A 56883-nucleotide genomic window follows, 5' to 3' on the forward strand; every position below is an offset into this window, starting at 1 on the left:
ATAGCTGGCCAGCGCCTGAAGCAGTTCCTCAATGTTCCAACGCTTGTTGATGGGGACCAGCACATCGCGGGTCTCATCCGTTGTCGCATGGAAGGAGATTGCCAGCAGACAGCCGATTTCCTCGGCGGTGCGGGCGATTTCAGGGACAACGCCGGACGTGGACAGGGTGATCCGGCGGCGCGACAGAGAAATCCCTTCGGGGTCCATGGCGATCTTCATCGCGTCGCGGACGTTTTCAAAGTTATAGAGCGGCTCGCCCATGCCCATCAGAACGATGTTCGAAAGCAAACGGGTTTCATCCTTGGGCGCACCGGGGGTGGGCCATTCGTCCAGATCATCGCGCGCCATCATCACCTGACCGACGATTTCCGCCGCTGTCAGGTTGCGCACCAGTTTCTGCGTGCCCGTGTGGCAGAAGGAACAGGTCAGCGTGCAGCCCACCTGCGAGGAAATACACAGCGTGCCGCGATCTTCCTCGGGGATATAGACCACCTCGACCTCATGCCCGCCGGCGATGCGGCACAGGTATTTGCGGGTGCCGTCCTCGGACACTTGCCGCGTCACGACCTCGGGGATTTCGATAACGAAATTCTCGGCCAGTTGGGCACGATAGGCTTTGGCAAGGTTCGTCATATCCGCAAAGTCGCGCTTGCCCCATTGATAGATCCACTGCCAGATCTGACCGGTGCGCATCTTGGCCTGCTTTTCCGGCGTGCCATGTTCGATCAAAGCCGCACGCATCTGGTCGCGGGTCAAGCCGACAAGGTTCACCTTTCCCTCGGGCAGTTTGCGAGGGAGGGTCAGGACGTCTTGAGTGATCGGCGCTTTGGGCGACATGGGGCTATCTCGGCAGATTCTGGCTTGGGATGCGCCTCTATATAGGACCTAGCGCAAAGATCAAAAGAAATCGTCGCGTTTAATTCGCGTAGCGCAGCAATTCGTCCACACGTGCCCGGCCCAACTCTACCCGACAGGCGGTAATGCCAATGCCGGTACCTGACCCACCACCGAACGACGCGCCAACAGCCTCGCATTGGGCATCGCGGTAAGCCAGCCACGCGGTCTGAGCGCTGTCCAACGCGGGCACCGCCACAACACGTCCGGTAACATCATCCAGTTCTTTGGCCGATTGCATGGCGATGTCGTAACTTGCATCTATCGCCTGATTGACGCGGTCCTCCATCGCGCCCACGCATGCGCCGATCTCTACCTGAGACCCAGCATCCAGACATTCTAGTGCTGGATCGGCACTGGCAGCGGAGGACAGAAACAAAATCAAAAATGCAAAGCGCATCAGGCAGCTCCCTGTTGGTTGCCCAATACTAGCACAGGCCCGGTTTCATCCCAAAGCTACGAAGCCCCAGGCACGACGACATGGCCGTGCCACGATGGGACCCGCATGCGTCAAATGCCCGGTGGCAGGATATTGCAATCCGTTGCGTCCAGCGTTTGAACCGGATCATTCGGCCCGCATTGCTCGCCCGTGACCGGATATGTATCGGCCTCTTTCTCGCAGGCACTCAGGATAAGGGCGGCCATCATCAAGACGGTGGTGAGTAATTTCGTTGGCATTTCGGGCTCCTTCACTAGTTCAGAGCCTTATACATGCAGATATTTGCATTCATTTCTTTGACCGGAATCAAGTCCTGAACACGGGTGCCGCCTCCAGAACGCTGCACAATGCCTTGTCACAATGCAAAAACCCCGCCGAACTGGCGGGGCAACGGTCAGGCAAAAGCCCAGTTTAGCTAGTGCAGCGCTTTTCCGCGTCTTCAATCGCCGCAGTGAACCCCAGCAATGAGAATGTGTCCTTGGTCTGCGTGCCACGCTCAGAGCGCGCAGTCAGTACAGCCTCGGTCCCGCGTTTCATCGCGGCAACAACCTTCAGATCTTCGCCTTCGGTCGCGGGCCAAGCCCATTCGCCTTCGGTTATCAGCTCGAACTTGCTGCCATCGACATCAAGACTCACGGTTGACCCTGCCGCGAAAGGATAGCCACCCGTAAAGGTAACCTGACCTTTAACCTCGGCATTGGGGCGGTAGAACACGAACAGCAAAATATCACTGCGGCGCACCGAGACTACGCGACCGCCACGGGTATTCACTGTTTCCTTAGGTGCAGAAACGCTCCAGCACTCGGTCGGGTCGTCTTCGACGAAAACGCTCCAATCGGTTTTGGCAGCCACCCTGTTGGTGCTTGTTGCCTGTTGAGCGGTTGCAGTTGTGGCCAGCCCCGCCACGCAAAGGCCCGCGATCACGCGGACAAGCTTTGATCCCATCGTCCAGCCTCCTAGCTCGACTATTACCTCATACCCACCATCGTCGCGCGCGAACCCTGCCTGGTTCGTCTGTAAGTTGCGTCTTCTGGTGTTTGCCGACATACACACTGTAACGCAGGTTTCGCCACAGGCGAAAGGGCGATTGGCAGAATTTTGCGCATGTTTAGGAGGGTTCGCATGACACAAGCCGTACCAATGACAGAACTGTGGCGTGGACCCCTGTTGGAAAGCCTACATCTTGGGCATGCGGTGATCTGCGACGATACCGGTCATATCGTTCAAAGTTGGGGGGACTCGAACGCCGTGATCTATCCGCGATCCTCGGCCAAGATGATTCAGGGGCTGCCGCTGATCACCTCGGGTGCTGCGGCGAAATACGGGCTGAATTCGGAACATCTTGCGCTGGCCTGCGCCTCGCATAGCGGTGCACATATCCACACGGATCGCGTCTCGGCCTGGTTGGACCATCTAGGTCTGGCGGAACCCGATCTTCGCTGTGGCCCGCAAGAGCCACAGGACATGGCTGCGCGCGACGGGTTAATTTTGGCCGACGACACGCCCTGTCAGATTCACAACAACTGTTCGGGCAAGCATTGCGGGTTTCTGACCGTTGCTCAGCATATGGGCGCCGGACCGGAATATCTGGAAATCGACCACCTCGTACAACAGGCCTGCCTGTCCGCGCTTGAGGAAACAACGGGCGAGACCAGCCCCGCCTATGGGATTGACGGCTGCTCGGCCCCGAACTTTGCGACCTCGCTGGTGGGGCTGGCGCGGTCGATGGCGTGGTTTGCCAGCGCCGCAGATCGGTCGGACCGGGCCAGCGATGCGGCGCAACAGCTGACGGCCGCAATGATGAAACACCCCGAGCTGGTCGCCGGTGAAACCCGCGCCTGCACCGAACTGATGCGCGCCATGGGTGGTCGCGTTGCCATCAAAACCGGTGCCGAGGCTGTGTTTATCGCAATCCTACCGGAAAAGCGCATGGGCGTGGCACTGAAAATCACCGACGGCGCCACCCGCGCCAGCGAATGTGCCATTGCCGCGATTCTGGTCAGCTTGGGCGTGCTGGAGGCCGACCATCCGGCCACCCGCAAATTTCTGAACGCCACGCAATACAGCCGTCGCGGGCTGGAATGCGGCGTGATCAAACCCGCACCGGGGTTCCCCAGCTAAAGGCTACATCTCAATCTCGTGAATCTCGGCCACTTCGACCGAACCGGATCCGTTCACAACCATCGGGCAGCCCTTGGCCATCTCGGTCGCAGCATCCATGCTGTCGGCTTTGACAACTGTGAAGCCCGAGGCCGGATTTGCGCCGCCATTGTCGACAACACCGCTGCTGCTGACGGTGTAAGACTGGCCAACCGGGTTTCCGGGGATGTCCAGTGCTTCGCCCATTCCGCCAAACCAAGCGCCCCAGGCGGCCATGGTCGCTTCGATTTCTGCGGGGTCGGTCGGGGTATGACCGCCGTGATAGACAAATAGAAACTGTGGCATTTCTTTCCTCCCTTATGCCTTCGTGATGAAAAACTAGGCCAGCTGTGCCGCCAGCTTGTTCAGCGTCGACGTCCAGCCTTTGCTGTGGTTCGCTGCGATTTCGTCATCGCCCAGCTCGCGGTGGTCGATGATCAACTTTGCACCCTCTTCTGCTGCCTCAACTACCAGCGTCACATGGCTTTCGGCTCCGCGCTGGTCCTGATCGTCATGCCAGCCCCATGTGAACCCAACCGATTTGGGCGGATCGACATGCGTCACATGACCCGAAACCTTGAACCGCTGCCCTTCGCCATTTTGCATCACCGAATACCACGGCCCCGTGCGAGAGAAATCCAGGTTGTGCTCGGGCACATGCATCCCTTCGGGTCCCCACCACTGCAGAAGCCTGTCGGGGGTGCTGATCCACGCATACAGATCGTCCGGTGCAAGCGGGTAAGCGCGCTCCAGTTTCAAATCGGCCATGAGGTCTCCTTTTCGATTGCATCACCCAAGCGGTCCAGGCTGCTTTCCCAGAATTGACGTTTCGAGATGGTCCATTCCGCAATCGCCCGCAGCCCCTCGGGGCGGATCGAATACATCCGCTGGCTGCCCTGCACGCGCTGATTTATTAGCCCCGCTTCCCGCAGCAGTTTCAAATGGCGCGAGATCGCAGCGCCGGACATGCCGCGCCCTTCGATCAGGTCTCCGGCGGGCAATTCGCCGTCCTGCATAAGCTGCTCGACGATCGAGAACCGTGTGGCGTCAGACAACGCGGAAAATGTGGTCAGAAGAGTGTTCATAACCACTGTTTAACAGTTTTGTTAAATAAAGGAAAGCCGCGTTGTGTTAACCGGCCGCAAACTCAGATCGTGCATAGCCCTGCAGGAACAGCAAAGCCGAAAGATCCCCGTGGTTTACCCGCACTTCACACTGTTCCGCGACCGAGGGCTTGGCGTGCAGCGCCACCCCGGTTCCAGCCCGGCCCAGCATACCCAGATCATTCGCGCCATCGCCCACGGCGATCACATCCGATTCGGACAGACCCAACCGCGCGGTAATCTGCTCCAGAGCATCCACCTTGGCCTGACGTCCCAGAATGGGACGCGCGACATCGCCGGTCAGCTTACCGCCCTCGGCCAGCAGCGTGTTGGCGCGGTTCTCATCAAAGCCCAGTTCGGCCCCAACCTTGGCCGTAAACGCCGTGAACCCGCCCGAGACTAATGCGGCATAACCGCCATTCGCCCGCATCGTGCCAACCAGCTCCTTGCCGCCGGGCATCAGGGTAATACGCTCGGCCAGCACCTTGTCGATCACGGCCTCGTCCAAACCTTTCAGCAATCCGACACGTTCGGTCAGAGCGCCCTCGAAATCCAGCTCACCGTTCATGGCCCGCGCGGTGATGTCCTTGACGCGCTCGCCTACGCCGGCCTCATCGGCCAGTTCGTCGATGCATTCTTGCTGAATCATGGTGCTGTCCATATCGGCCAGCAGCATCTTCTTGCGGCGATCGTCGGCGGATTGAATCACCAGATCGACACCCATGTTCTGCAAATCGGCCCACACGTCCCACTGATTGTCCGGCAGGCCCGCCAGAGAAAACTCTGCGGCCTCATCCGGGCTCAACCACTGCACATCGCCGCCGCCCCAGGCGTTACGCAGAGAATCGACCAACGCCTGATCAAACGTGTTCTTTTCGGGGCTGGTCAAAAGGGTGGCAACGTACATCTTCAATCTCCGGCAAGCTCACCTGCGGGATATCGCAGGTGCAGCATTTTCACCAGAGGACAGATGCGCCCTAGCCCAGAATACCCGGCAACCGCAGCCCATGCGCACGGGCGCAATCCTTCGCCGCCTCATACCCGGCATCCGCATGACGCCACACGCCCGAGGCCGGATCGTTCCACAACACCCGCTCTAGCCGCCGCGCGGCGTCCTCGGTCCCGTCAGCGCAGATCACCACACCCGCGTGCTGACTGAAGCCCATGCCAACGCCGCCGCCATGGTGCAGCGACACCCATGTCGCCCCGCTGGCCGTATTGATCAACGCATTCAGCAAAGGCCAGTCACTGACCGCATCCGAGCCATCCAGCATCGCCTCGGTCTCGCGGTTCGGGCTGGCGACCGAGCCGCTGTCCAAGTGATCCCGCCCGATCACCACTGGGGCCTTCAACTCACCATTGGCCACCATCTCATTGAAGGCCAGCCCAGCACGATGCCGATCCCCAAGCCCGATCCAGCAGATGCGCGCGGGCAAACCCTGAAACGCGATGCGGTCCTGCGCCATGTCGAGCCAGCGATGCAGGTGCTCGTTCTCGGGGAACAGCTCTTTCATCTTGGCGTCGGTTTTGTAGATATCTTCCGGGTCGCCGGACAGGGCGCACCAGCGGAACGGGCCGATCCCTTTGCAGAACAGCGGGCGTATGTAAGCAGGGACAAAACCGGGGAAGGCAAAGGCGTTTTCCAGCCCTTCATCCTGCGCCACCTGGCGGATGTTGTTGCCGTAATCCAGTGTCGGCACGCCTGCATTCCAGAAATCAACCATGGCCGCCACATGCTGTTTCATCGACGCACGTGCGGCTTTTTCCACCGACTTAGGCTCTGTTTCGCGCTTTTCCCGCCACTGTGCCATGGACCAGCCGATAGGCAGGTATCCATTGATCGGGTCATGGGCACTGGTCTGATCGGTAACGATATCGGGGCGCATGCCCCCCTCGGCCATGCGACGGTAGATCTCGGGGAAAACCTCGGCGGCATTGCCCAGCAGACCGACGGATTTCGCCTCACCAGCTTTGGTCCAGCGGTCGATGATCTCAAGCGCTTCGTCCAGCGTCCCGGCCTTTTCATCCAGGTATTTGGTGCGCAGGCGGAAGTCGATGCTGTCAGGGTTGCATTCCACCGCCAGACAGCAGGCCCCGGCAAAGACGGCCGCCAGAGGCTGCGCGCCGCCCATACCACCCAATCCGCCGGTCAGAATCCACTTGCCGGTCAGGTCGCCGCCGTAGTGCTGGCGTCCGGCCTCGGCAAAGGTCTCATACGTGCCCTGAACAATGCCCTGCGTGCCGATATAGATCCACGAACCGGCCGTCATCTGGCCGTACATCATCAGACCCTTCTTATCGAGTTCGTTGAAGTGATCCCAGGTGGCCCAATGCGGCACGATGTTGGAATTGGCGATCAGAACGCGCGGTGCATCCTTGTGGGTGCGGATGATGGCCACGGGCTTGCCGGACTGGACAATCAGAGTCTCGTCCTCTTCCAGATCCTTCAAACCTTCAACAATAGTGTCGAAATCCCGCCATGTACGTGCGGCGCGACCAATCCCGCCATAAACCACCAACTCATGCGGGTTCTCGGCCACGTCCGGGTGCAGGTTGTTCATCAGCATCCGCAAAGGCGCTTCGGTCATCCAGCTTTTGGCGTTCAGCTCTGGCCCAGTCGGCGGATAGATATCTCGCGTGTTCTTACGGGGATCGTTCATGGCGTAAGCTCCAATACTGTGTCTTGGATGGCATCCAGAATACCGCGCAACCACGGGCGCAGACGGTCGGCCTTCGCAGTGTCATAGCGCCACGGCGCGCGCTCGGCGGTTAGGTACGCGGACTGCGCAATCTCCATTTGAATGGCGTGTACACATTCGCTCGGTCGACCGTAGTGCCGAGTGGTCCACCCGCCGCGAAAACGTCCGTTCAAAACGGTGCTATACGGCGACGAATCCGCAAATTCGTACGCAATAGCCTCGATTTCCGGCGCGCAGGTCGTTCCGCCGTCTGTTCCAATGTTCAAGTCTGGCAGAACACCGTCAAACAGGAACGGAATGCGACTGCGGATCGAATGGCAATCAAACAGGATCGCCACGCCATGTTTGGCCCTGACCCGATCCAGCTCTGCCGCAAGCGCCGTGTGGTACGGCGCGTGGTATGCGCTGCACCTTTTCTGGACCTCATCGGCTGAGGGCACCTGACCGGCTTGCCAGATCGGCTGACCGTCAAAACCCGTCTCGGGTACGAGCGTTGTCGTATTCTGCCCAGGATAAAGCGAGGCACCTTCGGGATCGCGATTTGCATCAACGACATAGCGGTGAATATGAGATTGCACCACGGTCGCGGCCGGCAATAGCCCATCATAGAGCCTGTTGATGTGCCAATCCGTATCTGTCAGCACAGCGCCTGCTGCGTTCAATCGCCCAGCTATTTCGCCCGGAACCAACGTCCCGCCGTGTGGTTGGCCTAGCACAACCGGGCTGTCACCTTGTTGGACACTAACGACCTGCATCAGCGCAACTCTGGCATCGGGTTGCCAGCCGCCTTCAGAATGTCACCGCGCGATACCAGTGCTTTCGCGGTCTCAAGGTCTGGCGCCATATAGCGATCCTGATCCAATGTAGGCACCTCGCGGCGTAGTCGGTTGATGACTTGCTGCAGCGGGGCGCTGGTCGCCAACGGCGCGCGAAACTCGACGCCCTGCGCGGCGCACAGCAATTCTACCCCAAGAATGTAGGTCAGGTTTTCGCCCATCCGTCCCAACCGCCGCGCCCCATGCGCAGCCATCGAAACGTGATCTTCCTGATTTGCAGAGGTCGGCGTGCTGTCGGTGACGCATGGGTTGGCGAGATGCTTGTTCTCGCTCATCAATGCGGCGGTGGTAACTTCGGCGATCATAAGGCCCGAGTTCAAGCCCGGATCGGGTGTCAGGAAGGGTGGCAGATCAAAGCTCAGCGCAGGGTCCACCATGAGGGCAATCCTGCGTTGCGCGATCGCGCCGATCTCGGACAGCGCCAACGCGATCATGTCAGCGGCAAATCCAACGGGTTCAGCGTGGAAATTCCCACCAGAGACTATCGCATCTTCAAGAACCAATGGGTTGTCAGTCGCGGCATTTGCCTCGATTTCCAAAGTCGCAGCGGCCTGACGTATGACGTCCATCGCCGCCCCCGTGACCTGTGGCTGGCATCTGATGCAATAGGGATCCTGCACACGACTGTCTCCCTCGCGATGGCTTTCGCGAATCTCTGACCCGGCCAGCACAGCGCGCATGGCGCTGGCGGCTTCGGTCTGGCCGCGATGTCCGCGCAGGGAGTGGATTTCGGGCCGCAAAGGGGCCGTAGATCCCATGATCGCATCAGTGGACAAGGCCGAAATGACGAGCGCAGTTTGCGCCGCTTGCCAGGCTTCGAACATGCCCGCCAAAGCGTAGGCTGTCGAAAACTGAGTGCCGTTGATCAAGGCCAACCCCTCTTTTGGGCCCAGCGCAACAGGTTCTAACCCTGCCGCTTTCAACGCGTCACGCCCCGGCATCATCTTGCCGTTCCAGTCGGCCTCACCCTCGCCAATCAGGACTGCAGCCATATGGGCCAAGGGTGCCAGATCACCAGACGCGCCGACCGACCCCTGCGCCGGAACGACCGGGATAACATTGTGTGCCAGCATGTCTTGCAACAGCGCAATCAGTTGCCATCGAACGCCCGACGCGCCGCGGCCGAAGGACAGCAGTTTCAGCGACATCATAAGCCGAACGATACGGCGCGGGACAGACGGCCCAACACCGCAACAATGGCTGAGGATCAGGTTGCGCTGCAAAACCGCAGTATCCTTGGGGGCGATCTTATGGCTGGCCAGCTTCCCGAACCCGGTGTTGACGCCATAGACGGCCACGTCGCCCTCGGCGGCGTGCTGAACGCGCTGTGATGCGCGCTGCACGGCGGCTTCGCAGGCAGGGTCCAGTCGCACAGATGGCTGGCTCCAGTAGATCTCGGCCAATTCCGCAAGGGTTACGCTTCCGGGTGTTACGGTGAGGTGCGCCATCACATCCCTCCGAAGATTCGCTGGTGGAGGGGATTGAACCCGATCCGATACGCCAGTTCAGCCGGGTGCCGCACATCCCAGACAGCCAGATCCGCCCTTTTGCCCACAGTGATTTCGCCCGTGTCCTGTAAGCCCAGCGCACGCGCCGCATTCCGGGTCACACCAGCCAGCGCCTCTTCGGGCGTCAGGCGGAACATGGTGCACCCCATATTCATCGTCAGCAACAAAGACGTCAGCGGAGACGACCCCGGATTGCAATCAGTCGCCAATGCCATCGGTACGGATTTGTCTCGCAGTCTGTTCACGGGCGGAACCTGAGTTTCGCGTAGCGTGTAAAACGCGCCCGGCAAAAGCACGGCAACCGTGCCCGCCTCGGCCATGGCCGCGACACCGTCCTCATCCAAATATTCCACATGATCAGCCGACAGTGCTCCGTAACTGGCAGCCAATCTGGCCCCGCCAAGATTGGACAGTTGTTCAGCATGCAGCTTGACCGGCAAACCAAGAGATTGCGCCTCATCAAAGACAAGCGCCATCTGGGCGGGGGTGAAGGCAATACCCTCACAGAATCCGTCAACCGCATCCACGAGCCCTTCGGCGTGGGCTGCGTGCAGGGTCGGGATGCAAACCTCGGTCAAATAGTCTTTGGGGCGGGACTTGTATTCGGGCGGAACAGCATGTGCGCCCAGAAAGGTAGTCTTCACGCGCATCGGGCGCAGTTTTTCAAATTTTCGCGCAACCCGAAGCATTTTTAGCTCGGTTTCTACGTCCAACCCGTATCCCGATTTCACCTCGACACAGCTGACACCTTCAGACACCAAAGCATCAGCACGGGTCAAAGCGTCGGACAACAGCGCCTCTTCGGATGCCGCGCGGGTGGCGCTGACGGTCGACAGAATGCCCCCTCCGGCGCGCGCGATCTGTTCATACGATGCACCGTTCAACCGCATCTCGAATTCAGCCGCCCTGTTGCCCCCGAACACCAGATGCGTATGCGCGTCGATCAAGGCCGGGGTCACCAGCCTTTCACCATAATCCGTGACCTCCCAACCCGAGAATCGCTCGGGCAACTCATTTTTCGATCCGACCCAGACAATTCGACCACCCTCGATCGCGATCGCTGCGTCCACGCACAAACCGTAGGGCTCCCGCTCGCACTCCATCGTTGCAACATTTCCCGCAAAAATGACCATATTTGTCATCATCGAAGCTCTTTTCGGTTTCCGTGGTTGTTTATTTTTAAGTATACTTATAAAAATTTAAAGTCTACACAAATTGGATATGCCATGACGATCCACGCGAAGACAGCCTTGTTGGGAACGGGATGGGCTGAGAACATACGAGTCCACGTTCGGAATCGCCGGATATCCGGACTTGAAACCGGCGCGGCAGTCTCTGGGGATACCTGTGTCGACCTTTTGCTGCCGGCGCCGGGAAACCTGCATAGCCATGCGTTTCAACGCGCCATGGCCGGCATGACCGAAACCCGAGCGGCAGGGCGTGAAAGCTTTTGGACCTGGCGCACCTTGATGTATCGATTTCTCGACAGGCTAACGCCCGATCAAATCCAGGCCATAGCTGCGCTGACGTATATGGAGATGCAAGAGGCCGGCTTTGCCGCAGTTGGTGAGTTCCACTATGTCCATCACCAGCCCGGCGGGCAGCCCTATGACACGCTGTCCGAACTGAGCCAACGAATCTTTGCCGCAGCGGATCAAACTGGGATCGGCTTGACGCACCTGCCGGTCCTTTATTCCTACGGGGGCGTACAGCAACAGGCTTTAGAGGGCGGGCAGTTGCGATTTGGGAACAGCTTGGACCGCTATAGTGACCTGACCGAAGAGTGCCGCACGATCCTGCCGCATGCAGACAGCAGGATCGGTGTTGCGCCTCATTCGCTGAGGGCGACCGCGCCCGGTGACCTGAAACAGCTGATGCAACTGGACCCAACTGGCCCGGTCCACATCCACATCGCTGAACAGGTACAAGAGGTTACCGATGTCGAGGCCGCATTAGGCCAACGCCCTGTGGCTTGGCTGTTGGACAATATGGATGTCGACCAAAGATGGTGTCTGATCCACGCCACCCACATGACCGACGCCGAAACCCGCATGCTGGCGCGATCCGGGGCTATTGCAGGGCTGTGTCCGATAACCGAGGCGAACCTTGGCGACGGTATTTTCAACGGCTCCGCCTTTATCAACGAAGGGGGTCGGTTTGGTGTTGGTTCCGACTCTAACATCAGAATCTCACTGCCCGCAGAACTGCGAACGTTGGAGTATTCACAACGCCTGCGCGACCGCGAACGCTCTGTTCTGGTTCGCGGAGAAGGGTCCGTGGGCCATGCGCTTTATACAAGCGCCACCAGCGGAGCAGCGCAGGCGTTGGATCGGGATTCTGGTTCGATAGCCATTGGTAAGTTGGCCGATCTTGTGGCCTTTGATCGTTCTCATCCGTCCTTATGGCCGCTGACCGATGATCAGGTACTGGACGGGCTGTGTTTTGCCGGCCCCGATGGGTTGGTCACGGATCTTTGGTCCGCCGGGCGGCACATGGTGCGCGAAGGCCGCCATGTCGCACGCGACCGCATTGTAAATACCTACCGCGCTGCAATTGCCGAGCTGCTGGCTGACGTCTAAAACGAATCCCTGAAAGCAGGACGCATATGACCCAGACATCCGAGACCACCAGCTACAAGGACATCAAGAGAACGGTCCTGTCTCGTATTCGGTCCGGGGATTGGGGGCCGGATTCTCTGCTGCCCAACGAACAGGATCTGGCCGCCGAGTTTTCATGCACCCGCACCACAGTGAACCGCGCCCTGCGCGAACTGGCCGACGAAGGATATCTTGAGCGTCGTCGCAAAGCAGGCACACGGGTTCTGAGCGCCCCTCAAAGGCAAGCCAGATTTTCCATTCCGATGGTCCGAGACGAGGTTGAGGCCCTTGGCGGGGTCTATCGCTATGCGTTGGTTTCTTCGGCGCGGGAAAAAGCGCCCGACTGGCTGGCGGCCCGGCTGGAATTGCATACGGGGCAACCGGTGATGCATGTCAGGTGCATGCACTTTTCAGGCAACACGCCATTTCAATACGAAGACCGTTGGATCGTCGTCGATAGCGTTCCACAAGTGATGCAAGCGGATTTCTCGCAGATCGGACCTAATGAGTGGCTGATCCAGACAGTACCTTTCACAAACGTCGAACTGACGTTCCTGGCCAGCCGTGCCGACACAACGGTTGCCGGATTTCTGGACGTCCCTGAAGGCGAGCCCGTTTTCACCGGTGAGCGCATCACCTGGCTGGAAGGCCAACCTGTAACCTTCGCAAAGATGTATTTCGCGGCCGGCTACCGCATGACGACGCAGTTCTGACTTCGTCAAGAATTGGCTTTACCGTCCCGCCGATCCGCGCCAGATTTCCACGAAATTGATCTGGCGAAAGGAACATCTGTCATGAGCAACCCGCTTTACGATCGCTTGTTCGGCATTCACGCGGGCAAAGACACACCGTTCCTGCATCTTCCGAACGGTCAGACTGTGACTCATGCCGATTTTCTGGACATGGCAGCCCGGCTGGCCAATGCGCTGATCGGGTATGAGCTTGAGCCCGGTGACCGTGTGGCCGTTCAGGTCGAAAAATCCCCCGAGGCACTGGCGCTGTACGCCGCCTGCGCGCAGGCAGGACTGATCTTTTTGCCTCTCAATACCGACTACACCACGGCCGAGCTGCAATATTTCATCGAAAACAGCGAAGCCGCGCTGGTGGTTTGCGATGACGCGAAATCCAAGGGTCTGGCCCCCATTGCCGCTGCCCAAAACGCCCGGCTGGAAACACTGAACGCCGATGGATCAGGCAGTTTGATGCGACGCGCGCTTGGGATGCTGCCCGCGTTTGAACCCGTGCGCCGGTCCGAGGAAGATCTGGCCGCCTTACTGTATACCTCAGGGACAACCGGGCGCTCCAAAGGAGCGATGCTGTCGCAGGCCAACCTGCTGTCGAACGCGGAAACGCTGGTGCGGGAATGGCGGTTCAGCGCAGATGATGTGCTGCTGCACGCCTTGCCGATTTTCCACACGCACGGGCTGTTTGTGGCGACGAATGTGGTGCTGGCCTCGGGTGGGTCTATGATCTTTCTGCCGAAGTTCGATCTGGATGACATGCTGCGCCTGATGCCGCAGGCGACGTCAATGATGGGGGTGCCGACCTTCTACACCCGCCTGTTGGGGGATGATCGGTTCACCGGTGATCTGGCCCGGCATATGCGACTGTTCATCTCGGGCTCGGCCCCCTTGCTGGCGGAAACCCATGAGCGGTTCGAAACCCGTACCGGCCACCGCATCCTTGAACGCTATGGCATGACTGAAACCAACATGAACACCTCGAACCCCTATGACGGTGAGCGCCGCGCGGGCACAGTTGGCTTCCCCCTGCCCGATGTCGAATTGAAAGTGACCGACCCCGAAAGCGGAGAGACCCTGCGGCAGGGCGAGATCGGCATGATCGAAGTCCGCGGCCCGAACGTCTTCCAAGGCTATTGGCAAATGCCCGAGAAAACCGCCGCCGAGCTGCGCGAGGATGGGTTTTTCATCACCGGCGATCTGGGTCGAGTGGACGAGGATGGCTATGTCCATATCGTCGGGCGCGGCAAAGATCTGATCATCTCGGGCGGGTTCAACATCTATCCTAAGGAACTTGAGATGCTGCTGGACGATCAGCCCGGCGTGTTGGAAAGCGCGGTGATCGGCGTGCCACACCCGGATTTCGGCGAAACCCCCGTGGGCCTGCTAGTGGCGGAACCCGGCGCAATGCCTGATCTGGACGCGATCATGGCTAATGCGCAGGCGGAGCTGGCGCGGTTCAAACATCCCCGCAAGCTGATCGTTCTGGACGCGTTGCCACGCAACACGATGGGCAAGGTGCAGAAAAACGCCCTGCGCGAGCGTTTCGCCAAGCTGTTTACCTAAGCGGCACACGTCCGTTTGGGCTCAAAAGCCAGCACTTGCGATCCTCAAATACCGCCGTGGCCAAGGGGCGGCCATAGCCTGCGCCCGCATCCAGATTTACCCGGTTGCCGCAATGCTCGGCCTGATCGACAGGCGTGTGGCCATGGACAATCAGCCACGGATGCGGCGCGGCTTCGATCAGGAATTCGTTGCGGATCCAGATCAGGTCATTCTCGGATTGCTGCTCCAGCGGAAGGCCCAGTCGGATACCCGCGTGAACGAACAGCATTTCGCCCTCTTGGTGATAGTTCGGCAGAGCATTGAGGAAATCCAGATGCTGCGGTGGAACAGCTTCGACCGCGCGTTGATGGACATGGACGATGCGGTCATTGTCGGTGACATCCACACCGTAAGAGGCCAATGTCTCGCGCCCGCCCAAACGCGGATGCAACCAACTGAGCGTGACCGGCAAGTGGCTGTCCGCGACCTCGCAATCCTGCACGAACCGCGCCATCATCCGGTCGTGATTGCCCCGGACCATGACCCAGTTACGCCCCGCACGCTGACCTTCGATCAACAGGTCAAGAACGCCGCGACTGCTCGGCCCGCGATCCACGTAATCGCCCAGAAACACGACCCGCGCATCCGGACCTCCATCCTGTTCGATCCGGCGCAGGGCGGTTTGCAGCATCTCAAGCTGACCGTGAATATCGCCAATGGCGTAAATGGGGGACGTCATAAAAAACCTCGGGTCCAAAATTCACTTTGCTTGTGACGGGAAAACCGCCCATGACAAAGAAAATACCCGCGCCTTGGACGGCGCGGGCTGGGATTGTCTCAGAATTTCAACACCGACGGTCAGGAGACGTCGAATTCTAGCGGTTTGATTTGCGTGAACAGCCCTGTCTCAGCCAGTTTGGCTCGAGCCTCTGCCGGAACGGGTTCATCCACATATAGCAGCGCGATCGCCTCGCCCCCGGCCTCAGACCGACCAAGGGTAAAGTTCGCGATATTCACATCGTTCTCGCCCATCGTCTGACCCAGCGCACCGATGATGCCCGGCACGTCTTCGTTGGTGGTATAGAGCATGTGCGCCCCGACCTCGGCGTCGATATTGATGCCCTTAATCTGGATGAAACGCGGCTTGCCATCGCTGAACACCGTGCCACCGATCGAACGCTCCCGCTTATCAGTAACAACAGTGACTTTGATATAGCCTTCGAACGCGCCGGATTTGTCCTGATTGGTGGTCGAGATATTGATCCCACGCTCTTTCGCGATCACGGGGGCAGACACCATGTTCACATCAGGATTGACCTTTTTCATGATCCCCGCAACGGCGGCACAATTCAGCGCAGCAAGGTTCATCTCGGCTGCGACCCCATCATAAAGGATGTTGATCGCCTTGATCGGTTCATCGGTCATCTGGCCGATGAAGCTGCCCAGATGACCGGCCAGCTTGATCCACGGCCCCATGACCTTGGCTTCCTCAGCAGTCACGCTGGGCATGTTCAGCGCGTTCTCAACAGCCCCGGTCAGTAGGTAGTTCGAGATCTGCTCGGCCACCTGCAGCGCCACGTTTTCCTGCGCCTCGGTCGTGGCAGCACCCAGATGCGGTGTGCAGACGACGTTGGGCAGGTTGAACAGAGCGTTTTCCTTGGCCGGTTCCTCGCTGAACACGTCAAAGGCCGCACCGGCCACATGGCCCGATTGCAGCATCTCGGCCAGCGCGTCTTCATCGACCAGACCACCACGGGCACAGTTGACGATGCGCACGCCCGGCTTGGTTTTCGCCAGATTCTCGCGGCTCAGGATGTTGCGCGTCTGATCGGTCAGCGGCACGTGCAGGGTGATGAAATCGGCACGTGCCAGCAATTCGTCCAGCTCGACCTTTTCGACGCCCATCTTGGCGGCTTTCTCTTCGCCCAGGAACGGGTCATAGGCGACGACCTTCATCTTCAGGCCCAGCGCACGCTCGCAAACGATACCGCCAATATTGCCTGCACCAATGACACCAAGGGTCTTGTTGGTCAGTTCGATCCCCATAAACTTGGACTTTTCCCACTTGCCCGCATGGGTCGAGATGCTGGCCTCGGGGATTTGCCGCGCCACGGCAAACATCATCGCAATCGCATGTTCGGCAGTGGTGATCATATTGCCGAACGGCGTGTTCATAACGATCACGCCCTTCTTCGAGGCCGCTTCCTTGTCGACATTGTCGGTGCCGATCCCGGCGCGACCGATGACCTTCAGATTGTCGGCTTTTTCCAGCAGGGTCGGCGTAACCTTGGTGGCGGAACGGATGGCAAGACCGTCATATTGGCCGATCAGTTCGGCTAGCTTGTCTTTGTCCTTGCCCAGATCGGGCATGAAATCCACGTCAATGCCGCGATCACGAAAGATCTGCACGGCGGTTTCGCTGAGCTTGTCAGATACGAGTACTTTGGGGGCCATATCTCTGGTCCTTGAATTTTGGGGAAGTATCCGGGCCACAAGCCGGCCCAGGTTTTTCGTCGAAAAATCTTGTCAGGCGGCTGCCGATTGCGCAGCGATCTCGGCCTCAAAGGCCCAGGCCAGCCAGGGCAGCATGGCCTGAATATCCGCGGTCTCAACCGTGCCGCCGCACCAGATGCGCAGGCCCGCAGGCGCGTCGCGATAGGCACCGATATCCAGCGCGATGTTCTCGGCTTCCAGCCGTTTGGCAACGGCTTTGGCGAATGTCGCGCCATCCTGAATACGCGGATCGGTGAATTTAAGGCAGACCGACGTATTCGACTGCGTCGCCGCATCCTCGGCCAGATTGGCGATCCAGTCGTTCTGGTCACAAAACGCATGCACCGCACCGGCATTGGCATCGGCGCGGGCGATCAGGCCCTGCAAGCCACCCACCGAACGCGCCCAGTCCAGCGCGAACAGGTAATCCTCGACCGCCAGCATCGAGGGCGTGTTGATCGTGGCCCCGGTGAAAATGCCATCAATCAGCTTGCCGCCTTTGGTCAGGCGGAAAATCTTGGGCAGCGGCCATGCGGGGGTGTAGCTTTCCAGTCGCTCCACCGCACGCGGGCTGAGGATTAGCATGCCATGCGCTGCTTCACCACCCAGTACCTTTTGCCAGCTAAACGTAGTCACATCCAGCTTGTCCCACGGCAGGTCCATCGCAAAGGCAGCCGAGGTTGCATCACAGATCGTCAGACCCTGACGGTCATCCGCGATCCAGTCGCCATTGGGTACTCGCACGCCCGAGGTCGTGCCGTTCCACGTAAACACCACATCGTTGACGAAATCGACCGAGGCCAGATCGACGATCTGTCCGTACTCTGCCGTTTTCACCTCGGCGTTGATTTTCAGTTGCTTGACCACGTCGGTGACCCAACCGGCACCAAAGCTTTCCCACGCCAGCATCTCGACCTTGCGTTCGCCCAGCAGCGACCACAGCGCCATCTCGACCGCGCCGGTGTCCGATGCGGGAACGATGCCGATTTTGTAATCCGCCGGAATACCCAGCACCTCGCGCGTGCCTTCGATGGCCGCTTTCAGCTTGTCCTTGCCCACGGCTGCACGGTGCGATCGGCCCAGCGCGGCATCGGCCAACTTGTTCAGATCAAATGTGGGGGGTTTGGCGCAGGGGCCCGAGGAAAAACGCGGATTCGCCGGCCGCGTCGCCGGTTGTTCAATGCTCATGTGTATTACCCTTCCAGATACACGCCCCTCGTTGGGGAGGGGTGTCCCGCCGCCACACCTAGAAACCCCTCGGCAGTGCAGCAAGCGGAAAAGACGTTTGAATGCCGAAAAACGACATCACTTTTCGCTCCGCACACGGTCGTAGGTTTCCGATAGGCGAAAAGATTTGCGCGCCATGAACATTCACGCGGCGGGTTTGACTGTTTTTTAGGCACCCAGTCCCGCGCCCCGACGGAAAAGCCACCGAACTCTTGAGATCGCGCAGCCACCCGGTGAAAAGGTGCCATGCCAGACACCCTGACCATTGTCGTCGTAGAGGAAGACCGCGAGCGTGCGATTGCCATCGTCGATGCCCTTCGGGCGTCCGGGGCTTATGATGTGCACGTGATCGGCAACGTCTCCAGCCTTGCGCGCAAGATTGCCGCCTTGATTCCGGATGTGGTGCTGATCGATATCGACAACCCGACCCGCGATATGCTTGAGGAACTGACGCTTGCATCCGGACCTCTAGAACGGCCCGTGGCCATGTTCGTCTCGGGCGCAGCCGGAGATCTGGCCTCGACCGCGATTGAGGCGGGCTTGTCGGCTTATGTGGTTGACGGAATGCAGCCGGATCGGCTGAAGCCCGTGCTGGATGCGGCCATCGCGCGGTTCCAGATCGTCCGTCAGATGCGCCGCGAACTGGCCGAAACCAAACGTGCGCTGGAGGAACGCAAGGTGATCGACCGCGCCAAGGGTCTGCTGATGAAGGCGCGCGGGGTTGAGGAAGAAGAGGCCTATGCCCTGCTGCGCAAGGCCGCGATGGATCAGGGCCGCCGCGTCGCCGATGTGGCCGAGGCGCTGGTCACGGCATCTGGGTTGTTGTCATGAACGCTGTGACCCTGCCCGTCGCCTACGTTCCGCTGGTGGACGCCGCCCCTTTGATCGTAGCGCATGAGATGGGCCTGGCCCGCGCCGAAGGGGTCGAGTTGGACCTGATCGCCGCGCCTTCATGGTCATCCGTGCGCGATATGCTGGCCTTTGGGCGGGTGGATGCCGCACACCTGCTATCTCCGGTCCCTGTTGCCATGGCCTTGGGGCTGGGCGGGGTGACACAACCCTTGTCAGCCGTTTCAGTCCTGTCGGTGAATGGCGACGTGATCGGCGTTAGCCGCGCGTTGGAGACCCGCCTGCGCGACGCAGGCTATGAGTTCGACTTCCGCGATCCGTTCAAGGCCGCCGCCGCGCTGGCCTCGGTCACCGATGGGCCCTTGGTCTTTGGCGTGCCCTTCCCGTTCTCCCTGCATGTGGAACTGCTGCATTGCTGGCTTGAGGCCACCGAACTGTCCAAAATCGGGGTCGAGGTGCGCACCATCCCGCCGCCCCTTATGGCGCAGGCTTTGGCCGAAGGCGATGTGGATGCGTTCTGTGTGGGTGAGCCCTGGGGCTCGGTCGCCGTAGAATCGCAGGCGGGGGCGTTACTGCTGCCCGGTCAGGCGATCTGGGCCTTTGCGCCGGAAAAGGTACTGGCTGTGCGCACCGACTGGGCGGATACCGAGCCGCACCTGCTGGGCAAGCTGATGCGAGCCGTCTGGCGCGCCGGGCGCTGGCTGGGCCAGCCGGGCAGCCACACCGCCGCCGCCGAAATCCTTGCCCGAGACACCTATCTGAACCTGCCTTCGGAACTGATCGACCGGGCGCTCTCGGGGCGCTTTACAATCACGGGCCACGCCGAACAGCGCGAGGTACCGGGATTTGTCGAGTTCCACGACGGGGCCGCAAATTTCCCGTGGCGCAGTCAGGCCAAGTGGATCGCCCACCGTCTGGCGCAACGATACGGTCTGGACCCGCATCTGGCGCTGGCCCAAGCGGGCAGCGTGTTCCGCAGCGATATCTACCGCAATCAACTAGCAGGATTGGGGGCCGATCTGCCCGGTGCGTCGGAAAAGCTGGAAGGCGCGATTCGTGAGACCACGCCCGTTGCTTCCCATAACGGGCAGCTGTCGCTAAAGCGGGATGCGTTCTTGGATGGGCGCATTTTTGATCCTCAGGATATCTGACGCCTAAGAATTAGGCAGACGCGCGCGCAACACCGCGCGATTGCAGCATTTAACGCCGCGTTGCAGCAAAATCGCTTGATCGGCAACGGCGCATTTACCACTCTGGACCCATCGGCACACAAAGGCGTGTGTCGCAAGAATTCCTCCCAAAGTTTGGGAACGACTGAGCAAAGCCGCTCACTCTCTGGTCACCTCCTCCCGGCCAGAGCGTGCAGCGGCTTTTTGTTTTTCACCCGCCCGGTTGACCGGGACCAAGAAAGGGACAGACCCACATGAAGAAATTGCTTGCAGGCCTTGTCGCCACCAGCGCCCTGATCAGCCCCGCGTTGGCAGAAACGCTGGAGCTGGAGAAGGACGAGCTGACCTTTGGCTTTATCAAACTGACCGACATGGCCCCGCTGGCCGTGGCTTATGAGAATGGGTACTTCCTGGATGAGGGCCTGTTCGTAACGCTCGAAGCGCAGGCCAATTGGAAAGTGCTGCTGGACGGCGTGATCGACGGACAGCTGGACGGTGCGCACATGCTGGCCGGTCAGCCGCTGGCCGCAACTATCGGATACGGCACCGAGGCGCATATCATCACCCCCTTCTCGATGGACCTGAACGGCAACGGCATCACCGTGTCGAACGAGGTCTGGGAAGAGATGAAGCCGAACATTCCGAAAATGGATGACGGTCGCCCGCAGCACCCGATTTCGGCCGAGGCGCTGGCGCCGGTGGTCGAGAAATACAACTCCGAAGGCAAGCCCTTTAACATGGGCATGGTCTTCCCGGTTTCGACCCACAACTACGAACTGCGCTACTGGTTGGCGGCGGGTGGTCTGCATCCCGGTTACTACAGCCCCGAGAACGTGACCGGTCAGATTGGCGCGGATGTGTTCCTGTCGGTGACGCCTCCGCCGCAGATGCCGGCCACTTTGGAAGCGGGCACAATTTATGGCTATTGCGTAGGTGAGCCGTGGAACCAGCAAGCCGTATTCAAAGGCATCGGTGTGCCGGTCATCACCGATTACGAGCTGTGGAAGAACAACCCCGAAAAGGTCTTTGGCATCAACGCCGAGTTCGCCGAGCAATACCCGAACACCACCCGCGCCGTCACCAAAGCCCTGATCCGTGCAGCCATGTGGCTGGATGAAAACGACAACGCCAACCGCCCCGCTGCGGTCGAGATGCTGAGCCAGCCGGAATATGTGGGTGCCGATTACGACGTGATCGCGAACTCGATGACGGGTACGTTCGAATATGAAAAGGGCGACAAGCGTGAAGTGCCCGATTTCAACGTCTTCTTCCGCTATAACGCGACCTACCCGTTCTATTCGGACGCCATCTGGTACCTGACCCAGATGCGCCGCTGGGGCCAGATCGCCGAACCGCAGACCGATGCCTGGTATGACGAGGTCGCCAAGTCCGTCTACCGCCCGGACATCTATCTGGACGCCGCCAAAATGCTGGTCGACGAAGGCCTGGCGAATGAGGCCGACTTCCCCTGGGACAGCGACGGCTACAAGGCCCCCACACCCGCCGAGGATATCATCGACGGCATTCCCTATGACGCCCGTCAGCCCAACGCCTATCTGCAAAGCCTGCCGATCGGCCTGAAAGGCGAACAGGTCGTCGTCGGCACCGAAGTTCAGGGTTAACTCCCCTGCCTCCCGGCCCTTGGTGGCTGGGGGGCTTCCCCATTCATACAGAATTCCACCCCCGCCCGGCGCTGAACGACCGGGCCAGGAGACCGCAAGATGACAGCCATCGACCACGATACGCTATCCGCTGATGCTGAACGCGAGGCCCGACGCGCCCGCCTGTTCACCCGGATCAACGCCGCCGATAAATGGTTTCAGGTTCTGGGCCTGGCCTGGATCACCCCCATCCTGAAGGCCGGTGCAGGCGACAACCCGCGCGCCCGGATGGGCGAGATTTGGCGCCTGCTGGTCGTGCCGCTGCTGGCCATTTTCGCCTTCCTTCTGATGTGGGGCACGCTGGCACCCAAGGTGCAAACCTCGCTGGGCGCGGTGCCCGGACCGGCGCAGGTCTGGTCCGAGGCTGTCAGCCTGCACCAGGACGCGCAGGCCAAGGCCGCCAAAAAGGCCAAGTTCGAGGCGATGGTTGAAAAGCGCAATCAAAAGTTCATCGACGCGGGCCAGCCCGAAAAAGTCAAAGAGGTCGCCTATACTGGCGCGCCGAGCTACTACAACCAGATCTGGACCTCGATAAAAACCGTGTTCTTCGGGTTCCTGATCGCCACTATTGTCGCTGTGCCGCTGGGTATCGCTGCGGGCCTATCGCCCACCGCAAATGCGGCGCTGAATCCGCTGATCCAGATTTTCAAACCGGTCTCGCCGCTGGCATGGCTGCCGATTGTGACCATGATCGTGTCGGCCGTTTACGTCACCAATGACGGCTGGTTCGCGAAATCCTTCCTGATCTCGGCCATCACCGTGACGCTGTGTTCGCTGTGGCCGACGCTGATCAACACCTCGCTGGGTGTGGCGTCGATCGACAAGGATCTGGTGAACGTCTCCAAAGTTCTGAAAATGAACACCTATACCAAGATCACCAAGCTGGTGCTGCCCTCGGCCCTACCGCTGATCTTCACCGGCCTGCGTCTGTCGCTTGGCGTTGGCTGGATGGTTCTGATCGCGGCTGAAATGCTGGCGCAGAACCCCGGTCTGGGCAAGTTTGTTTGGGATGAGTTCCAGAACGGCTCCTCCAGCTCGCTCGCCAAGATCATGGTGGCTGTGTTCACCATCGGCATCATCGGCTTCCTGCTGGATCGCGTGATGTATGCGCTGCAGTCGCTGTTTACCTTCTCGAACAACCGGTGACCCAAATGGCTGTGATCGACTTCAAGAACGTCAGCAAATCTTTTGGCACCGGCACCGCTGCGACGGATGTGCTGAAAGACATCAACCTCTCGGTTCAGGAAGGTGAGTTCGTGGTACTGCTGGGTTTTTCCGGCACCGGCAAGACCACGCTGATCAACCTGATGGCGGGGATCGAATTCCCCTCCAAGGGCAGCGTAACCTTTCGCGACAAAGCCATCACCGGCCCCGCGCCGGAACGGGGGGTGATCTTTCAGAACTACTCGCTGATGCCGTGGCTGACGGTGACGGGCAATGTGCGGCTGGCCGTGGATGCGGTCTTTCCCAAGATGCCCAAGGCTGAAAAAGAAGAAAAGGTTGCCCATTTCATTAAGATGGTTGGCCTCAGCCACGCTGCCACCCGCCGCCCTGCCGAACTGTCTGGCGGCATGCGTCAACGGGTGAACGTGGCCCGCGCACTGGCGATGGACCCCGAGGTTCTGCTGCTGGACGAGCCCCTGTCGGCGCTGGATGCGTTGACCCGTGGCAATCTGGCGGAAGAGATCGAAAAGATCTGGGAGGCCGACCGCAAGACCTGTGTCCTGATCACCAATGACGTGGACGAAGCGATCCTGCTGGCCGACCGCATCATCCCGCTGAACCCCGATGGCACGTTGGGGACCGAGTTCAAGGTCTCGATCCCCCGCCCCCGCGACCGGTCCGCCATGAACCATGATGAGACGGTCAAGGCGCTGCGTGGCGAGGTCACGAAATACCTGATGGATGTGGGCATCGAGGCCAAGGTTGAAGGCACCAAGACCCTGCCCGACGTCACCCCGATCCACGGTGTCCCGGCAGCGGTGAAAGAGGCGCAATCGGGTCTGATCGAAGATCGCTATCTGGATTTCAGCCAGTTGCACAAGGTCTACCCCACACCCAAAGGCCCGCTGACCGTGGTCGAGGATTTCAACCTGAAACTCAACCGTGGCGAATTCATCTCGCTGATCGGCCACTCGGGCTGCGGCAAGTCCACGGTGTTGACCATGGCCGCTGGTCTGAACGAAATCTCCAAGGGTGCGATCAAGCTGGATGGCCGCCACGTCGAAGGCGCAGATCCGGAACGCGCCGTTGTGTTTCAGTCGCCCTCGCTGTTCCCATGGCTGACCGCCAAGGAAAACGTCTCGGTCGGCGTGGACCGCGTCTATCCACGCGCCAGCCAGGCCGAGCGGCAGGATGTTGTGGAATATTACCTCGAACGGGTCGGTCTGGCCGACGCAATGGACAAATCCGCCGCCGACATGTCGAACGGGATGCGCCAGCGTGTTGGCATCGCCCGCGCCTTTGCCCTGTCGCCGAAACTGCTGCTGCTGGATGAACCCTTCGGGATGCTCGACAGCCTGACCCGATGGGAGCTGCAGGAGGTTCTAATGGAGGTCTGGTCGCGGACCAAAGTCACCACGATCTGCGTCACCCATGATGTGGACGAGGCGATCCTGCTGGCTGACCGCGTGGTGATGATGACCAACGGCCCGCAGGCCACCATCGGCAAGATCACCAATGTCGACCTGCCGCGCCCGCGCACCCGCAAGGCGCTGCTGGCCCATCCTGATTACTACGAATACCGGCAAGAGGTGTTGGATTTCCTCGAGGAATACGAGCACGGCGCAAAGCCCAAGCCCAAATCCCCTGCCCCCAAAGCCATCGCTGCGGAGTGAATGACATGAAACAGAAACTGGTTGTCATCGGAGCCGGCATGGCCTCGGGTCGGGTGCTGGAGCACCTGACCGACGCTGCCCCCGATGCGTTCGACATCACCCTGTTCAACGCCGAACCGCGCGGGAATTACAACCGCATCATGCTCAGCCCGGTTCTGGCAGGTGATCAGACTTACGAAGAGATCGTGACCCATGACGACGCCTGGTATTCCGGACGTGGGATCACATGTCGGTTTGGCGAGAAAGTGGTCAAAATCGACCGCGAGTTGAAAGTGGTCGAAGGCGAGAACGGTTATGTTCCCTATGACAAGCTGATCTTCGGCACCGGTTCGAACCCCTTCATGATCCCGATGCCGGGACATGATCTGGACGGTGTGATCGCCTATCGCGATCTGGAAGACACCGAACAGATGATGGGCATGGGCACGGGCAGCAAGGTCGTCGTGATCGGTGGCGGCTTGCTGGGGCTTGAGGCCGCCGCAGGCATGGCCGCGCGCGGGGCTGATGTGACCGTCGTGCATATCATGGGCCACTTGATGGAACGTCAGTTGGACCCTGCCGCAGGGTACCTGCTGAAGAAATCTCTGGAAGAAAAAGGCATCACCGTTCTGCTGAATGCCAAATCGACCGAAATCGCGGGCAAGGATGGCAAGGCCCGGGCGCTGCTGTTGGAGGACGGCACGGAATTGCCCTGCGACCTGTTGGTGATGGCTGTGGGCATCCGCCCCAACACCGGGCTGGCGCAGGAAACGGGCCTTGCCGTGGGTCGGGGTATTCATGTCGATGACCAAATGATCACCTCGGACGCCGATATCTATGCGGTCGGTGAATGCGTCGAGCATCAGGGCGAGGTCTTTGGCCTTGTCGCGCCGCTTTACGATCAGGCCAAAGTGCTGGCCCAGACTCTGCTGGGCGAGGACGCGGCGTTCAAACAACGCTCGCTTTCCACCAAACTGAAAGTCACCGGCTGCGACCTGTTCAGTGCCGGCGACTTTGCCGAGGGCGAGACCCGCGAAGACATCGTCTTCCGCGACCCCGCGCGCGGCGTCTATAAACGACTAGTTCTGGAAGGCGACAAGCTGGTCGGCGCGGTCATGTATGGCGACACAGGCGACAGCAACTGGTTCTTCGGCCTGATCCGCGATGGCGAAGACGTGTCCGAGATGCGCGAGACTCTGATCTTCGGCCCGGCCTATCAGGGGGGCGGCTCTGCGGACCCTCTCTCAGCCGTTGCAGCATTGCCGCCTGAGGCGGAAATCTGTGGCTGCAACGGCGTTTGCAAATCCGATATCACCGCTGCCATTGCAGATGGCGCAACCGATCTGGGCGCAATCCGAGCGACCACCAAGGCCAGTGCCTCTTGCGGGACGTGCACCGGACTGGTCGAACAACTGCTGCAGGTCACGCTAGGCGATGACTTCCAGATGCCCACCGCGCAGCCGATCTGCGGCTGCTGTGACCTGACCCACGAAGACGTTCGCCGCCTGATCAAATCGCAGGAGCTGAAAAGCCAGGAAGCCGTCTGGCAGGAGCTGGGTTGGAAGACGCTCAACGGCTGTCATGTCTGCCGCCCGGCGGTGAATTACTACCTGCTGGCCGACTGGCCGGTGGAATATCAGGACGACCCGCAAAGCCGCTTCGTCAACGAACGCAAACACGCCAACATCCAGAAAGACGGCACTTTCAGCGTTGTGCCCCGAATGTGGGGCGGCATCACCAACCCGGCGGAACTGCGCGCCATCGCCGATGCGGCCGAGAAATACGATGTGCCCACTGTCAAAGTCACCGGTGGTCAGCGTATCGACCTGCTGGGCGTGAAAGGCGCGGACCTGCCCTATATCTGGTCCGATCTGAACAAGGCCGGGCTGGTCTCGGGCCACGCGTACTCCAAGGGTCTGCGCACGGTGAAAACCTGTGTTGGTACCGATCACTGCCGGTTCGGCACGCAGGACAGCACGGGCCTCGGCGTGAAGCTTGAAAAAATCCTGTGGGGTTCTTGGACGCCACACAAGCTGAAGCTGGCGGTCTCGGGCTGCCCGCGCAACTGCGCCGAGGCAACTTGCAAGGATATCGGTGTGGTCTGTGTGGACTCGGGCTTCCAGATCAGCATCGGCGGCGCGGCTGGCATGGATGTCAAGGAAACCGAACTGCTGGTGCAGGTTCCGACCGAGGATGAGGCGATTGAGGTCGTGATGGCCGTCACCCAAGCCTATCGCGAGGGCGGCAAGTATCTGGACCGGCTGTATAAATGGATGGCGAAGGTCGGCCTCGACTGGATCAGGGAGACCGTGGTGGACGACCTCGACAACCGCCGCTCGCTGGTTGAACGGTTCGAACTCAGCCAGTCCATCTATCGCAAAGACCCATGGGCCGAGCAGGCCAAAGAGGCCCCGCGCTTTGCGCCCATGGCCGATCTGACACTGGAGGCCGCAGAATGAGCTGGATCGACATCGGACATATCGACGACATCCCCCTGCGAGGCGCGCGCGTGGTGAAAACGCCCGTGGGCTGCATCGCCCTGTTTCGTACTGCCAAAGATGAGGTCTTTGCGGCCTCGGACACCTGCCCCCACAAGGGCGGGCCGCTATCTGAGGGCATCGTGCATGGCCAGTCTGTCACCTGCCCGCTGCACAACTGGGTTTTCGACCTGAACTCGGGTCAGGCACAAGGCGCGGATGAAGGCCAGATCGCCACCTATCCGGTGCAGCTGGACGGAGAGCGCATCCTGCTCGACAGCACCTCATTGGGGCAAAGGAGCGCCGCGTGAAAGACCTGAGTGCCTGCGTCACACGCTCAACCTGCCCTTATTGTGGGGTGGGCTGCGGGGTTCTGCTGCAACCGGATGGCGCGGGTGGCCTGACCGTCACCGGCGACCCGGATCACCCGGCCAATCAAGGGCGGCTGTGTTCCAAAGGCTCGGCTTTGGCCGAAACGGTGTGCCTGTCGCAGCGACTGCTAGCACCCGTGGTAGCGGGCAAAGAGGCTGGCTGGGACGACGCGCTGCAAATGGTCGCGGACCGGTTCCGCGAGACCATCGCCGAACACGGGCCGGATTCAGTGGCCTTTTATGTCTCGGGTCAGTTGCTGACCGAGGACTACTATGTCGCCAACAAGCTGATGAAAGGCTTCATCGGCTCGGCCAATATCGACACGAATTCGCGGCTGTGCATGGCCTCGACCGTTGCGGGCCACAAACGCGCTTTTGGCACTGACACCGTGCCCGGCACCTATGAGGATCTGGACGAGGCCGATCTGGTCGTGCTGGTCGGGTCCAACCTGGCGTGGTGCCACCCGGTTCTGTATCAACGCCTGATGGCGGCGAAGCAGGCGCGCGGGACCAAGATCATCGTGATCGACCCGCGCCGGACGGCATCGTGTGACAGTGCCGATCTGCACCTGCCGCTGGCAGCGGGCAGCGATGTGGCGCTGTTCAACCATCTGCTGACGCAGATCGACGCAACCGGGCTAGTGGATACGGATTTCCTGCCCCACACCACCGGCATTCAAGCGGCGCTGGACAGTGCGCTGGCCGATGATGTCTCGGTCACCGGTCTCGACACCGACGACATCGCGCAGTTCTGTCAGATGTGGTTGAGCACTAAAAAGGTTGTGACGATCTTCAGTCAGGGCGTGAACCAATCCAGCGCGGGCAGTGACAAGGTCAACGCGATCCTGAACTGCCATCTGGCCACGGGGCGGATCGGCAAGCCCGGCTGCGGGCCTCTGTCGGTCACCGGTCAGCCCAACGCGATGGGTGGGCGCGAGGTCGGCGGTCTGGCCAATATGCTCGCCTGTCATCTGGATATCGAAAACGCCGATCACCGCGCCGCCGTGCGCGATTTCTGGTCGGCCCCGACCATGCCCGAGGCCCCGGGCCTCAAGGCCGTGGACCTGTTCCGCGCCGTGGGCGACGGGCGCGTCAAGGCGCTGTGGGTGATCCACACGAACCCCGTGGTTTCAATGCCCGAGGCCGACGCGGTGCGCGATGCCATCGCGGCCTGCCCGTTCACCGTGGTCTCGGATATCACCGCCCGCACCGATACGGCGCGGCTGGCCGACGTGCTGCTGCCTGCGGCCGCGTGGGCCGAAAAAGACGGCACAGTCACCAATTCCGACCGCACGATCAGCCGACAACGTTCGGTCCTGCCCGCACCGGGACAAGCGCGCGCGGATTGGGACATTCTGGCCGAGGTCGGACGACGGATGGGATGGGCCTCAGCCTTCGATTATCAAACGCCCGGAGAGATTTTTCGTGAGTATGCAACCCTGTCCGGCATTGCCGCCAAGTTCGGGCGCGATTTCGATATCTCGGGCCTCAGCGACTTGGATGCTGTGGGTTATGACGCTCTGCAACCGACGCGCTGGCCTGTCACCGCCACACGGCAGGGCGGGCGGTTCTTTGCGGATGGGCAATTCTATCACCCCGACGGCAAGGCGCGGCTTTTACCAGTTACATGGCGCGCGCCTGCAGCCAAAACAGAACCGCGCTATCCGTTCTGGCTGAACACCGGTCGGCTGCGCGACCAATGGCACACGATGACCCGCACCGGTCTGTCGGCGCGGCTGTCGGCCCACCTGCCCGAGCCGTTTCTGGACATTCACCCCGGTGATGCGCGCGCCACGGGGATAAACTCCGCCGATCTGGTGCGGGTCGCAAGCCCGCATGGAACATCCGTCCTGCGGGCCCGGATTACCAGCGATGTCACACAAGGACAGGTCTTTGCGCCTATACACTGGACCGGAGAAACCGCCCCTTCAGCCCGGATCGACGCCGTGGTCGCGGCGGCGACCGACCCTGTATCCGGGCAGCCTGAAAGCAAAGCCTCCGTGGTGAACGTCACCCGCTTTGACGCCAAATGGTACGGGTTTGCGGTGTCACATCGCGAAATGAAACCGGTTTGCGAGTATTGGGCGCAGACCCCCACAAAACTCGGCTATCGCGCTGAACTGGCCGGGATGGGCACAATAAATGACTGGCAAACCACCGCGCGTGATCTTTTCGGATTGCCCGAGGCGCAGACAACCATAGTTGAGGACCCGGCGCGCGGCATGGCGCGGCTGGCGTTTCACGAACACGGACAACTGGTCGCCGCACTGTTCATTTCGCCCGAGCCCGTGGCGGTGATGCGCGACTATCTTGCGACTCTGCCACAGGTGCCCGACCTGCTGTCAGGCCGCGCGCCGGCCGACCGGCCCGATCCCGGTCCGGTCCTGTGTTCCTGTTTCGACGTAGGCGTGAACACCATCCTGACCGCTATTGAGACCAAAGGGCTGATGACCGTCGAAGCCATTGGCGAGGCGTTGCAGGCCGGAACGAATTGCGGCTCATGCCGCCCGGAACTGGCGACACTGTTGGCGTCAGCACATCAGAAAGAGGCCGCTCAGTAGTTCTAGAACCAAACCGCCTCTCCGGTCTCCAGCGCCTGTTGCGCGGCCAGACCCATGCGCACAGCCCACATCCCGTCCTGCAGGGTCACCTCGGGAGCGGGTTTGTCGCCCCGCAGGACGGCTAGGAATCCTTGATGCTGATAGAAAGTAGACCCGTTATGGTCACCCGCGGCCAATAGCGTTGGATCAACGGGGATGTCCTTGGCGACCGGTCCCTTGGGCGCACGTGGGCTAACGATCAGTTGCGGCACCGGCGCATCACCAAGATGCTCGGGCCAGAAACGGCCGGGTCCGGGCACCTGCGCTTCAATCTTGGCGTCTGGTCCGACGGCCGAGATCTCCTCCTGATACCGCGCGCCTTCGGCGAACATACACAGCTCCAGCATTGCTCGCGCGCCCGAGGCGAAATCGACCATGACATAGCCATGGTCCAGAATGTCGGGTGTTTCTCCGTCATACGCCTCGTCCAAATGATTGACAGCCTGCCCTCCGCTGGCCGTCACGCGCACCGGGTCCGATTGCAGGATCAGGCGCATGAGGTCGAAGAAATGGCAGCATTTTTCGACAAAGGTTCCGCCTGTATTGCGGTTGAAGCGATTCCAGTTGCCGACCTTTTCCAGAAAGGGAAAGCGGTGCTCCTTGATGGTCAGCATTTTAACGCCGCCGGTCACCTGCGCCCCCTCAATCAAGGCTGCGATGGGCGGCATATAGCGATACTCCATCGCCACCCAGATCGGATGAGGGTAGTCGCGCTGGATGGAGTCAAGCCGCGCCGCATCTGCAGGGTCGGTGAACAGAGGTTTCTCGACCAGCAAAGGCAAAGGTCGCACCCGCGCGATCTGCTCGATCTGATCCACGTGCAGATGGTTGGGGCTGGCAATCACGATGCAGTCCAGATCATCCACGGCCAGCAGATCTTCGACCGAACCCACCATCTGCGCATCCGGTACAATCGTCTGCGCTGCCTTGGCCATCGCGGCGTCAGGTTCGAAAATCGCCGAGACGCGCGTACCTTCTAGCAACGCGATGTTATGCAGGTGTTCCTGCCCCATCATGCCGCAACCGATCAGCCCGTAATGGATGGTCCGGGTCATGCGTTTTTCCTTTTATTTCAGACGTTGGACATAGGTGGCCCGATCCGGGTCGAACCACGTTTTTGAAAACTCGACTGGTTCTGGCCCCTCGGACCAGCTGAACCGCTCAATATAACCGGCCGTTTCGCCAGCGGGTTTGGTGAAGGTCGCAGGCGTCCACGCAGGCAGCGCACGGACCGAAACCCGATCCTCAGCCCGCGTGATCCAGAATCCAAGCTGCTGCTGGTAATAGCGATAAAGCGAATCCGACAGCAGCGCCTGATCGACCTTTCCGGCGGAATCATCCAGCCAGATTTCCTCGACCGCGATGATTGTGTCATTCAAATAGCGCATCCGGCGCACTCGCGACCCCTTGGGCGATGTACCGAATTCCGGCAGATCTGAGGGCTTTTCCAGATGATCCACCGACAGGATATCTGCGCGCGGCAGGCCCCCGCCTTCGGGTAGTTCCAGCCGGAACATCGCATAAACGCTGTTCTGCGTCCCGGTCTCGCGGATGTAATTGCCCGAGCCTTGGATACGCTCCAACATCCCTTTTTTCTCAAGCTCCGCCAGCGATTTTCGCAGCGTCCCGACCGAGACATTGAGGTTCGCAGCCATGTCTCGTTCGGGTGGCAAACGTTCACCGTCGATCAGCCGACCCGCGGCAATGTCGCGGATCAGAAGCTCGGCGATCTGCACATAGATCGGCAGCGCGTTGGGGTTGCGGCTGTTGGCAGTCATTTTCGAGGTGCTTCACCGAGTCGCGGAAAAAATTGATACACTATTGATCTACATCAAAGTGATTGCTACGCAAGAGGAAAGTCAAAAGATGCACGGAGAACGAATCAAATGACCATCGTCCCCATCACATCCCCCGATCTGGATGCGGCCGAGGTTTCGTGGTTCGCCGCGCTGTGCTCAGACGATTATCAGTTTCTGGGTGTTCCAGATGGTGACTTGCGGTCGAGTTGGGAGCATTGTTCCGGCATCGTACGAGAAGCCGAGGCGCAAGGGTTCCGCAACATCCTGTGCCCGTCTTCCTATCAGGTCGGTCAGGACACGCTGAGTTTCGTGGCTGGCTGCGCACCGATCACCGACAAGATCAATTTGCTGGCCGCCGTTCGTTGCGGTGAGATGCAGCCGATCATGCTGGCGCGTACAATTGCAACGCTGGATCACATGCTGCAAGGGCGGCTGACGGTGAACATCATCTCGTCTGATTTCCCCGGCGAGAAAGACGATAGCGCGTTCCGCTATCAGCGGTCCCGCGAGGTGGTCGAGATCCTCAAGCAAGCTTGGACTCAGGATGAGATCAACCATGCGGGTGAGGTCTATAACTTCTCTGGCCTGACCACTGACCCGGCCAAGCCCTATCAGACTGGGGGTCCGCTACTGTATTTCGGAGGCTACTCCCCTTCTGCGCTCGATCTTTGCGGCGAGCATTGCGATGTCTACCTGATGTGGCCGGAAACCAAGGATCAACTGGCCGAGCGGATGAAGGGCGTTCACGCGGTGGCTGAAAACTACAACCGCACGCTGGATTACGGTCTGCGCGTTCACATGATCGTCCGCGATACCGAGGCCGAAGCGCAGGAATATGCGGACTACATCGTTTCGAAGCTGGATGACGAATATGGCCGTGCGATCCGGGAGCGGGCGCTGGATTCGACCTCTCTGGGCGTGGCGCATCAGGCCAAAAACCGTGATCTGGCGGATGAGTATGGCTATGTCGAGCCGGGCCTTTGGACAGGTGTGGGCCGCGCGCGTTCGGGCTGCGGCGCGGCTTTGGTCGGATCGACCGATCAGGTGATGTCCAAAATCGAGGAATATCAGAAGATGGGTATCCGCGCTTTCATCTTCTCGGGCTATCCGCACATGGATGAGGCCAAGCATTTCGGGGCCCGCGTTCTGCCCAATCTGAAAACCTGCTCGCTGCCCGAAGAATACGGGCGCGTGCCTGCAAAGACCCCGGCCACCCCGCTGGGCAATGGAGTTCGTCGCTGATGCAACGTGTGAAACTATCCGACACGCTGGAACTGAGCCGCATTGTATATGGTATGTGGCGCATCGGGGATGACGATGACACCTCGGCCGCGCATGTCGAGGCCAAGATACAAGCCTGTCTGGATCAGGGGATCACTAGTTTCGATCAGGCGGATATCTACGGCGACTACACGGCCGAAGGCATTCTGGGTGCCGCCCTGCGCGCCAATCCGACCCTGCGGTCAAAGATGGAGATCGTCACCAAATGCGATATCGTCGCGCCCTGCGGACGGTATTCGGCCGCGAAGGTCAAGTACTACGACACCTCGCGCACGCATATCCAGAAATCGGTCGAAACCTCTTTGGCCGAGATGGCCATCGACCATATCGACCTGCTGCTGATCCACCGTCCTGATCCGTTCATGGACCACCATGAAACCGGCGCCGCACTGGATGAGGTGGTCGCCAGCGGCAAGGTACGCGCTGTCGGCGTGTCGAACTTTCGTCCCTGGGACTGGAGCCTGCTGCAATCGGCGATGAAGACGCCGCTGGTCACCAATCAGATCGAGCTGTCTCTGGGTCAGATAAGCCCTTTCACCAATGGTGATCTTGCCTTTCATCAGCAGCACGGCCAGCACGTTATGGCGTGGTCTCCTCTGGGGGGAGGGTTGCTGATGGCCGGAAACCCTCCGGTCGGCATAGTTGCAGATGAGATAGCTGCCGAATTCGGCGTGGATCGCGCGGCTGTCGCCATCGCTTTCCTATTGGCGCACCCAGCAGGAATACTTCCGGTTATGGGCACGAACAATCTGGACCGGATCAAAAGCATCTCGGACGCATTGAAAGTAAATCTGGATCGCGAAAGCTGGTTCCGCCTGTACGAGGCGGCACTGGGGCATGAGGTACCATGATGAACGCAATCTCAAAGGACATCACTCACACATTCGTCCCGCACAAAGACGACACCCGTACCTTGCGGGACGCTTTCGGCAAGTTTGCGACCGGCGTGACCATCGTCACCTGTGACAGCGACGATGGCCCGGTCTGCATCACCGCCAACAGCTTTTCATCGCTGTCGCTGGACCCCCCGTTGGTGATGTGGGCAGGCGACCGCAATTCGCGCCGGTTCCCCTATTTCCAAAAAGCGCGCCATTTCAGCGTGCACGTGCTATCGTCGGAACAGGCCGATCTGTGTTTTGGCTGCTCGAAAGACGCATTCGCCCTGCGGGATATCGACCACGACCGCTGCGGGAACGGAACACCTCTGCTGCCGGATTGCCTGGCGCGGTTTGAGTGCGAACAGCACGCCTATCACGATGCAGGCGATCACGTGATCGTGGTGGGCAAAGTCCTGAAAGTCAGCATGGCGGACGGAGACGCGCTGACCTTTTACGCCGGGAAACTCGGCCAATTCGCGCAGCACTAGGCGTGATTTGACGACCGCGGGACAAACCTGCGGCTGAACAAGGGAGGATCCGCATGGGCGGACTGGCAACGGCGCTTGCGCCGATTGCATTCGTGAACGAAACCGTGCTGCGTTTGGGCCGCGCGGTCGGTGTCGTTGCGATTGCATTGATGGTGATCGCAATCCTGATTCAGGTGTTCTTCCGATACGTTTTAGGCAACGCCCTACCCTGGCCAGATGAGGCCGCGCGCTTCTGCATGTTGTGGATGACCGGGCTGATGGCCCCCACCGCATTCCGGCGCGGCGGGTTTGTGGCGATTGATATGCTGCCCATGATGCTGCCGCGCGTGCTGGGGCAGGTGTTGATGGTGTTTCTGCTTTTCGTCTCGCTGGCAGTGTTGGCCGTCGCCGTGAATATCGGCTGGTCCGAGGTCACGGGTTTTGGCGGCCGCTTCGCCACGGCGGCGCTCTATATTCCGACCTCGCTGGGGTTTGACGAGTGGTACCGCGTCCCGCGCAGCTGGATGATGGCATCGTTGCTGGTGGGGGTCATCCTTCTGCTGGTCGTCAATATCGAGCTTATCCTGCGGTCGATCGTCAAGATGATGGGCGGCGGGGACTTGCTGCCCGAAATCGCAGATGCACCAGTGGGGGCTGAATAGATGCTGATCTGGTTCCTGCCCACCTTCCTGATTTTCCTGATGATCGGCCTGCCGGTCTTTTTCGCGCTTTTGGCCGCGCCCGGCATTCTGCTGTGGCTGAACGGTCAGACCGCCGACATCACGCTGCTGTACCGAAACGTCTACAACGGTATGGACAGCTTCCCGTTGATGGCCATTCCATTCTTCATGCTGGCCGGAGAGTTGATGAACCGTGGCGGCATCACCATCCGTCTGGTCGAGTTCTCGCAGGCCCTGATGGGGCACCTGCGCGGCGGTCTGGCCCACGTGAATGTCCTGAGTTCTATCCTGTTTGCCGGGCTATCGGGCTCGGCGGTGGCAGATACCTCGGCACTGGGGTCTATGCTGATCCCGGCGATGGAGAAACAGGGCTATACCCGCCGCTTTGCCGCTGCGATCACAGCGGCCAGTTCGGTGATCGGGCCAATCATTCCGCCCTCGGGCATCATGATCATCTATGCCTATGTGATGGGTGAAAGCGTGGCCGCCCTGTTTTTGGCAGGCATCGTCCCAGGCGTGATGGTCGGGGTTGGCCTGATGCTGATGATCAAAGTGATGGCCGACAAATACGACTTCCCCGTCGCCAGCCGCAAATACACATGGGGCGAGCGTCGTCAGGCCAGCCTCAAAGCGTTCTTCCCGCTGCTGACCCCTGTCATCATTCTGGGCGGGATCCTCGGCGGCATCTTTACTCCGACCGAGGCTGCTGCGGTCGCTGTGGGGTACGCCTTCATCATCGGCTTCTTCGTCCTGCGCTCACTGACCCTGAAAGAAGTGCCCGAGATCCTCAGCAACGCGGGTCTGACCTCGGCCGTGGTTTTGCTGCTGGTGGGCGCGGCGATGGCATTCAAGACCGTGGTCAGCCTTAGCCATGCGCCTGAACAATTGGCGGCACTGATCCTTGGCCTGTCAGAAAACCCGTTGATCCTGCTGTTCCTGATCAACCTGTTGCTGTTTGTCGTGGGCATGTTTCTGGATGCAGGCCCGGCAATCATCATTCTTGGTCCCATCCTTGGCCCGATCTTTACCAGCCTCGGCGTGGACCCGATCCATTTTGCTATTATCATGAGCGTTAACCTGACCGTCGGTCTGGCCACTCCGCCTATGGGGTTGGTGCTGTTCGTGGCCGCCGCCGTATCGCGCGAAAAGGTCGAAACCATTGCCAAGGCGATCCTGCCGTTTCTGGCTGTCGAAATCATAGTGATCTTCCTGATCACCTATGTCCCCGCACTATCCATGACTATCCCGAGGATAACGGGATTTGCAAACTGAACTGAGTATCACAGGGAGGAAACGAATGCTCAGAGACTTCATCAAAACCGCTGCGGTGGCCACCTCGCTGGTGGCCGCATCCGCACTTGCCGCCACCGCCGCAGATTATACCCTGCGCGCGACAGCCAACTCGAACGAAAACGACGAAGACTATGATGGTCTGATCGTCTTCAAGAACTACGTCGAGGCTGCCTCGAACGGCGCCATCGAGGTGGAATTGTTCATCGGCACGCAGCTGTGCTCGAACGGGGCCGAGTGCCTGCAAGGCGTGGCTGACGGTACGATCGACATCTATATTTCGACCTCGGGCGGCGCGTCGGGCATCTTCCCCTACGTGCAGGTTCTGGACCTGCCCTATCTGATGGCCGATGACCGCGTGGCCGAGCATGTCTTGTCCGGCGATTTCACCCGCAAGGTCCGCGACATGGCGCTTGAGGATTCTGGCGGCGCGATCCGTCTGATGACCATTGGCAACACCGGCGGCTGGCGCAACTTTGCCAACACCCAGCGTCGCATCGCCGAACCTGCGGATATGGAAGGTCTGAAAATCCGCACCGTGGTCGCTGACCTGCCGCAAGAGCTGGTCAAGGCACTGGGTGCATCGCCCACCCCGATCCCGTGGCCTGAACTGTTCACCAGCTTCCAGACCGGTGTGGTTGAAGGGTCCAAGAACGGGATCACCGACATCATGGGGATGAAATTCCCCGATGCCGGTCTGCAATACGTCACGCTGGACGGCCACGCCTACATGGGTGCGTTGTGGTGGATGAATAACGCCAAGTTCCAGGAGATGCCCGAGGACATGCGCCGCGTGGTTGTCGACGGGTTCTATGCGCTGCAGCAGGCCACCTTTGCCTCGCCCAAGCGCAAGTCGATCCAGGCCTATGAAGATTTCGTCGCCGGTGGCGGGGATCTCTATGTGCCGACACCCGAACAGAAAGCTGCGTTCAAAGAAGCCGCAACGCCGGTTTATGACTGGTTCCAGTCCAACGTGGCCCGCGGGGACGAGGTGTTCAACGCCCTGACCGAAGCGGTTGCTGAAGCCGAGGCTGATATCAACGCCTCTCGCGATGCGGATCTGAACTAAGCGAAAGGGGCCGGGCGCTGCGTCCGGCCCTTACCGAAACGGGTACATCCACCCTTTGTAATCATTCACCAGCACATGCGCCCTTTCAATTTGCTCCGGCGACATTTTCTTGACCACTTCCTCAAGGCTGATCGCCGCATCGGGATCACCGCCAATGGCACTGAGCGTGTACCACATATACGCCCGCACCAGATCGGGCGCGGGCATGCCCAGACCCAGCTCGTAATACCAGCCGACACCCGACTGCGCCCCCGGATGCCCCTTCATCGAAGCACGCAGATACCAGTCAAACGCCCGCTCGTAGTCCTGCTCGACCCCCAGCCCAAGGCCGTACATGACGCCGATCAGTTCTTCGGCCTCGGCATTGCCAGAGCGCGCCGCTGGCAGCAGTTCCTCACGCGCGGCCTCAAATTCGCCCGCTTCCATCATGTCGCGCGCTTGTTCCAACTCGGCCAGCCCCGGGGTCGCAAAAAGGCAAAGTGCAATTACAAGCTGGCGCATGGGGGTTTTTTCCTTTTCGTCGGAGCGGCTGCGGCTCAGGATTTGCCGCGCCCGCTGACCGATGATGACTTTATCCTCTTTGATATGGAACAGGCTGCCATCGGTCATCAACTGTTTTACGACCCCATTCTGTCGGGCAACCAGAACATTTCCTGTGCCCACTGCCATCATCCTGATTTCGGCACCTCGGACGGGTTATCGCTGGGTATTGGTGAAGGCGGGCAAGGCTTGGGGCCAGATCGGACACCGGGCGTAGGAGCCGATAAGATTCGCAAACGCATCCCTCGTAATTCACCGGGGCTGTGGAATCTTGGCGCGAAAGAGATTCACACCGTTTTCCACGATGGCCGCCTGAGTATCTCGGATGTCTACGGCAACGGGTTTAACTCTCCGGCACAGGAATGGTTGCCTGAGGGGCTGAACTCGCTGCTCGCCGCACAGGCGCTGTTCCCGCTGACCTCACAATTCGAAATGGCCGGCAATGTCGGCGAAAATCAGGTGACCGGAGCGGTTGCCGACCGAATTGATCTGGGCTGGCCTATCCTTGCCAAGCGCGTGCGCACCGATCCGCGCTATGGCCCGGCCATGGTCGCTGCTTTTGATGAGGTCAACACGACCGAGGATATCACAATCACCCAGATCGCCAACGCCTTAGCCGCTTTCATGGCGGTTGAATGGCGCAGCACCGACAGCGCGTTCGATCAATACCTCGCGGGTGACTCCTCGGCGCTGACGGCGGAACAGAAGGGCGGGATGGATCTTTTCTATGGCAAAGCGCAGTGTTCCATCTGCCATTCCGGGCCGCTGATGTCAGATCAGGAATTTCACGCCTTGGCCTTGCCCCCTTTTGGGCCGGGCCGCACGCGGCAATGGGACCCCTATGTGCGCGACGTTGGCCGCATGGGGGAAAGCGACCGGCTGGAGGACGCCTATCGCTTTCGCACGCCGATGTTGCGCAACGTGGCCTTGACTGCGCCCTATGGTCATAACGGAGCTTTCCCCGACCTCGAGGGTATGATCCTCCATCACCTGAACCCCGAAAACAGCCTGTCGAAATGGAATCGTGATATGGCTGACCTGCCGAACGTTCCTTGGTTGCACAAAGCCGATTTCGTCGTCTGGGACGACCGGTTGGAAATGGCGCGTGTGCGCGGCAAGGTAGACATCACGCCATTGGAATTGTCCGAAGCTGACATCGCAAGTCTCGCGGCATTCCTCAACGCACTGACGGGATCCAGCGTGGACTCCCCGCCATTCGGGGTGCCTAAAGGCTTCGTTCCCTAAGAAAAACCCCCGCCAAGGCGGGGGTTTTCTGTTTATTCCGCCGCTTCCGCGTATGCGTCCATTGGCGGACATGTGCAAACGAGGTTTCGGTCTCCGTATGCGTTGTCGACGCGGTTGACGGGGGACCAGTATTTGTCGACACCCATCGAACCAGGAGGGAAACAGGCCTGTTCGCGGCTGTAAGGCCGGTCCCAGTCACCAACCAGATCGCGCACCGTGTGGGGGGCGTTCTTCAACGGGTTGTTCTCCGCGTCGATCTTGCCGTCGATGATATCCTGCGCCTCGGATCGGATCGAGAGCATGGCGTCGCAGAAGCGGTCCAACTCATCCTTGGGCTCAGATTCGGTGGGCTCGACCATCAGGGTGCCTGCCACCGGCCAGCTCATCGTCGGGGCGTGGAAACCTGAATCGACCAGACGTTTGGCAACGTCATCGACGGTCACATGCGCCTCGGCGTCCAGCGGACGGGTGTCGAGGATGCATTCATGCGCGACCCGACCGGTCTCGGAGGTGTAGAGGATCGGATAGGCTTCCTGCAGACGCGCTGCGATATAGTTGGCGTTCAGGATCGCCACTTTGGTCGCCTGCGTCAAACCCGCACCACCCATCAGCAGCACATAGGTCCATGAGACCGGCAGGATCGAGGGCGAGCCAAAGGGCGCCGCCGATACCGGCCCCACGGCGGTGCCGTATTCTGGGTGACCGGGCAAGTGCTCTTCAAGGTGTGCCTTGACGCCGATCGGGCCCATGCCGGGGCCACCACCGCCATGCGGGATGCAGAAGGTCTTGTGCAGGTTCAGGTGGCTGACGTCACCGCCAATATCACCGGGGCGCGACAGGCCGACCATGGCGTTCATGTTGGCGCCGTCGATATAGACCTGACCGCCGTGGTCATGGGTGATCTGGCAGACCTCCTGCACGGTGGTCTCGAACACACCATGGGTCGATGGGTAGGTGATCATGCAGCCGGCCAGATGATCGGAATGCTTCTCGGCCTTGGCGCGGAAGTCATTCAGGTCGATATTGCCGTTCTCATCCGATTGCACCGGCACCACCTGCCAGCCCACCATCTGCGCCGAGGCCGGGTTGGTCCCGTGTGCCGAGGTCGGGATCAGGCAGACATTGCGGTGCCCTTCACCGCGGGCGAAGTGATAGTTGCGGATGGTCAGTAGACCTGCGTACTCGCCCTGCGCGCCCGAGTTGGGCTGCTGGCTGATCGCGTCATAGCCGGTGATCTGGCACAGCTTGTCGTTCAGATCGGCAATCATCTCGTGATAGCCCTGCGCCTGATCTTCGGGGCAGAAAGGGTGCAGATTGCCGAACTCGGGCCATGTGACCGGGATCATCTCGATCGTGGCGTTCAGCTTCATGGTGCACGAGCCCAGCGGGATCATCGCCCGGTCCAGCGCCAGGTCGCGGTCGGCGAGACGGCGCATATAGCGGGTCATCTCGGCCTCGGCCCGGTTCTTGTGAAAGATCTCGTGGGTCAGATAGGGCGTCTCGCGCAAGGCATAATCCGGCAGGCGGTACGCCACGTTGGAACTGTCATCCTGACGGTCGATGCCGAAGGCCCCCCAGACGGCCTCAATCGTTTCGGCGCGGGTCTGTTCGTCCAGGCTGATGCCGACTTTCGTCTCGCCGACCTTGCGCAGGTTAATGCCACGGGCAACGGCGGCCTCCATGACGGTGGTCTGCAAGTGGCCGACCTCGACTGTGATGGTGTCAAAGAACACCTCGGGTTCGACGGCAAAACCCGCCTCTTCCAGACCGGCGGCCATACGCGATGTTTTGCGGTGAACCGATTGCGCAATCGCCTTGATCCCGTCAGGGCCGTGATAGACCGCATACATCGAGGCCATCACCGCCAGCAGCGCCTGCGCGGTACAGACGTTCGAGTTGGCTTTTTCGCGGCGGATATGCTGTTCGCGAGTTTGCAGGGCAAGGCGGTAGGCCTTGTTGCCCCGGCTGTCGATGCTGACACCGATGATCCGACCGGGCATCGCGCGCTTCAGCTTATCGGTGGTCGCCATATAGGCGGCGTGCGGGCCACCATAGCCCATCGGCACACCAAAGCGCTGGGTTGAGCCGATGGCGATATCCGCGCCCATCTCACCGGGGGATTTCAGCAACGCCAGCGACAGGATGTCGGCGGCGACAATGGCAATGGCTTTGTGTTCATGCAACGCCGCAATCTCGGCGGTGAAGTCGCGCACATGGCCGTGGGTGCCGGGATACTGGAAGATCGCGCCGAAGACGGCTCCGGCCTCAAGCTGATCGGGATCACCTACCTGCACGTCGATGCCCAGAGGCTCAGCCCGGGTTTTGATCACAGCAATGGTCTGCGGGTGGCAGTTGCGGTCGACAAAGAAGGCCGCGTTATTGGCCTTCGATCGGCCGCCGCGTTTGGCCATCGCCATAGCTTCGGCTGCAGCAGTCGCTTCGTCCAGCAACGAAGCATTCGCCACGTCCAGCCCGGTCAGGTCGCTGACCATGGTCTGGAAGTTCAACAGCGCCTCAAGTCGGCCCTGGCTGATCTCGGGCTGATAGGGCGTATAAGCGGTGTACCAGGCCGGGTTTTCCAGAATGTTGCGCAAGATCGGCGCGGGCGTGGTGGTGCCGTAATATCCCTGCCCGATCAGCGAGGTCAGAACGGTGTTCTTGCTCGCCACCTCTTTCATGTGAAAGAGCGCATCGCGTTCCGTCATCGCCGGTCCCCAATCCAGCGGTTCTTTCTGGCGGATCGCAGGCGGGACAGTGGCGTCGATCAGTTCGTCCAGCGTTTTGAAGCCGATCACCTTGAGCATGTCGCGCATTTCAGTCGGGCTGGGCCCGATATGGCGACGGTTGGCAAAGTCATAGGCTTCGTAGTCGGTCAGTTTGAAAGCCATCGGTAGCGCTCCTTCAGGAATGTCTCACCCAGTCGCTGAGGCAGACGCCTTCGGCGAGAGTATTTGGAAAAAGATGAAGGGGCGGGTCCGCGCAAGGACCCGCCGCTTGAATTAACCGATGAAGACCTTGTAGCCGGCCTCGTCCATCAGATCTTCGAGCTGCGACGCGTCCGCGATCTTGATCTTGTAGATCCACGCCTCGCCTTCGGGGTCTTCGTTCAGCGCGCCCGGATTGTCGGCCAGCGCCTCGTTCACTTCGATGATTTCACCATCAACCGGAGCATAAAGCTCGGACGCCGCCTTGACGGATTCGATCACGCCGATCTCGCCGTCCTTGGCGAATTCTTCGCCGACTTCCTGCTGTTCCACGAAGACCACATCGCCCAGCTGTTCCGCCGCGTGTTTGGTGATGCCCAAAGTGGCGGTGTCACCATCGACGTCAATCCACTCATGCTCTTCGGAATAATAGGTTGCCATTGGGTTTTTCTCCTGACTTCAACGCTTGTAATTCTGGGTAACGAAGGGCAGCGCCACGATCTGCGCCGGTTGCGGCTTGCCCCGAATGATCAAGTTGACCACCTCGCCCGGTTCGCCATGGCCTGCGGACACATAGCCCATTGCCACAGGGCCACCGACCGTGGGGCCGAACCCGCCAGAGGTTATCTGACCGATGGTGTTGCCTTCCGTGCACTGGATCTCAACACCCTGACGGGCGGGCGCGCGGCCTTCGGGTTTTATGCCGACCAGCTTGCGTGCGGGGCCCTCAGTTAGTTCTTTCTGGATGCGGTCGGCGCCGGGAAAGCCGCCCTCTTCCTTGCGGCGCTTTTGGATCGCCCAGCCAAGGCTTGCCTCGATGGGCGAGGTCGTTTGGTCAATGTCATTGCCATAAAGGCACAGCCCAGCCTCCAGCCGCAGGCTGTCGCGCGCGCCAAGGCCCGCCGGTTCACAATCCTCATGCGCCAGAAAGGCGCGGGTGATATCGATGGCCTTGTCCTCGGGGATCGAGATCTCGTACCCGTCCTCACCGGTGTAACCCAGGCGCGAGATACGGCATTCAACGCCGTTTATATCCGCCACAGTGGTTTCCATGAATTTCAGATCCCGCGCCACAGGGCAGAGCGCGCCCACCACATCCTCGGCCTTGGGTCCCTGCACCGCAACCAGCGCACGGTCGAAAATCTCGATCACTTCGACGCCGTCCAGATGTTCGCGCATATGCGGAATGTCCTGATGACGCAGCGCCGCGTTCACCACCACGAAGTAGTGATCCCCTGCATTCGACACGATCAGGTCATCCATGATCCCGCCTTCCGGGTTGGTAAAGAACCCGTACCGCGCCTTGCCGTCCTTCAGCGTAGCATAAGCCTGCGGGCAGAGCGTTTCCAGCTTCTCGCCCACATTCTCGCCGCGCAGGATCACCTGCCCCATGTGACTGACATCGAACACCGCCGCCTTTTCGCGACATTGCTTGTGTTCCCCCATGATCCCCAGTGGATACTGAACCGGCATCTCCCAGCCCGCAAAATCAACCATCTTGCCGCCCAACTCAACGTGCAGATCATACAAAGGCGTGCGCTTAATCTCGGTCATGGGTGGTCGCTTTCCTAAGCCGTTGTCACAGACTGTCGCAAACGCCCCGTCCTGCAAAAAGGCGGTGTTCCGCCAGCTTCCCACTCCTTTGCTGTAAGTCAACAGAGTTAGACACGTGTTCCACGCCAGAGTGGGCTGCAGTACCTTCGGGAATGGTGTATACACCCGCATGCCACAGCTTGGTTTCCTATAGGAAACTTTTTTTCGTAGCGCAATAGAAAACCCCCCTTTCCTGCGTAAAAAACTGACCATGGGGAAAGCTTCGAACGGCCAAGATTTTGCAAACAGAATTCCAAACGCCTCTGGTCCCGGCCCACAACCTGCCCTAAGACTTTGCGGCAAGAGGGACGACCATGTCACATATTACACTGGTGCGTCACGGGCAGGCCAACACCGCCGCGCGAGACGAGCAAAGCTATGACAAACTCAGCGATCTGGGTCACAAGCAAGCACGCTGGCTGGGCGGGCATCTGCAGGACACCCGCGCGCACTATCCCCGTGTCTACAGCGGCACGCTGACCCGGCATGTGGAAACAGCGGCGAGCATGGGCTTGCCGGAGCCGATCCGCGATCCGCGCCTGAACGAGATCGAGTATTTCACCCTCGCGCAGCTTTTCGAACAACAGCACAACGTTATGGTTCCCACCGACCGTGAGGGATTCGTCGACCACCTGCCCCGGACATTCACGGCATGGGCCAATGGCCAAATCGCGGATGCGCCCGAAACCTTTGCCGCGTTCGAGGCGCGCGTCCGCGATGCACTGCATGATATCGGAACCGAAGGCGGGCCAGCGATTGTGGTGACCTCAGGCGCGCTGATTTCGATGGCAGTGCGGCAGGCGATGGGGCTGGACATTCCGGCGATGGCGCGGGTGGCGCTTGCCATCATGAACACGTCGATGCATCGTCTGCATCCGATTGGCAGCCAGTTGAGTCCGGTATTGTTCAACGCGGTGCCCCATCTGGAAGCGCCCGACCGGCACTACGCCCAAACCCACCTATAAGGAGGCCCCAATGCAGCTTTATTACGCCCCCCGCACGATTTCGGTCGCTGTGGCCATCGCTTTGGAAGAAGCCGGGCTGGAGTACGAGGCGATCAAGCTGGACTTTGCGGGCGGTGAGCAGACCAAACCTGCCTACAAACAGATCAACCCCAAGGGCCGCGTGCCCGCGTTGGTGGTGGATGGCGGCATTCTGACCGAGACCGGCGCGCTGCTGGATTACATCGCGGCGGTTGCACCGCAGGCCAGGCTGGAGCCGTCCGACCCGATCATGGCCGCGCGGATGCGCGAGGTGATGTATTACCTTGCCTCGACCATGCACGTGAACCACGCCCATAAAATGCGCGGGGAGCGTTGGGCCGACAAAAAATCCAGTTGGCAGGATATGCAGGGCAAGGTCGCGCAGACGATGACCGCGTCCTGCGACTATATCTGCTCGAACGGGCTGCGCGGCCCGTTTGTATTGGGGGATGAGGTCTCGCTGGCGGACGCTTACCTCTATGTGGTTTGCAGCTGGCTGGAAGGTGACGGCGTTGACGTCGCAGCCTTTCCCAAGATTATCGCGTTCCGCGAAGCGATGGAGGCACGGGCCTCGGTTCAGGCCGTACGCGCCGCCGAAATGCTCTGAACATAAGGAACTGACATGACACATCTCTGGGTCCGGGCAGAACAGCGCCCGAACGAGGAACGGGTAGGGTTGACCCCCGAAGGTGCCGCCGCCCTGATCGTCGCAGGCATCCGCGTGACGATCGAGGAAAGTTCCGTGCGCGCCATTCCGCTGCAGGGGTACAAAGACGGAGGGTGTGAGATCGTAGCCGAGAATGCGTGGCCCGAGGCCCCGCTGGATGCGATCATCTTTGGCCTCAAGGAACTGCCCGAGGACGGCACGCCCTTGCCGCATCGTCATATCATGTTCGGCCATGCCTATAAGGGGCAGCATTCCGGGCGCGCTTTGTTAGAGCGGTTCAAAGCCGGGGGCGGCACGCTCTACGATCTGGAATATCTGGTGGGCGAAGACGGCCGCCGGGTCGCCGCCTTTGGCTATTGGGCCGGATACGCAGGCGCGGCGGTGACGCTGAAAACATGGGTCGCGCAGCAGCGCGGGCAGGAATGCCCTCCGGTCGGGGTGTACCCGAACAAAGACGTGCTGAACGCCGAGTTGCTGGCCGAGTTGGACGCCACCGGCACCCGCCCTCGCGCCATCGTTATCGGTGCTTTGGGCCGCGTGGGCACAGGTGCCGCGGATATGTGCGAGGCGATGGGCGTTTCCGTCACCAAATGGGACATGGCCGAGACCGCCAGCGGCGGGCCTTTCCCCGAGATCCTTGACCATGATCTGTTCCTGAACTGCATCTTCGCGCGCCCCGGCACGCCGGTCTTTGTCCCGCGCGATGCGCTGAACGCACCGCGCAACCTGACTGCCATCGGAGACGTGGCCTGCGACCCCGACAGCGATTACAACCCCGTGCCGGTCTATGATCGCGCCACCACATGGGACGCGCCCGCCCTGCGCGTGGCAAACGATCCGGTGATGGACGTAATGGCCATCGACAACCTGCCGTCGATGCTGCCCGTCGAAAGCTCGGAGGACTATGCCGCACAACTGCTGCCCTCCCTGCTGACCCTGACCGATCTGAACAGCGGCGTCTGGGGCCAGGCTGAGACAACTTACAAAACCCATATTGAAGGGATCTGAGCGATGACAATTCACTGGTGTGGCACCGGCCTGTCGGCCATCCCCGGCCTGCGCCGCCTGATCGAAGGCGGTCAAAAGGTCACTGTCTGGAACCGGACCATCGACAAGGCCCGCGCCGAGGTTGGAGACCTGACCGACGACATCCGCGCCTTTGACATCGACGCCTTGGGCGCGGTGCTGGAACAGGGCGACGTGATCGTCTCGATGCTGCCGGGCGACTGGCACGTGCCGCTGGCGGAACTTGCGATCTCGAAGCGCGCGAACTTCGTGTCTTCGTCCTACATCGCCCCTGAAATGCGCGCGCTGGATGACAAAGCCCGCGAAGCGGGCGTCGCGTTGGTCAATGAGGTTGGGCTGGACCCGGGCATCGACCACCTGATGGCGCACGCCTTGGTGGCCGATTATCGCGCGTCCGACGCGTTCGATGCGCAAAACCACCTGAGCTTTATCTCCTATTGCGGTGGCATCCCGAAAAACCCCAACCCGTTCCGCTACAAGTTCAGCTGGTCGCCTCTGGGCGTTCTGAAAGCCCTGCGGTCGCCCTCAAAATCCATCCGGGACTACGCGCCGCTGGATGTGGCCCGCCCGTGGGACGCGATCACCAGCTATGTCGCGCCGCTGCCCACACCCGAAAGCTTTGAGGTTTACCCAAACCGCGACTCGATCCCCTTCATGGCCGAATACCAGTTCGAGGATCACTGGCCAGTCAAGGAATTCGTCCGCGGCACCCTGCGCCTGAACGGCTGGGCCGACGCATGGTCGGACGTGTTCACCGAGATCGAAACCCTGTCCGGCCCCGAAGGCGACGCGCGTCTGAAAGAGATGTCGGACCAGTTCTGGGATGAGAACGCCTATGATGAAGGCGAGCCCGACCGCGTTGTTCTGTGCGTGGGCCTTAAAGCCGAGAAAGAAGGCGTCGAGACCTGGCACAAAACCTATGTCATGGATGCATGGGGTGACGCGCGAGGCACGGCGATGGCGCGTCTGGTCTCGATCCCGGTATCCTTGGCAGTTGAGGCGGTTCTGAACCGCGCGATCCCCGCCGGAGTGCATGCCGCCCCCAGCGATCCGAAACTGGTGCAAGCCTGGATGGCCGAAATCGACAAGCTGGCCCAACATCTGCAAGTGGTCGATCACCAGGCCTGACCACACCACAAACCTTCATGCGAATAAAAGCCGTTCTGAAACCCTCAGAGCGGCTTTTATGGTTCTCTCGCGTCCTACATCTTTGTCGGCAAGGGATGGGGCAGGCATCTCAGATATACCTTGCGATCATCTCGTCTATATCCGTGCGATTGATCCCCATCTCAGAAAGCTGACGATCACTCAGGCAGTTCAGTTCTTGCGCGGCTCGAACGATATCGGCGCGGATAGCATGGATTTTCATTGCCCGGTCAAACAGCACCAAAGCGCTCGTGCTTGGGGTTGCGCCCGAGCAAGTATGTGTATCAAGCATCATATCCCTCCACCTTCAAATCCAGTTTCAACAATGCGACGCTTATTGCACGCGGTGGTCATACGGCATCTGGTGATAGACGCTTTGATACGCGCGCTGCTTTATCTCGCTCCGGGGGATTCCGATGTCCTCCAGCTGTTGATCGCTCAGCTTCTCCAAAACGCGGACTGTATTGCCATAAATTTTGCGGCGAAATTGTTCGACGCGCGCTTCTGCATAGTTCGAAAACAAGCTAAAAAACAAACCCTTCCGAGGGCTGGCTGTCTGTGCGTAGTCCATCTTCTCCTCCTTTATCATTAAGGTGATGTTGCGGGGTACACAGTCGATAAAGGTTGGCCCGATTAACGAATGTCTGGCGGAGAGTTAAACTTTGTTAATGTCAGTAACTCTGCTATCGAGGCGCAAAATCCTATGCAAACCCAGCGCGACGCGGACGTGACCTCAAATCAGCAATTCCACTGGGGAAGTCCGCGACGCGTTCGTCACCTCTTCGCATTCTAAACCCAAGGCACCTAAACAATGGTGATGGCTAAGTGAGCGCAGCAGTCCCCGCGAGCCTTAAAAAAGTGTCGCGCAAACCAAGAGATTGATCCGACCCGGACTTACGCTCAAGCAAGAAACCCAGCCTTCTTTCGAAAGCTGGGCTTTGGAGTCTTGTGCCGGCAGGCACGCCGCATCTGACTTATTCGGCCGCAACGGATGGGCTGGCGTCGTCAGTTTCTCCGAACCCTTGAGGCACCGGAAGATCAGGCAGACCAGCAGCGCGTTTCTGCAGCGCCCGGCCGATCACAACCCGGCTGATCTCGGTCGTTCCGTCCACAATACGCAGCATCTGCGCCAGACGTGACAAGCGATCAAGCCCGTAGGGTTGCAGCAGGCCCATTCCACCAAGAACCTGTGTACAGGTATTGGCCGCCTTGACCGCCGCATCCGGCACGAACCGTTTGGCATGGGCTGCCATCAACGGGCCTTCGGGCGTTCCCAGCGCTTCTGCCGCTTTGCGGTACAGCAGCTTCGAGACTTCAAGCTCGGTCGCGACCTCACCCAGCATCCACTGAATTCCGTCCAGCTGAAGGTTTGTTCCGCCAAACATCTTGCGGTTTTTCGAATAGGACAGCGCGGTATCCAACGCCGCCTGCATCAGCCCGCAACACCCCGAAGCAATCGAAACCCGCGCGATATCGATCGCCATCAATGATCCTTGAAGTCCCTGACCAACCGGCAAAATGATGTTGTCTTCGCTGACAACAACCTTGTCGAGATACATTTCACCAATCGGGAGGAAACCGTAAGAGGGTGTGTCGTACAATGGCCCGAAGCTGACACCCGGTGCGTCAGCGGGAATCGCGATCATCGCCATGTCCTTGTGGCCCGGCGCGTCGCTTGTCTTGACGACAGTGAAGTATACATCCGCCTCAGTCGCCAGGCTGACCCATGCCTTGGCACCGCTGATCGTCCACGTACCGTCCCCGTTGATGGTCGCTCGGGTGTACATCTTCATGGGGTCAGACCCGGATTGAGGCTCGGTCAACGCGAAGTTCGCCAATTTGCGACCAGAGGTCAGATCACGTGCCCATTTTTCCTTGAATGCATCGGTCCCGTAACCACATCCGGCGAAAGTGCAGATGTTATGCATGGACAATGCAAAAGCATAGGCGCCATCGCCAAGCCCCAGTTGTTCGTAGACCTGAATGCCTTCTGACAGAGGAAGACCCTGACCGCCCCACTCCTCAGGAGCGTACAGGCCCGTCAACCCGACAGCACCCGCCTTGTCCGATGCGTCACGAGGCCAGGTTCGTGACGCGTTCCATGCATCCACGTTGAGTGCAATGACATCCTCGGCATGCTGGCGCGCGGCCTCGAGAATTGTGGCGAGTTTTTCTGACATTGGAAGTCCTTTCACAAGCAATGTTGCCCGAAATCGTCAACCCACTGACCACCCTAGAAACAAGCGAATTCGGCACACTGAACGTTTCAGTTATTTTTAAAGGTTCTATCCGCGCGTCAGGATGCTCGCTATCTCATGAGGCGACAGGCAATTGTCCAAAAGTGACAAAATCATCGAGATCCAATCGGCGACCGCCTGTAGGCACTCGGAGCAGCCCCTGTCCATCTTTGGAACGCTTTGTGAAAGCTGGCCGACGACGAAAACCCAAGATCCTGAGCGATCGCCTCAACGCTTTTGCGCCCTGCCTGAAGGTGCCCAATGGCAATGTCCCGGCGCAGTGCGTCTTTGATCGCCTGAAAGGATGTGCCGTCTGATTCCAATCGGCGCATCAAGGTACGCGGTGTCATATTCATTGCTTTCGCAGCCGCCGACAGGTTCGCGTGATCCCACCCCGTTTTGGTTAGGAAACTGCGCACCCGCAGAGACTGGGTGTGTTCACTTGATCGCGTGAATATCCAATCTCTTGGCGCGTTTTCCAGAAACAGGTCTAGGTCGCTCGTCTGGCGGGCATGAATCGGACCCAATACACTTGCGTCAAAAGAAATGAAGGAGGCCGGCTGAGCGAAATATACCGGCGCAGGAAAGATAACCGAATAATCCTCGTCAAAGACCGGACGGTCGAACGAAAACCCCACGGCTTTGACAGGCACTTCGCCTCGGGCCAGCCAGGACATTAGGCCGTGGGCCAGCTTTAGGATCAACATATGACCAAACCGCTGGGCCTCGACCTCGTGCACAGGCATAAGCGCCAGTTCGACGGCTTGATCGGCCTCGGTCAATTTGAACTGATAGTCGTCCAGTAACAGGTTCCAGAAGGTTGAGAACCGATAGAGCGCCGATGACAATGACGTCGCTTCGCGAACAGACGTCAGCAAGTGCTGCAAGGCTCTGGGTCTAATCGGCCGCGACCAAAGACCCATCATCTCGTCTCCGGTTTCAACAGCCGCCAGCTGATACAGGTCGACAATCTGATCCAGTGTTACCCGGTCCTGACGCGTATCGCCCGCCAACGGCAGTTCGGACCGTTCCAATAACGACCCAAAATGTGAAACCGTGCAAAGTGGCTCCAACGCCGACAGCCAGTCGGCGATAAAGTCACTTGAAACCGTCGAAAACAGATTGGGTGATTTTTCGTTCATTCACGCTCTCTGCCACAGACGATCCAAGACCGCAAAATTCCAAGTGAGCGGCTTTCAGGGGTCAGCCATTCAAAAGCCCCGCGACTTCATCGGCAAGCGCGCGCACCTCTTCTGCAGCGGAACTGGCGCGCTTCGCCTCAAGCACACCCAGCCCTTGACCTAAAGCTTCTGCATATATCACCCTGTTAGCCAATGAGGATTGAAACTGCGCCGCGCCAATCTCGCTAAGGGATTTCGCAACATCTTCGCCGACGCGAGTGCCGGCCCGGGTTCGATTCAAAACGATTTGCGTCGGCTTCCCGATACGATCAGCCAGATCCAGAATATCATGAGTTGCCCAAACATCTGCCTGACTGGCCGAGACCGGCACCAACACAAGGTCAGACTCGCGCAGGACCCACCGGACGTCACTGTCGGCTTTGGGCGGCGTATCGACAAGCACGATATCAGCATCCCCGCCGACGCCACGAATTGCCCGTGAAATTCCATATGCGGTCGCCGTCGAAAACCGAAGGTCTGCGTTCTCGCCAAACGTTTCTTCGCGCACGTCCAGCCATTTTCCAAGACTTCCCTGCGGATCGGTATCCACAAGCGCGACGCTTTTCCCTTCTTGCAGGAAGGCGATTGCCAAGTTCGAGACAAGCGTCGTCTTCCCCGCCCCGCCCTTTTGCTGCGCCACACAGATTATACGACCACCCATAGATCAAGCCTCCAACAGCCATTCTGCACCGCAGAATAGCGTGTCAGACAGGGAAAGGCGATAGGAGCGTTTGGGGATCATGTCCGGCCAACAAGGCACCGTCAAAAATCAATGGCAACAACGAGTTTGTTGCGGCGTTCGCCTCAGTGTGAGTTCGCTCCTGTTTGCATTCACAGTGCTTCCAGTTGTGATCGCACAAATAGAAACACTGCCCGAAGGCGGCGCTAGAGCTTTGCTATCTGCCTGGGATTATTGGTTGCGGGAGCAGGATTTGGCCTTCATCGAACAACCGTCCTTCGAAGAAAAGGAAAGTAGACTACGTCTCGAAACACAAACTGAGGCTCCGAGGCAACTCAAGTGTCGAAAGCCTCCAAGCGACCGACCAGCAACTGCTCTGCACAATAAAGTAATCCAACATTCCAATAAATTCGAAACCGCAGGTCAGCTGCAGTCCAAGGGTTCTTTGGCTCAGCGGTCAATTCTCTCGATCTGGTTTGGCTCACGGGCCACTCAAAAAGGAAGCCACACCGCTAACACTGGCTCAACGAATTACATGAACCGAGCACCTGGCGTGATGCACGACTCTGTTCGCAGTGGAACCTAAAAATATGTCCTCAAAACTAGGCTTGTGCGAAGCCAAGACGATGCAATCCGACTCGTTCTCATTTGCGAAGTCGACAATAGCCCTGCCCGCGTGCCCAGAGATAAGCCGAGCCTTCGCGCCCGGAATTTCAGAAGCAGTCTGATGCAGGTTTTCCAGGATTTCATGCCGCGTATTGGCAAGTACCTCGCTGGGAATCTGAGACCCCACATACGCCGGAATTGGTTCTTGGACGTGTATCACGGTGAATACAGCTTCCGCATCAGCCAATTGGCGCGCGGCTTCAAACGACGCTTGTGTATCGTGTTCTTGGTCAAGAGCAACCGGGATCAGGATGTTCTTGTACATTTGACCTCCTATCTACTGCTCCGATGATTTCAGTTTGGTTTTTCGGCAGCACGAACCCTAAACAGGCTCGGACTTTGAAGATTTCCCCGCGCTCTTTGTAGCGGCTGCAACATCACCAACTGTTTTCTCAACAGCTGCAACTTCGGTTTCAGTGACATAAGATGCACAACGGGACACGGTTTCGAACCATTCCTGCGCGTCAGCAACCAACCGCTCAGCCGAATGGCGCTGCCATTCCGTCATACTCTGGAGCGCTTTCGTTGGATCGGACGGGTTCGCAGAAGACACTTTGCGTGCAGCTTGTAGAGCCGTCCGAACCGCCTCGTGACGCCGTTCGAACCAATGCTGCGCAAAGGCCTCTGTTTCTTCGAGCAATTTTTCTTGCGCGTCCCAAAATTGTTCGATCTGGGCGCCGAAGGCCGGATTGCCAGACATGGGCGGCTGCATTTGCTTGAAAACATCCACAAGTGAGGTCGGGCTATTTGTGCTAGATTTCTTTGTCGGCATCGAAAATTCCTCCTCGTTTCCTGAATGAGCTATTGTGCCACCTGCTGCGCGCTTTCGCCTTAATACAGATCAATATCCCTATTTTTAGCATCTTCAGCTTAGGCTGCGAGTGGAATTTGCATTCTCTCCGACACCGGTTCCTAGCAGGCAGTGTTGGAGTTAGAGTAGTCTAGACAAGAACTTAACGCTTGGTTTTCTATGCACATTGCCGGCTTTTTGATTACCCTTGGCATCCTCTTCCTTGCCGGATTGGCGGCTGACCAACTTGGCCGGGCCACGCATCTTCCTCGTGTTACAACCTTACTTTTCCTCGGTCTGATCGCAGGGAACGCCGGAATTGGTTTGATCCCACTAGAAGTTGCAATGTGGTTCGACGAGATTTCCATTGTGGCCTTGACGATGGTCGCGTTTCTTCTTGGAGGTTCTTTGACCCGCGAGAACCTGGTTAGGCATGGTCGAGCCATCCTTACGATTTCAATTTCAATCGTGGTTGCAACCCTTGCTATTGTGTCTGCTGGACTGACCGCAATTGGCGTGCCCTTCGGGTTGGCGTTGGTGCTGGCGGCAATTGCTACGGCTACAGCTCCGGCCGCCATGACAGACGTGATCAATCAATCTGGGGTGTCCAACAGCTTCACCGAGACATTAAAGGGCGTCGTCGCAATTGATGACGCTTGGGGTCTGATCGTTTTCAGCATCGCCTTAGTTCTGGCCGGTCATTCGGATGGTTGGGCCACAGTCACGACCACAGCGATGTGGGATTTCGGAGGGGCTATTTTGTTGGGTGCCGCACTAGGCGTGCCATCCGCTTACCTGACCGGCCGCTTGAAACCGGGAGAGCCGATGCAGGCAGAAGCAGTGGGTATAGTCTTTCTGACAGCGGGCCTCGCGCTTTGGCTGGAGGTTTCATTCTTGGTAGCAGGCATGGTTGCGGGCGCAGCTATCGGGAATCTTGCCCGCCATCATGACCGTGCTTTTCATGAGATCGAGCACATCCAGTGGCCATTCATGATCCTTTTCTTCCTGTTGGCGGGTGCCACGTTGGATATCGAAGCCTTCGGCTTGATGGGCTGGGCTGGTGCACTTTTCCTGATCTTGCGCGCCGTGGCCCGTCTTGTTGGAGGGTATTGCGGAGCGAGACTGGGCGGCCTGCCTCACTGTCAAACCGCTTGGTTCGGCCCCGCTTTGTTACCACAGGCCGGTGTTGCGGTCGGAATGGCTCTTGTCGCCGGAGAGCAATTTCCGAATTGGGCCGCGTCCATCATGGCCTTTACTATTGCCAGCACTGTGGCCTTCGAAGTGTTGGGGCCGCCACTGACTCTCATGTCAATCAGACGCACGGCTGATACAGATTAGCAGATTGGCCCGTGGCTATTCAGCCTGAATCGATTCCAAAAAGGCGAGCAAATTCGCCAACGGCAAGCCTACCATCATTGGTTGCCCACTTGGCAAAGCCACCGCGATTTGTTGGTCTGTCTCAAACACCGCTCCAAAGATTGGCATTTCGCCCCCATGGGCGAGCAATTGCGAACGGCCGTCAATCTGTTCAGCTATGCGATCTATCGGAAACACACCGTCGTTTTCGCCTGCCAATTTGGTGAGGTCAGGTGTTCGAATAGCCAGCATTTCCGCCATTGGCCCGTCTCCGGTTGCTTCGAAACCGTGACATTGCCAGCAATACGTCCGGTACAAATCACGTCCCTCATCGACGCTGACCTCCTGCGCTAGTACGGGCCCCGTGACGAACAGTGCCAGTAAAATCCCGCGAACAATCTGCATACGCTCCTCCAATTAGCTACCCCGGATGCAGATCTTATTAATGCGCATCCTTAAGAAACTTCTTTGACCTTGCTCATGTTGCTCCCTTCAGCACGAAGATTGGCGTTTAGGTCGAATAGCGCTTGAGCACGTGCCAAATCTAATCAAGGCCAGCCTCCAACTACGCCATGCCGTCAGTGACCTCACCACCCTTGCGCCCAGACGGCACTCCTTCCAATGCGTTCATGTGCCAGCGAATTCGCCAGAGGTGATAAGACACACGATGCAACCATCTGAGGGCATCCAAGCGAGCCCAGACCACTTCATCCGGCAGACTGTCAGTCGCAGCGTCGGAGATGAGCAAGTCTCTACGAAGTTTCCTCTGTCGCCGCAGAAAACGGCGAACGCGGTTCAGCGAACTTTCACACTGCAATGGATTGTCGACTTCCAAGTAACCATCAGTTGATGCAATCATCACCGAAGCAAGCCGTTTCAAACGCCGGTCTTTTGGTAACTCGCTTATCCGATCATCTTGGCTGCACCGGTAAAGCAGCCGGTCAAGATGGTCGAGCACATGGTACATACCCTTGATGCTGGATATCTCTGCGTCGGACCGGCTGGGCAATTCAATCTTGTCTAGGTACGAGCGCGCTTCCGATACAGCAGTCTCGATGCTGTCCCGCCCATAGTCGGGTCCGCTTGGCTGAGATGCCCCGATACATGACCGCAGGTGCGCCACTTCGGCCCTTACAATTTGTTCGACTGCGGCTTTTGCTGCATCCACCGCTATTTCCGGCATCCCGAGGACGAGAGGATCCAGAGGTCTCGTTAACTCAGCCCCTTTGTCGGGTACGAGCGCCTCGACAAATCTGGCGAAGGGCTTCGCGAATGGTAAGATCAGCGCCACGCCTATGGCGTTGAAGAAGCTATGGAACGCGACAAGCGCAGTCAGAGAGTTTCCAGCCTCCGACCCGCTTACAAAGACCGCAGTAAACGGCCCCAGCAGGAAAAATGCCATTGCCCCTGTCATCACATTGTAGATCACATGAGCAAAACCGGTGCGGCGCGCCATCGTGCCCCCACCCAAGGTGGCCAGAACAGCGGTGAAAGTTGTCCCCACGTCCATTCCAATGACCAGAGCCGCCGCTTGAGGGAAGTTCACGGCACCGGCGCTCAATGCAGCCAATGCCGTTGCAACGCCAGCACTCGAAGACTGCGTCACCATGGTGATAACGACACCGATCAATACAAGCTTCAGCCTGCCCAGCAGCGTATCAGGTGGAAAATCGGCAGGGGTAACTACGCCGCGAAAGGCGTCAAGCCCGGATTTGAGTTGCTCGATCCCAATGAAAATCAAGCTGAATCCGGCCAACGCCAGCCCAAAGCCGGCAACCGCTTTCCTTCCCGAAAGCGCCAGCAAAGCCCCAACAAAAACAACGGGCAACATCACTTGCCCCAAGTCCAGCTTGAACCCCAAAAGCGCGACAAGCCAACCTGTCATGGTCGTTCCGATATTGGCCCCAAAGATGATCCCAAGCGCTTGGGGAAACGTGAGCAGACCAGACGCGACAAATCCAACGGCCGCAACGGTGGTCGCACTGGAAGATTGGATTGCAGCTGTCGTGACCGCGCCTGTTACGGCCCCGGTAAACGGTGTCGACGTGAACCGGCCCAAAATATCCCGCAGTCGCGCCCCTGCCAAAGCCTTCAAACCGTCCGTCATCAACAGCATGCCGATAAGGAATAGGCCGATGCCACCCAGGGCTGGTAACAGGTTCCAGAGCATCACGAATTGCCTTCCACCCTAAATCTCACACCACCTAACATGTTTGCTTTGCC

General features: G+C 59.4%; 54 protein-coding genes (1 of these 54 running past the window's edge). 24 read left to right on the top strand and 30 right to left on the bottom strand.

What is annotated here, in order from left to right:
• The 4 genes from rlmN to ABWV79_RS19700 form a co-directional block, all read right to left on the bottom strand.
• A protein-coding gene (rlmN, locus tag ABWV79_RS19685) for a dual-specificity RNA methyltransferase RlmN (protein ID WP_353394159.1) crosses the window boundary here: on the bottom strand, nucleotides 1-837 show its 5' portion. It extends 354 nt beyond the left edge of the window; 837 of the gene's 1191 nt are visible here — the first part of the coding sequence; it begins with the start codon at nucleotides 835-837; its stop codon lies off the left edge, out of view.
• A gap of 79 nt (nucleotides 838-916) precedes the next feature.
• Nucleotides 917-1294, bottom strand: a complete 378-nt coding sequence (locus tag ABWV79_RS19690; protein WP_170355449.1) for a lysozyme inhibitor LprI family protein — start codon at nucleotides 1292-1294, stop codon at nucleotides 917-919.
• A gap of 110 nt (nucleotides 1295-1404) precedes the next feature.
• Entirely contained in the window at nucleotides 1405-1572 is a 168-nt protein-coding gene (locus ABWV79_RS19695) for a hypothetical protein (RefSeq protein ID WP_170355450.1), read from the bottom strand.
• A 172-nt stretch (nucleotides 1573-1744) separates the two neighbouring features.
• A complete protein-coding gene (locus ABWV79_RS19700; protein WP_170355451.1) occupies nucleotides 1745-2278 on the bottom strand; it encodes an invasion associated locus B family protein in 534 nt (177 codons plus the stop codon).
• 177 nt (nucleotides 2279-2455) lie between these two features.
• Between ABWV79_RS19700 and ABWV79_RS19705 the strand changes: the two genes are divergently transcribed.
• A complete protein-coding gene (locus ABWV79_RS19705) occupies nucleotides 2456-3454 on the top strand; it encodes an asparaginase (protein WP_353394162.1) in 999 nt (332 codons plus the stop codon).
• 3 nt (nucleotides 3455-3457) lie between these two features.
• Here the strand turns inward: ABWV79_RS19705 and ABWV79_RS19710 are convergent, their stop codons facing one another.
• From ABWV79_RS19710 to hutI, 8 genes are all read right to left on the bottom strand, one after another.
• Nucleotides 3458-3778 (bottom strand): YciI family protein, encoded by a 321-nt coding sequence (locus ABWV79_RS19710; protein ID WP_170355453.1) that lies wholly within the window; start codon nucleotides 3776-3778, stop codon nucleotides 3458-3460.
• A 33-nt stretch (nucleotides 3779-3811) separates the two neighbouring features.
• On the bottom strand, nucleotides 3812-4240 hold the full coding sequence (locus ABWV79_RS19715; RefSeq protein ID WP_170355454.1) for an SRPBCC family protein: 429 nt from the start codon (nucleotides 4238-4240) through the stop codon (nucleotides 3812-3814).
• A complete protein-coding gene (locus ABWV79_RS19720) occupies nucleotides 4228-4557 on the bottom strand; it encodes an ArsR/SmtB family transcription factor (protein WP_170355455.1) in 330 nt (109 codons plus the stop codon). Before ABWV79_RS19720 ends, ABWV79_RS19715 begins: the two co-directional genes overlap by 13 nt.
• Nucleotides 4558-4603: 46 nt before the next feature.
• On the bottom strand, nucleotides 4604-5482 hold the full coding sequence (gene serB / locus ABWV79_RS19725; protein WP_353394165.1) for a phosphoserine phosphatase SerB: 879 nt from the start codon (nucleotides 5480-5482) through the stop codon (nucleotides 4604-4606).
• 70 nt (nucleotides 5483-5552) lie between these two features.
• On the bottom strand, nucleotides 5553-7235 hold the full coding sequence (gene hutU / locus ABWV79_RS19730) for a urocanate hydratase (protein ID WP_353394168.1): 1683 nt from the start codon (nucleotides 7233-7235) through the stop codon (nucleotides 5553-5555).
• Nucleotides 7232-8029, bottom strand: a complete 798-nt coding sequence (gene hutG / locus ABWV79_RS19735; RefSeq protein WP_353394170.1) for an N-formylglutamate deformylase — start codon at nucleotides 8027-8029, stop codon at nucleotides 7232-7234. Before hutG ends, hutU begins: the two co-directional genes overlap by 4 nt.
• The gene (hutH, locus tag ABWV79_RS19740; protein ID WP_353394172.1) at nucleotides 8029-9558 is read right to left on the bottom strand and encodes a histidine ammonia-lyase; all 1530 of its coding nucleotides are present in this window, start codon (nucleotides 9556-9558) and stop codon (nucleotides 8029-8031) included. Before hutH ends, hutG begins: the two co-directional genes overlap by 1 nt.
• The gene (gene hutI / locus ABWV79_RS19745; RefSeq protein ID WP_502949871.1) at nucleotides 9558-10763 is read right to left on the bottom strand and encodes an imidazolonepropionase; all 1206 of its coding nucleotides are present in this window, start codon (nucleotides 10761-10763) and stop codon (nucleotides 9558-9560) included. The genes hutH and hutI overlap by 1 nt, the downstream gene beginning before the upstream one ends.
• A gap of 81 nt (nucleotides 10764-10844) precedes the next feature.
• Here hutI and ABWV79_RS19750 point away from each other — a divergent pair, with 81 nt between their 5' ends.
• The 3 genes from ABWV79_RS19750 to ABWV79_RS19760 all read left to right on the top strand — a co-directional run bounded on the left by ABWV79_RS19750 (nucleotide 10845) and on the right by ABWV79_RS19760 (nucleotide 14521).
• Nucleotides 10845-12197, top strand: a complete 1353-nt coding sequence (locus tag ABWV79_RS19750) for a formimidoylglutamate deiminase (RefSeq protein WP_353394175.1) — start codon at nucleotides 10845-10847, stop codon at nucleotides 12195-12197.
• A gap of 26 nt (nucleotides 12198-12223) precedes the next feature.
• Entirely contained in the window at nucleotides 12224-12928 is a 705-nt protein-coding gene (gene hutC / locus ABWV79_RS19755; protein ID WP_353394177.1) for a histidine utilization transcriptional repressor HutC, read from the top strand.
• A gap of 81 nt (nucleotides 12929-13009) precedes the next feature.
• The gene (locus tag ABWV79_RS19760; RefSeq protein WP_353394179.1) at nucleotides 13010-14521 is read left to right on the top strand and encodes a malonate--CoA ligase; all 1512 of its coding nucleotides are present in this window, start codon (nucleotides 13010-13012) and stop codon (nucleotides 14519-14521) included.
• Here ABWV79_RS19760 and ABWV79_RS19765 read toward each other — a convergent pair.
• From ABWV79_RS19765 to ABWV79_RS19775, 3 genes are all read right to left on the bottom strand, one after another.
• Entirely contained in the window at nucleotides 14514-15239 is a 726-nt protein-coding gene (locus ABWV79_RS19765; protein WP_353394181.1) for a metallophosphoesterase family protein, read from the bottom strand. The genes ABWV79_RS19760 and ABWV79_RS19765 overlap by 8 nt on opposite strands.
• 119 nt (nucleotides 15240-15358) lie before the next feature.
• Entirely contained in the window at nucleotides 15359-16954 is a 1596-nt protein-coding gene (gene serA, locus ABWV79_RS19770) for a phosphoglycerate dehydrogenase (RefSeq protein WP_170355465.1), read from the bottom strand.
• Nucleotides 16955-17026: 72 nt separating this feature from the next.
• Entirely contained in the window at nucleotides 17027-18181 is a 1155-nt protein-coding gene (locus ABWV79_RS19775) for a phosphoserine transaminase (protein WP_353394184.1), read from the bottom strand.
• 285 nt (nucleotides 18182-18466) lie between these two features.
• On the opposite strand from ABWV79_RS19775, the gene ABWV79_RS19780 reads away from it, so the two are divergent.
• From ABWV79_RS19780 to ABWV79_RS19815, 8 genes are all read left to right on the top strand, one after another.
• Nucleotides 18467-19051: an ANTAR domain-containing response regulator gene (locus tag ABWV79_RS19780; RefSeq protein WP_170355467.1), complete on the top strand. Its 585-nt coding sequence runs from the start codon at nucleotides 18467-18469 to the stop codon at nucleotides 19049-19051.
• Nucleotides 19048-20220, top strand: coding sequence for an ABC transporter substrate-binding protein (locus ABWV79_RS19785; protein WP_353394186.1), 1173 nt, complete (start codon nucleotides 19048-19050; stop codon nucleotides 20218-20220). Before ABWV79_RS19780 ends, ABWV79_RS19785 begins: the two co-directional genes overlap by 4 nt.
• 272 nt (nucleotides 20221-20492) lie before the next feature.
• Nucleotides 20493-21860 carry a CmpA/NrtA family ABC transporter substrate-binding protein gene (locus tag ABWV79_RS19790; RefSeq protein ID WP_170754702.1) on the top strand — a complete coding sequence of 456 codons (1368 nt, stop codon included), beginning with the start codon at nucleotides 20493-20495 and terminating at the stop codon, nucleotides 21858-21860.
• A gap of 99 nt (nucleotides 21861-21959) precedes the next feature.
• The gene (locus ABWV79_RS19795; RefSeq protein ID WP_353394190.1) at nucleotides 21960-23045 is read left to right on the top strand and encodes an ABC transporter permease; all 1086 of its coding nucleotides are present in this window, start codon (nucleotides 21960-21962) and stop codon (nucleotides 23043-23045) included.
• A gap of 5 nt (nucleotides 23046-23050) precedes the next feature.
• Nucleotides 23051-24736, top strand: a complete 1686-nt coding sequence (locus tag ABWV79_RS19800; RefSeq protein WP_353394193.1) for an ABC transporter ATP-binding protein — start codon at nucleotides 23051-23053, stop codon at nucleotides 24734-24736.
• Nucleotides 24737-24741: 5 nt separating this feature from the next.
• The gene (gene nirB, locus ABWV79_RS19805; RefSeq protein ID WP_353394195.1) at nucleotides 24742-27174 is read left to right on the top strand and encodes a nitrite reductase large subunit NirB; all 2433 of its coding nucleotides are present in this window, start codon (nucleotides 24742-24744) and stop codon (nucleotides 27172-27174) included.
• Nucleotides 27171-27503 carry a nitrite reductase small subunit NirD gene (nirD, locus tag ABWV79_RS19810; protein WP_170754709.1) on the top strand — a complete coding sequence of 111 codons (333 nt, stop codon included), beginning with the start codon at nucleotides 27171-27173 and terminating at the stop codon, nucleotides 27501-27503. The genes nirB and nirD overlap by 4 nt, the downstream gene beginning before the upstream one ends.
• Entirely contained in the window at nucleotides 27500-30124 is a 2625-nt protein-coding gene (locus ABWV79_RS19815; protein WP_353394197.1) for a molybdopterin-dependent oxidoreductase, read from the top strand. Before nirD ends, ABWV79_RS19815 begins: the two co-directional genes overlap by 4 nt.
• Before the next feature lie 2 nt (nucleotides 30125-30126).
• Here ABWV79_RS19815 and ABWV79_RS19820 read toward each other — a convergent pair whose 3' ends face one another.
• Nucleotides 30127-31218 carry a Gfo/Idh/MocA family protein gene (locus ABWV79_RS19820; RefSeq protein WP_170355474.1) on the bottom strand — a complete coding sequence of 364 codons (1092 nt, stop codon included), beginning with the start codon at nucleotides 31216-31218 and terminating at the stop codon, nucleotides 30127-30129.
• Nucleotides 31219-31230: 12 nt separating this feature from the next.
• Nucleotides 31231-31941 (bottom strand): GntR family transcriptional regulator, encoded by a 711-nt coding sequence (locus tag ABWV79_RS19825; RefSeq protein ID WP_353394199.1) that lies wholly within the window; start codon nucleotides 31939-31941, stop codon nucleotides 31231-31233.
• Between the two features lie 108 nt (nucleotides 31942-32049).
• Between ABWV79_RS19825 and ABWV79_RS19830 the strand changes: the two genes are divergently transcribed.
• Genes ABWV79_RS19830 through ABWV79_RS19855 form a run of 6 tightly spaced genes read left to right on the top strand, consistent with a single transcriptional unit; the run spans nucleotide 32050 to nucleotide 37627 of the window.
• Nucleotides 32050-33204 carry an LLM class flavin-dependent oxidoreductase gene (locus ABWV79_RS19830; RefSeq protein ID WP_353394201.1) on the top strand — a complete coding sequence of 385 codons (1155 nt, stop codon included), beginning with the start codon at nucleotides 32050-32052 and terminating at the stop codon, nucleotides 33202-33204.
• Nucleotides 33204-34094, top strand: coding sequence for an aldo/keto reductase (locus ABWV79_RS19835; RefSeq protein WP_353394203.1), 891 nt, complete (start codon nucleotides 33204-33206; stop codon nucleotides 34092-34094). The genes ABWV79_RS19830 and ABWV79_RS19835 overlap by 1 nt, the downstream gene beginning before the upstream one ends.
• Entirely contained in the window at nucleotides 34094-34609 is a 516-nt protein-coding gene (locus ABWV79_RS19840; RefSeq protein WP_353394266.1) for a flavin reductase family protein, read from the top strand. Before ABWV79_RS19835 ends, ABWV79_RS19840 begins: the two co-directional genes overlap by 1 nt.
• Nucleotides 34610-34662: 53 nt before the next feature.
• A complete protein-coding gene (locus ABWV79_RS19845) occupies nucleotides 34663-35250 on the top strand; it encodes a TRAP transporter small permease (protein WP_353394205.1) in 588 nt (195 codons plus the stop codon).
• Nucleotides 35251-36540 (top strand): TRAP transporter large permease, encoded by a 1290-nt coding sequence (locus ABWV79_RS19850; protein ID WP_353394207.1) that lies wholly within the window; start codon nucleotides 35251-35253, stop codon nucleotides 36538-36540. It abuts the gene before it with no gap.
• A 25-nt stretch (nucleotides 36541-36565) separates the two neighbouring features.
• Nucleotides 36566-37627, top strand: a complete 1062-nt coding sequence (locus ABWV79_RS19855; RefSeq protein WP_353394210.1) for a TRAP transporter substrate-binding protein — start codon at nucleotides 36566-36568, stop codon at nucleotides 37625-37627.
• Between the two features lie 30 nt (nucleotides 37628-37657).
• Here ABWV79_RS19855 and ABWV79_RS19860 read toward each other — a convergent pair whose 3' ends face one another.
• Nucleotides 37658-38128: a tetratricopeptide repeat protein gene (locus tag ABWV79_RS19860; protein WP_353394213.1), complete on the bottom strand. Its 471-nt coding sequence runs from the start codon at nucleotides 38126-38128 to the stop codon at nucleotides 37658-37660.
• A gap of 42 nt (nucleotides 38129-38170) precedes the next feature.
• Between ABWV79_RS19860 and ABWV79_RS19865 the strand changes: the two genes are divergently transcribed.
• The gene (locus ABWV79_RS19865) at nucleotides 38171-39412 is read left to right on the top strand and encodes a cytochrome-c peroxidase (RefSeq protein ID WP_353394215.1); all 1242 of its coding nucleotides are present in this window, start codon (nucleotides 38171-38173) and stop codon (nucleotides 39410-39412) included.
• A 32-nt stretch (nucleotides 39413-39444) separates the two neighbouring features.
• Here the strand turns inward: ABWV79_RS19865 and gcvP are convergent, their stop codons facing one another.
• The 3 genes from gcvP to gcvT form a co-directional block, all read right to left on the bottom strand.
• Nucleotides 39445-42300 (bottom strand): aminomethyl-transferring glycine dehydrogenase, encoded by a 2856-nt coding sequence (gene gcvP, locus ABWV79_RS19870; RefSeq protein ID WP_353394217.1) that lies wholly within the window; start codon nucleotides 42298-42300, stop codon nucleotides 39445-39447.
• A gap of 111 nt (nucleotides 42301-42411) precedes the next feature.
• Nucleotides 42412-42777 (bottom strand): glycine cleavage system protein GcvH, encoded by a 366-nt coding sequence (gene gcvH / locus ABWV79_RS19875; protein WP_353394219.1) that lies wholly within the window; start codon nucleotides 42775-42777, stop codon nucleotides 42412-42414.
• Nucleotides 42778-42795: 18 nt separating this feature from the next.
• Nucleotides 42796-43890, bottom strand: coding sequence for a glycine cleavage system aminomethyltransferase GcvT (gene gcvT, locus ABWV79_RS19880; protein ID WP_353394221.1), 1095 nt, complete (start codon nucleotides 43888-43890; stop codon nucleotides 42796-42798).
• Nucleotides 43891-44243: 353 nt separating this feature from the next.
• Between gcvT and ABWV79_RS19885 the strand changes: the two genes are divergently transcribed.
• Genes ABWV79_RS19885 through ABWV79_RS19900 form a run of 4 tightly spaced genes read left to right on the top strand, consistent with a single transcriptional unit; the run spans nucleotide 44244 to nucleotide 47733 of the window.
• Complete coding sequence (locus ABWV79_RS19885) at nucleotides 44244-44894, top strand: histidine phosphatase family protein (protein ID WP_353394223.1); 651 nt, start codon at nucleotides 44244-44246, stop codon at nucleotides 44892-44894.
• A gap of 10 nt (nucleotides 44895-44904) precedes the next feature.
• Complete coding sequence (locus ABWV79_RS19890) at nucleotides 44905-45519, top strand: glutathione S-transferase family protein (protein ID WP_353394225.1); 615 nt, start codon at nucleotides 44905-44907, stop codon at nucleotides 45517-45519.
• Nucleotides 45520-45534: 15 nt separating this feature from the next.
• Nucleotides 45535-46587: a saccharopine dehydrogenase gene (locus tag ABWV79_RS19895; protein ID WP_353394227.1), complete on the top strand. Its 1053-nt coding sequence runs from the start codon at nucleotides 45535-45537 to the stop codon at nucleotides 46585-46587.
• A 3-nt stretch (nucleotides 46588-46590) separates the two neighbouring features.
• A complete protein-coding gene (locus ABWV79_RS19900; RefSeq protein ID WP_353394230.1) occupies nucleotides 46591-47733 on the top strand; it encodes a saccharopine dehydrogenase family protein in 1143 nt (380 codons plus the stop codon).
• Nucleotides 47734-47842: 109 nt separating this feature from the next.
• Here ABWV79_RS19900 and ABWV79_RS19905 read toward each other — a convergent pair whose 3' ends face one another.
• The 7 genes from ABWV79_RS19905 to ABWV79_RS19935 all read right to left on the bottom strand — a co-directional run bounded on the left by ABWV79_RS19905 (nucleotide 47843) and on the right by ABWV79_RS19935 (nucleotide 53286).
• Nucleotides 47843-48046, bottom strand: a complete 204-nt coding sequence (locus tag ABWV79_RS19905) for a DUF1127 domain-containing protein (protein WP_170625461.1) — start codon at nucleotides 48044-48046, stop codon at nucleotides 47843-47845.
• 39 nt (nucleotides 48047-48085) lie between these two features.
• Nucleotides 48086-48322, bottom strand: a complete 237-nt coding sequence (locus tag ABWV79_RS19910) for a DUF1127 domain-containing protein (protein ID WP_170355492.1) — start codon at nucleotides 48320-48322, stop codon at nucleotides 48086-48088.
• Nucleotides 48323-48725: 403 nt separating this feature from the next.
• Nucleotides 48726-49931 (bottom strand): acyl-CoA dehydrogenase family protein, encoded by a 1206-nt coding sequence (locus tag ABWV79_RS19915; protein ID WP_353394233.1) that lies wholly within the window; start codon nucleotides 49929-49931, stop codon nucleotides 48726-48728.
• A gap of 170 nt (nucleotides 49932-50101) precedes the next feature.
• Nucleotides 50102-51130, bottom strand: coding sequence for an AraC family transcriptional regulator (locus tag ABWV79_RS19920; protein WP_353394235.1), 1029 nt, complete (start codon nucleotides 51128-51130; stop codon nucleotides 50102-50104).
• A gap of 61 nt (nucleotides 51131-51191) precedes the next feature.
• On the bottom strand, nucleotides 51192-51830 hold the full coding sequence (gene parA / locus ABWV79_RS19925; RefSeq protein WP_170355495.1) for a ParA family partition ATPase: 639 nt from the start codon (nucleotides 51828-51830) through the stop codon (nucleotides 51192-51194).
• 541 nt (nucleotides 51831-52371) lie between these two features.
• The gene (locus ABWV79_RS19930) at nucleotides 52372-52779 is read right to left on the bottom strand and encodes a universal stress protein (RefSeq protein ID WP_353394238.1); all 408 of its coding nucleotides are present in this window, start codon (nucleotides 52777-52779) and stop codon (nucleotides 52372-52374) included.
• A gap of 57 nt (nucleotides 52780-52836) precedes the next feature.
• The gene (locus ABWV79_RS19935; protein WP_170355497.1) at nucleotides 52837-53286 is read right to left on the bottom strand and encodes a phasin family protein; all 450 of its coding nucleotides are present in this window, start codon (nucleotides 53284-53286) and stop codon (nucleotides 52837-52839) included.
• A gap of 198 nt (nucleotides 53287-53484) precedes the next feature.
• Between ABWV79_RS19935 and ABWV79_RS19940 the strand changes: the two genes are divergently transcribed.
• The gene (locus ABWV79_RS19940) at nucleotides 53485-54642 is read left to right on the top strand and encodes a cation:proton antiporter (protein WP_353394241.1); all 1158 of its coding nucleotides are present in this window, start codon (nucleotides 53485-53487) and stop codon (nucleotides 54640-54642) included.
• Between the two features lie 15 nt (nucleotides 54643-54657).
• Here the strand turns inward: ABWV79_RS19940 and ABWV79_RS19945 are convergent, their stop codons facing one another.
• Nucleotides 54658-55065, bottom strand: coding sequence for a c-type cytochrome (locus ABWV79_RS19945; protein ID WP_353394243.1), 408 nt, complete (start codon nucleotides 55063-55065; stop codon nucleotides 54658-54660).
• A 160-nt stretch (nucleotides 55066-55225) separates the two neighbouring features.
• Nucleotides 55226-56830 (bottom strand): Na/Pi cotransporter family protein, encoded by a 1605-nt coding sequence (locus ABWV79_RS19950; protein ID WP_353394245.1) that lies wholly within the window; start codon nucleotides 56828-56830, stop codon nucleotides 55226-55228.
• Nucleotides 56831-56883 lie beyond the last annotated feature (53 nt).

It is taken from the genome of Ruegeria sp. HU-ET01832 (assembly GCF_040371315.1).
GTDB classification, from domain to species: Bacteria; Pseudomonadota; Alphaproteobacteria; order Rhodobacterales; family Rhodobacteraceae; genus Ruegeria; species Ruegeria lacuscaerulensis_A.

Coding starts and splice junctions, on each gene's coding strand:
- ABWV79_RS19690 (WP_170355449.1), bottom strand. CDS start 1,294: ATGCGCTTTGCATTTTTGATTTTGTTTCTGTCCTCCGCTGCCAGTGCC.
- ABWV79_RS19695 (WP_170355450.1), bottom strand. CDS start 1,572: ATGCCAACGAAATTACTCACCACCGTCTTGATGATGGCCGCCCTTATC.
- ABWV79_RS19700 (WP_170355451.1), bottom strand. CDS start 2,278: ATGGGATCAAAGCTTGTCCGCGTGATCGCGGGCCTTTGCGTGGCGGGG.
- ABWV79_RS19705 (WP_353394162.1), top strand. CDS start 2,456: ATGACACAAGCCGTACCAATGACAGAACTGTGGCGTGGACCCCTGTTG.
- ABWV79_RS19710 (WP_170355453.1), bottom strand. CDS start 3,778: ATGCCACAGTTTCTATTTGTCTATCACGGCGGTCATACCCCGACCGAC.
- ABWV79_RS19715 (WP_170355454.1), bottom strand. CDS start 4,240: ATGGCCGATTTGAAACTGGAGCGCGCTTACCCGCTTGCACCGGACGAT.
- ABWV79_RS19720 (WP_170355455.1), bottom strand. CDS start 4,557: ATGAACACTCTTCTGACCACATTTTCCGCGTTGTCTGACGCCACACGG.
- serB (WP_353394165.1), bottom strand. CDS start 5,482: ATGTACGTTGCCACCCTTTTGACCAGCCCCGAAAAGAACACGTTTGAT.
- hutU (WP_353394168.1), bottom strand. CDS start 7,235: ATGAACGATCCCCGTAAGAACACGCGAGATATCTATCCGCCGACTGGG.
- hutG (WP_353394170.1), bottom strand. CDS start 8,029: ATGCAGGTCGTTAGTGTCCAACAAGGTGACAGCCCGGTTGTGCTAGGC.
- hutH (WP_353394172.1), bottom strand. CDS start 9,558: ATGGCGCACCTCACCGTAACACCCGGAAGCGTAACCCTTGCGGAATTG.
- hutI (WP_502949871.1), bottom strand. CDS start 10,763: ATGATGACAAATATGGTCATTTTTGCGGGAAATGTTGCAACGATGGAG.
- ABWV79_RS19750 (WP_353394175.1), top strand. CDS start 10,845: ATGACGATCCACGCGAAGACAGCCTTGTTGGGAACGGGATGGGCTGAG.
- hutC (WP_353394177.1), top strand. CDS start 12,224: ATGACCCAGACATCCGAGACCACCAGCTACAAGGACATCAAGAGAACG.
- ABWV79_RS19760 (WP_353394179.1), top strand. CDS start 13,010: ATGAGCAACCCGCTTTACGATCGCTTGTTCGGCATTCACGCGGGCAAA.
- ABWV79_RS19765 (WP_353394181.1), bottom strand. CDS start 15,239: ATGACGTCCCCCATTTACGCCATTGGCGATATTCACGGTCAGCTTGAG.
- serA (WP_170355465.1), bottom strand. CDS start 16,954: ATGGCCCCCAAAGTACTCGTATCTGACAAGCTCAGCGAAACCGCCGTG.
- ABWV79_RS19775 (WP_353394184.1), bottom strand. CDS start 18,181: ATGAGCATTGAACAACCGGCGACGCGGCCGGCGAATCCGCGTTTTTCC.
- ABWV79_RS19780 (WP_170355467.1), top strand. CDS start 18,467: ATGCCAGACACCCTGACCATTGTCGTCGTAGAGGAAGACCGCGAGCGT.
- ABWV79_RS19785 (WP_353394186.1), top strand. CDS start 19,048: ATGAACGCTGTGACCCTGCCCGTCGCCTACGTTCCGCTGGTGGACGCC.
- ABWV79_RS19790 (WP_170754702.1), top strand. CDS start 20,493: ATGAAGAAATTGCTTGCAGGCCTTGTCGCCACCAGCGCCCTGATCAGC.
- ABWV79_RS19795 (WP_353394190.1), top strand. CDS start 21,960: ATGACAGCCATCGACCACGATACGCTATCCGCTGATGCTGAACGCGAG.
- ABWV79_RS19800 (WP_353394193.1), top strand. CDS start 23,051: ATGGCTGTGATCGACTTCAAGAACGTCAGCAAATCTTTTGGCACCGGC.
- nirB (WP_353394195.1), top strand. CDS start 24,742: ATGAAACAGAAACTGGTTGTCATCGGAGCCGGCATGGCCTCGGGTCGG.
- nirD (WP_170754709.1), top strand. CDS start 27,171: ATGAGCTGGATCGACATCGGACATATCGACGACATCCCCCTGCGAGGC.
- ABWV79_RS19820 (WP_170355474.1), bottom strand. CDS start 31,218: ATGACCCGGACCATCCATTACGGGCTGATCGGTTGCGGCATGATGGGG.
- ABWV79_RS19825 (WP_353394199.1), bottom strand. CDS start 31,941: ATGACTGCCAACAGCCGCAACCCCAACGCGCTGCCGATCTATGTGCAG.
- ABWV79_RS19830 (WP_353394201.1), top strand. CDS start 32,050: ATGACCATCGTCCCCATCACATCCCCCGATCTGGATGCGGCCGAGGTT.
- ABWV79_RS19835 (WP_353394203.1), top strand. CDS start 33,204: ATGCAACGTGTGAAACTATCCGACACGCTGGAACTGAGCCGCATTGTA.
- ABWV79_RS19840 (WP_353394266.1), top strand. CDS start 34,094: ATGAACGCAATCTCAAAGGACATCACTCACACATTCGTCCCGCACAAA.
- ABWV79_RS19845 (WP_353394205.1), top strand. CDS start 34,663: ATGGGCGGACTGGCAACGGCGCTTGCGCCGATTGCATTCGTGAACGAA.
- ABWV79_RS19850 (WP_353394207.1), top strand. CDS start 35,251: ATGCTGATCTGGTTCCTGCCCACCTTCCTGATTTTCCTGATGATCGGC.
- ABWV79_RS19855 (WP_353394210.1), top strand. CDS start 36,566: ATGCTCAGAGACTTCATCAAAACCGCTGCGGTGGCCACCTCGCTGGTG.
- ABWV79_RS19860 (WP_353394213.1), bottom strand. CDS start 38,128: ATGCGCCAGCTTGTAATTGCACTTTGCCTTTTTGCGACCCCGGGGCTG.
- gcvP (WP_353394217.1), bottom strand. CDS start 42,300: ATGGCTTTCAAACTGACCGACTACGAAGCCTATGACTTTGCCAACCGT.
- gcvH (WP_353394219.1), bottom strand. CDS start 42,777: ATGGCAACCTATTATTCCGAAGAGCATGAGTGGATTGACGTCGATGGT.
- gcvT (WP_353394221.1), bottom strand. CDS start 43,890: ATGACCGAGATTAAGCGCACGCCTTTGTATGATCTGCACGTTGAGTTG.
- ABWV79_RS19885 (WP_353394223.1), top strand. CDS start 44,244: ATGTCACATATTACACTGGTGCGTCACGGGCAGGCCAACACCGCCGCG.
- ABWV79_RS19890 (WP_353394225.1), top strand. CDS start 44,905: ATGCAGCTTTATTACGCCCCCCGCACGATTTCGGTCGCTGTGGCCATC.
- ABWV79_RS19895 (WP_353394227.1), top strand. CDS start 45,535: ATGACACATCTCTGGGTCCGGGCAGAACAGCGCCCGAACGAGGAACGG.
- ABWV79_RS19900 (WP_353394230.1), top strand. CDS start 46,591: ATGACAATTCACTGGTGTGGCACCGGCCTGTCGGCCATCCCCGGCCTG.
- ABWV79_RS19905 (WP_170625461.1), bottom strand. CDS start 48,046: ATGATGCTTGATACACATACTTGCTCGGGCGCAACCCCAAGCACGAGC.
- ABWV79_RS19910 (WP_170355492.1), bottom strand. CDS start 48,322: ATGGACTACGCACAGACAGCCAGCCCTCGGAAGGGTTTGTTTTTTAGC.
- ABWV79_RS19915 (WP_353394233.1), bottom strand. CDS start 49,931: ATGTCAGAAAAACTCGCCACAATTCTCGAGGCCGCGCGCCAGCATGCC.
- ABWV79_RS19920 (WP_353394235.1), bottom strand. CDS start 51,130: ATGAACGAAAAATCACCCAATCTGTTTTCGACGGTTTCAAGTGACTTT.
- parA (WP_170355495.1), bottom strand. CDS start 51,830: ATGGGTGGTCGTATAATCTGTGTGGCGCAGCAAAAGGGCGGGGCGGGG.
- ABWV79_RS19930 (WP_353394238.1), bottom strand. CDS start 52,779: ATGTACAAGAACATCCTGATCCCGGTTGCTCTTGACCAAGAACACGAT.
- ABWV79_RS19935 (WP_170355497.1), bottom strand. CDS start 53,286: ATGCCGACAAAGAAATCTAGCACAAATAGCCCGACCTCACTTGTGGAT.
- ABWV79_RS19940 (WP_353394241.1), top strand. CDS start 53,485: ATGCACATTGCCGGCTTTTTGATTACCCTTGGCATCCTCTTCCTTGCC.
- ABWV79_RS19945 (WP_353394243.1), bottom strand. CDS start 55,065: ATGCAGATTGTTCGCGGGATTTTACTGGCACTGTTCGTCACGGGGCCC.
- ABWV79_RS19950 (WP_353394245.1), bottom strand. CDS start 56,830: ATGCTCTGGAACCTGTTACCAGCCCTGGGTGGCATCGGCCTATTCCTT.